This window comes from Serratia sp. CY43202 (genome assembly GCF_052168755.1).
GTDB classification, from domain to species: Bacteria; Pseudomonadota; Gammaproteobacteria; order Enterobacterales; family Enterobacteriaceae; genus Serratia; species Serratia bockelmannii.
Genome location: NZ_JBJNMB010000011.1, coordinates 113,230 through 168,210, shown reverse-complemented (window position 1 = coordinate 168,210; position 54,981 = coordinate 113,230). Strand labels below are relative to the sequence as shown.

The window sequence follows — 54,981 nt, the reverse complement described above, 5'->3', positions numbered from 1 at the left end:
TGCATAAGCTGGAAAAATGAAAAAAACGTTGATGCTTTCCCTGTTGGCAGGGATGACGATGTTGCAGGGGTGTTCCGTGAAATCCAACGATGCGCCGCCACCGCCGCAGGTGAAACCGATCGGCATGGCGAACCCGGCCGACGTGTATTGCACCCAAATCGGCGGCAAGCTGAATGCCAAAGAGAACGCGGCAGGCCAGTATTCCACCTGTACCTTGCCGAGTGGGCAGGAAATTGAAAGTTGGGAACTGTTCCGCCGCGATCACCCGGTGAAAAAGTAACCCTCGCGGCGCCGGCGCTTCCACCCGGCGCCCGATCAGAATTGGCGATCCCCTATCGACTGCAGCTGCAGGCTGCCGTCTTTTTGTAGCGTCAGCGGCATGCGCCAATCGCTCTGTTTATCCAGGTTGAACGGCCGGGAGCGGAATATGCAGCCGGTCTTGATGTTCTTGATTTTCATGACGTGTTCCGCGTCCGCATTGATTTTCACCTCGAAGCTGCCGGCGGGCGGAATAAAGACTTCCGCCAGCTGCTGCGGCGCCGTCGGCGTTTCCAGCTTGACCAGCACCGCGAAATCGTTGCCCTGATTATCCAGCGTCAGCCGATGCAGACCGGTTGCGGGCAGCCGCGTCGGCTGATGCAGATAACCGGCTGAGGCGGGCCATGGCTGCCCGGCATTGTCGTGCAGCGGCCCCCCGCACTGTTCACGCGCCTCGCGCAGCGGCATTTCGCGCTTTATCGCGCGGTTGTAATCGGTGGGGGCGGCGAGGCTGAATTCATCGTCATACTGGTGGGCGCGCAGATAGCGCTTGGCACCGAGCACCGCGATGGCGACCAGCATAAAGAACAAAAATATCCTCAGGCGATTTTTAAAAATCAGCCCGAACAGCTTCCCGGGGAGTTGAAACAGCCACCTTGCGATCGTCAATAACATCGTTTTCCCTTTACGCCCAAGCCGTTACGTCTGCGGTAACTTCGCTTGCCACAGTATAGCCAAAGCGTTGCCATCGGGCGGCATACGCCATGAAATTCCCGTTTTTTTACCCCAAACCTTCCTCTAGCAACAACAGCAGCAGGAAGCCGGCAAAGAACATCGCGGTGGCGAACGGTGTCTCTTTCCCGCCCTCATGCGCTTCGACCAGCAACTCCTCGGTCACCAGGTAGAGCAGGGCGATCAGGCCAAAGGCCAAAAAGGCGGTCAGCCAAAATGTGCCCAGCATGGCCACCGGCGCCCCCAGCAGGCCACCGATGGGCAGCAGCAGCGCCAGGCCGACTATCGCCGCCATGGCACGCAGCCGCCTGCCGAGAAAGTCTTTCAAATCGCCGACGATCGATAATCCGAGGAACAGCACTTCCAGCGTTAACGCCAGCGTCAACAGCAGGCCGGCTTTGGCGCCGGCCGCGAAGGCAATGCCCAGCACCAGCCCATCGATAAAGATATCGACGCCGACCGCGGCGATAAAACCGACCGGCCCCTGCGCTTTTTCACCCAGCCGCCGAACCAGCAGCATTAACAGCACCCCCGCAGCGCCGCCCAGCAACACCGCCACAGGCGACTGCTGCTTGAGATCGGGCAGGATTTCGGTGGCGGTGGCGGCGAAAACGATGCCGGCGGTAAAGTGATGGATGACGCGCATTGCGGCGTCACCGGGGCGGCGATAGAGCGCCACCGCTGCGCCGACGACGGTGGCTGCGGCGGGAAACAGCGTATAAAGCACGGCGGAGGTCATCGCGTCATAATCCCTTATTGGTGATGTCGCTTTGAGTCTAGACGAGCGCCGCCGCTTAGGCGTGGCGAAAAAAGTGATTGTTCGATTGTGTACGTTTATGTACATTTGTGATCACTTTAGCGCCGCCGGATCCATGCGATGTCCAAACTGTTACCGAATGAACGCCACCAGGCCATTCTCGACACGCTTCGCCAACAGGGGCGGGTACTTGCCCTGGAGATGGCGCAGCGGCTGAATACTACCGAAGCCACCATCCGCCGCGATCTGCGCCAGCTGGCGGCGCAGAACCTGTGCAAACGTATCTATGGCGGTGCGCTGGCGCCGACGCCGGCCGAAGGCCCCGTTGCGGCGCGCATGGCGCTCAGCGGCGATGAGAAACTGGCGCTGGCGCAGACCGCGCTGAGGGTGATCGGCGAAGAACAGCTGATTTTCCTCGATGCCGGCAGCACCCACCTGCATTTGGCGGAGCTGTTGCCGCGCGATCGGCGTTTGACGGTGGTGACCAATGCGTTGAGTATCGCCGGTAAAATGCTGGAGCGGCCGGGGATCCGCACCATCCTGATCGGCGGCGAGCTGGATGCGCAGGTCGGTGGCTGCGTGGACGCCAAGGCGGCGGAAGAGATCGACGGTTTCCATTTCGATCTGGTGTTCACCGGCATCTGCGCCTACGACCCGGCCGGCGGTTTTTCGGCGCTGAACTATCAGGACGCCACGTTCAAAAAGCGGTTGCTGACGCGCGCCGGCAGCGTGGCGGTGCTGTGTACCCGCGACAAACTCAATACCTATGCCCCTTACCCCTTCCTGCCCGCCGGGCGGGTGGATCATCTGGTGACGGCGCGCGGCGCGCACCCGCAGCTCGAGCTGCAGGTGGCGCAGGGCGGCGGCCAGGTCTGGCACAGCGATTTATCGACCGGAGAATGATGATGAAAATTGCCCATGTTGCCCTGTGGAGCCAGGACATCGACGCGCAGCTGGCGTTCTGGCAGCGCTATTTCAACGGTGAAGCGGGGGAGGAGTATGTCAGCCGCAACCGGCCGGGGTTCGTTTCACGTTTCGTCAGCCTGGCGGCCGGGCCGTCGCTGGAGATCATGCGCGTGCCGACGCTGTTGCCGGCGCAGGCGCAGGAGCAGGAGGAGCGGGTCGGTTGGGCGCACATCGCGCTGTCGCTGGGGGATGAGCGGCAGGTCGATAGGTTGGCGCAGCGCGCACAGCAGGAGGGCATTTTGCTGTCCGCGCCGCGCTGGACCGGCGACGGCTTCTATGAGGCCGTCATTCGCGATCCGGACGGCAATGCGATCGAAATTACCGCCTGATCACTCTTCTTCGATGCTGGCGAACTGCTCACCCAGATAGTCGAGCAGCAGCCGCACCGCCGGCAGCAGGCCGCGGCGCGACGGGTAGACTGCGTGCACCACGCCGCCCTGCGGCTGCCAGCCCGGCAACAGTTGCACCAGCTCGCCGCGCAGCATGTCGTCGCGCATCATCATCGCCGGTAGCTGAACGATGCCGGCGCCGGCGATGGCGGCGGTGCGCAGCATCAGCATGTCGTCGGTGACCAGCCGCGGCGTGTGTTCCCACTCTACCCGTTCACCCTGTGGGCCGGTCAACCGCCATTGGTGCTGACCGCGCGCCGGGCCGAGATCGAGCGTCGGGTATTTACGCAGGTCTTCCGGCGTGTGCGCCGGCCCGAGGGTGCGCACCAGCGCCGGGCTGGCGGCGACGCACCAGGTGCGCTGCGCCAGGATCTTCAGCACCAGATCGCTGTCTTCCAGCGGCGGCGGCCGCACGCGGATCGCCAGATCCAGCCCTTCCCCCACCACGTCCACCCGGCGGTTGGTGGCTTCCAGATGTACCGTCACCTTGGGGTAATCGGCCATAAAAGCCGCCACCATGCTGCCGACGCGGGTGTGCAAGATCGCCACCGGGCAGGACATGCGCACCGTGCCGCAGGGCTCGGCGCGGGTCTGCTCGATCGCTTGCTGCGCCGCTTCCGCTTCCACCAACATCGCCTTGCAGTGTGCGTAATAGGTTTGGCCGACCTCGGTCACCGAGAAACGCCGCGTCGAGCGCTGGATCAGGCGCACGCCCAACCGCTCCTCTAGCAGCGCCACGCGGCGGCTGAGCTTGGATTTGGGAATGCCCAGCGCCCGGCCGGCGGGGGCGAATCCCTGGTGATCGACCACGCTGGCGAAGAAAAACAGATCGTTCAGGTCGGTCAGCATCGTATCCCTTATCGTTCTATCAGTAGAACGCTGAGTGTACATCTTGCCTACTACTGCAGCAAACCCCGACGGATTAAACTTCTGACATCAACTTAAGGCCGTGAGGCCTGAAACGGGAGTTCAAGATGAAAAAAATCCTCGGTATTCACAACAGCCCGGAAGCACATTGGGTCGGTAACGGTTTCCTGGTGAATTCGCTGTTCTCTTATAACGATTTGGGGGCGGAAATGAGCCCGTTCCTGCTGCTGGATCACGCGGCGCCAACCAAATTCCGTTCCGCCTCCGGCACTCGCGGCGTGGGTCAGCACCCGCATCGCGGGTTTGAAACGGTGACCATCGTCTATCAGGGCGAAGTGGAACACCGCGACTCGACCGGCAGCGGCGGGGTGATTGGCCCCGGCGACGTCCAGTGGATGACCGCCGCCTCCGGCATTCTGCACGAAGAGTTCCATTCACGGGATTTCTCGCGCAAGGGCGGCACCATGGAAATGGTGCAGCTGTGGGTCAACCTGCCGGCCAAAGACAAAATGGCCGAGCCGGGTTACCAGACGCTGTTGAACGCCGATATTCCGGTGGTTCCGCTGGCGGACGGCGCAGGGCAGGTGCGGGTGATCGCCGGTGACTTTGGCGGCCACGCCGGCCCGGCACGCACTTTCAGCCCGCTCAACGTGTGGGACATGAAGCTGAATGCCGGCCACACCACCACGCTGACGGTGAAAGAAGGCCATACGCTGGCGCTGGTGATGCTGCACGGTGCGATCCTGGTCAACGGCGAAGACGTGGTGCGCGAAACCCAAATGGTGCGTTTCGACCGGGCGGGGGATTCGATCACCATCGAAGCCAACAACGACGTCGCACTGCTGGTGCTGAGCGGCGAACCGATCGATGAGCCTATCGTCGGCTACGGCCCGTTCGTCATGAACAGCGACGCGGAAATCCAGCAGGCGTTCCGCGATTTCAACAGCGGTAAGTTCGGCAGCATGAACGCCGAAGCGAGCGCCGGTTGAACTTTGGCGCCTGGGGCGGGCCGTGTTCCCCGGCTCAGGCGCTACACTTAAACCTCAACGCCCCGCCGCCAGGCGGGGCGTTTCATCCGCAACATCAACCCCACAGGAGTAAAACCATGACTGCAAACTACAAGCGCCTCGACAAAGACCAGGCCGCCGTATTGCTGGTGGATCATCAGGCAGGGCTGCTTTCGCTGGTGCGTGATATCGATCCCGATCGGTTTAAAAACAACGTGCTGGCGCTGGGTGATTTAGCGAAATACTTCAACCTGCCGACCATCCTTACCACCAGTTTCGAAAACGGCCCCAACGGCCCGCTGGTGCCGGAACTGAAAGCCCAATTCCCCGATGCTCCCTTCATTCCTCGCCCTGGCCAGATCAACGCCTGGGACAACGACGACTTCGTCAAGGCGGTAAAAGCCACCGGCCGCAAGCAACTGATCATCGCCGGCGTAGTAACCGAAGTGTGCGTGGCATTCCCGGCGCTGTCGGCGCTCAATGAAGGTTTCGAGGTCTTTGTGGTGACCGACGCCTCCGGCACCTTCAATGAGTTGACGCGTCAGTCGGCCTGGAGCCGCATGGAGGCCGCCGGCGCGCAGTTGATGACCTGGTTCGGCGTCGCCTGCGAGCTGCACCGCGACTGGCGCAATGACATCGAAGGGCTGGGCGCGCTGTTCTCCAACCATATCCCGGACTACCGCAATCTGATGACCAGCTACAACACGCTGACGAACGGCAAGTAACGCGACGGCCCTTTACCCAACCTTTCGCCTTTCATCACGTTAGACGCGGGATGTAAGCAAAACGTAGCGGGGCGAAAAGGTAGCGAAAAGCGGCTTTCTCATGGGCCGGGGGCGGGGTAGCGTAATCCCGAACCCGGCAAATGAGGCTAATTCAATGAAACAAGCAATCAAGATCCTGGCGCTGCCCTGCATGGGCATGGCGCTGTTGTTCAGCGCGAGCGCGATGTCGGCCCCCGAGGCGCCTGCGGCCAAAGCGTTGCCGCCTGTGGCGGATGAACCGATGCGCATGCCGCCTTTCCCGGGGGGGCACCCGCCCAAACCGGGGTTCTGCCACGGCGGCGAACTGTTCTGCGCCACCTCGGCCAGCGACAATCCGGTGGAAACCATCAACAAACTGACGGCGGTGATCCCGGCGGGTAGCGCCAAGCATTACGAGGTGCGCGTCGCGGTGGTAGCCGTGCCTGACGCCCCGCCTGCGCGTTAACGGGCCACATCATCCCGCTCTGGTTCGCATGCCCAAGGCGCGTTAGGCTAAGGCGAGCGTTTTTCGGGAGGCGGGATGACCCCTTTATCACATCTGCCTTATCTCCAGCCCGGCGATCGCGCGCTGTTGTTCGACGGCGAATGTAATCTGTGTCACGGGCTGGTGAGGTATCTTATTCGCGCCGATCGGCAGCGGCGCATTCTGTTGGCGACGGTGCAATCCGCCGAAGGGCAGGCGATCCTGCAGGCGCTGGGATTGCCTACCGATCGTTTCGATTCCGTGGTCTATGTTGAGCAGGGGCGCTGTTGGCTACGTTCGGCGGCGTTGTTTCAGGCGCTGCGTCAAGTGGGATGGCCGTACCGCGTACTGGCGCTGGCGCGTTACCTGCCGCCGCGACTGGCGGACAAGGTCTATGATGCGGTCGCCGGCAATCGCTACCGGCTGTTTGGCCGCAACGACGGCACCGGCCTGCCGGGCACCGATCAGCCCGGGCGTTATCTGCCCCGGCGGCAGGAACCGCCGGCCTGAGCTTTACGCTTCTTTACCATCCAACCGCTTGAAATATCAACACTCCAGCTCCATATAATGGAACGTTCAGCCAACAAGGAGCGCGTATGGGAATCAGTGAAGAAGAGCACATCCGCCGTTTGACCCAGGAGAAGAACGACATGGGCAATACGGCGAAATGGGTGGCGATCGTTTCCGCCGTGTACTTTGCCTTGATGGTGTTTTACGGCCACCCGACCGGCGTGTTGGCGATGTCGGGCGCGGTGTTCATCGTGTCTACCACCACCTGGTTGAAAAAGCGTCAGAAGGTCAAATCTTACCGCATGGCGTTGGCCAAAATCAGCGACGATCAACCCTGATAGTCGCCGCGCTTTAGCGTATACACCAGGCTCGGCGCTGCGCCGGGCACGTCATCCAGCGTATCCACCCGCCGTAAACCGACCTTTTCCAATACTCGCCACGAGGCCTGATTCTCCGCACGTACAATGGCGGAAATCTCCTCCAGCGCCAATCCGACAAAACCGTATTGCAGCGAAGCCCGCGCCATCTCGGTGGCCAATCCCATGCCCCAGACGCGAGTATCGAAGCGATAGCCGAGGTTCACGGTGCGGTGCGCCCCGAGCGCTTTCCGGGACAATCCGCCAAAGCCGATAATCCAATCCGGCCGTTCGCGCAGAGCGATCGCCCAGGAACCGTAACCGTGTTGTTGCCACCCGGCAATCCTCTCGTGCAGCACCGATGCGGCCTGCGCTTCGCTGGTGAGTGGGCCGGCGGGATTGAAACGCTGCGTTTGCGGATCGCCAAAGATGGCGTAGAAACGTGCGAGGTCCGCCATTACCGGTGGGCGCATCTGCAGGCGTTCGCTGAAGAAAGGGGTGGCAGGATTAAAGCTTGTCATCGTTTCTCTCCGCTGGATAAATGAACAGTGTTCACTGTAGACCAGATTGGCGAAACGGGAAATCCCCCTCTGCGGGTGAGAGGGGGAGAGGGCATTACAGGAAGGAGTCGTCGTCGTCGCTGTAATCGTCGTCGGCGTAGTCCGTGTCGTCCTGATAGTTGGCGTTCTGGAAGCCGTTGTCCTGGTTCAGGAAGCTGCCACCGTCGCCGTTGTTGAAGGTATCAAGGTTGTTGGAGGCGTCGAAATTGCGCATCGTGCTGTCGTCCAGCGGCGCCGGGGTTTCTTCGATAATATTCACGATTTCCTGCGGCTGCGAATGGCGGAACATGCCGGTCAGCATATCGGCCAATACCACGCCGCCGGCGACGCCCGCTGCCGTTTGCAAGGCGCCGCCCAGGAAGCCGCCGGCACGTGAAGGCGCCGCCTGCTGCGGTTGGGCATAGGCCGGTTGCTGAGGCTGTTGCTGCGCGTTGTTCCAGGCCGCCGTATTTTGCTGCTGCGCCTGATACTGTTCGCGCGGGCTTGGCGTGCGGCTGCCGCCGCCAAACAGACCGGCCAGGAAACCGCCGCTGCTTTGCTGGCCGTGGGCGGTTTGCTGCAGCTGCGCGACCTGGGCTTCCAGATCTTTGACCCGCTGGTCCATCTGCTTGAGCGCTGCTTCCTGAATGATCATCGCCTGCGCCATGTAATAAGGGGCGGAAGGCTGCTCGCGAATATGCTGGTTGATTTGCTGCTCTGCCTGGAGATCCCGTGGGCCCGTCTTGGTCTCGGCTTCTTTCAGGCGGCCAAACAGACCATCGATAAGGCGTTGTTCTTCGGATTGCATAGGCGTACCTCGGGAGATAAATAACGTTGCTGGATGATGACTATCATCGGTAACAATCACCCTAGCGCGTTTACATGAACCAATAAATAAATGGCGGGTAAACCTGCCTATGAATTTGTTACCAATTGCGGCAGCGGGATCAGCATCACCAGCTTCAGACCGGCGTGCTCCGCCGGATGGAAGGTGAGTTGGCGATAGCGCAGTGCGCCTTGCTGAGGATGTTCGAACGCTCTTTCGCCGCCTTCGCGCGCCATCACGTCATGTTGCTTCCACCAGTGATTAAAGTCCGCGCTGTTGTGCGTCATGTTGCGCACGAGGGCGCGCATCTCTTCGGTATTTTGATGATGGCTGGTCTCGGCGCGAAACTCGGCCACCACGCGGCGAGCGCGTTCCTCCCAATCGCTGACCAGCGTTTTCGCCAACGGGTGGAAGAACATGAAGTGCAGCAGGTTGGGGCTGTTGGCCACATCCAGCCAGCCGCGGAACAGCGCCGCCGCCTGCGGGTTCCAGGCGACGACGTTCCAGGTCACGTCCAGCAGATAGCAGGGCACCGTCATCTGATGCACGCTCTGCAGCACCGCGTCGTTGGCGGTTTCGCGGTGCGCTTCCTGCTCGGGATCGGCGATGCGCGCCAGGGTAAACAGGTAGTGGCGTTCGGCCGGGCCGAGCCGCAGCGCTTTGGCGATGCGTGCCAGCGTATAGGGGGAAATAGACACCTCGCGGCCCTGTTCGATCCAGGTATACCAGGTGGCGCTGATGCCGCTGATTTGCGCCAGTTCTTCGCGGCGCAGGCCGCTGGTGCGGCGGCGCGAAGAGCTAGGCAGGCCGATCATTTCCGGCGTGATGCGTTCGCGGTGCGCGCGCAGAAATGCGCCGAGGGCTTTTGGCCCGGATAAGGCTTCTGATGACATAGCGTGGTACCTATTTATACCAGGATAACTGCTCATATTGTACCCGTATAGTAGCCTGATTATAGTAGCCGAAAAGCCTTCAGGCACAGGCGCAAGCCGGATAATAACAGGAGCAAACATGAGCAACAGCAACAGCCACAAAAACGCGGTAGACCGGCAGTTCGGCGAGCAGGCCAACGCCTACTTAACCAGCGCGGTACATGCGCAGGGCAAGGATTTGCAACGCCTCGCGCAGTTACTGGCGCCGCATGCCGACGCGCGTCTGCTCGATTTGGGCTGCGGCGCCGGGCACGCCAGCTTCACCGCGGCGGCCAGGGTGGCGCAGGTGGTGGCCTACGATCTGTCGGCGCAAATGCTGGCGGTGGTGAAGCTGGCGGCGGCGGAAAAAGGCCTGGGTAACATTCAGCTGCAGCAAGGCGTGGCGGAGTCTTTGCCGTTTGAGGACGCCAGCTTCGATCTGGTCATCAGCCGCTATTCGGCGCACCACTGGCACGATGTCGGCCAGGCGCTGCGTGAGGTCAGGCGGGTGCTCAAACCGGGCGGCAGAGCGATCTTTATGGACGTGGTCTCGCCGGGGCATCCGCTGCTGGATATCTACCTGCAAACCGTGGAAGTGCTGCGTGATACCTCGCATGTGCGCAACTATGCGCCAGGCGAGTGGCTGGCGTTATTGACCGAAGCCGGGCTGGTGGTGCGTGAGGTGACGTCGGATCGATTGATGCTGGAGTTCGACAGCTGGGTGGCGCGCATGCGCACCCCGGCGCATTTCGTCACCGCGATCCGCGCGCTGCAGCAAAGCGTGTCGCAAGAGGTGGCGGAGCATTTCGCGATTCAGCTGGATGGCTCCTTTACCAGCGATATCATGATGTTTGAAGTGACGAAGGGCTGAAAGCAACGGGGCAGCCGATGAAGGCTGCCCCGTGAAACGCGATCGACTGCGATACGCTTATTTTTTGTCTTCCAGCAGGCAGCGGTAGATCAGGCCGCCGATAATGCCGCCGACCAGCGGCACCAGCCAGAACACCCACAGCTGCTGCAGCGCCCAGGTGCCCTGGAAGATCGCTACGCCGGTGCTGCGCGCCGGGTTAACGGAGGTGTTGGTCACCGGGATGCTGATCAGGTGGATCAGCGTCAGCGTCAGGCCGATCGCCAGCGGGGCAAAGCCTGCCGGCGCGCGCTTGTCGGTTACGCCATGAATAACGATCAGGAAGAAGGCCGTCAGCACCAGCTCAATCACGATGGCTGATTGCAGAGAATAACCGCCCGGTGAGTGTTCGCCGTAACCGTTGGAGGCGAAACCGCCCGCGGTGGCGTCGAAACCGGCTTTGCCGCTGGCGATCAGATACAGCACCGCCGCTGCGGCGATACCGCCGATCACCTGTGCGATCACGTAAGGGATCACGTCTTTCGCCGCGAAACGGCCGCCGGCGAATAAGCCGACGGTGATCGCCGGGTTAAAGTGCCCGCCGGAAATATGGCCGACGGCATAGGCCATCGTCACCACGGTCAGACCGAAAGCGAGCGCGACGCCGAGGAAACCAATACCCAGTTGTGGGAATGCCGCTGCTAATACTGCGCTACCACAACCACCAAACACCAACCAAAATGTGCCAAAAAATTCAGCAAAAAGTCGCTTTGACATAGATTCCATCCTGCGGAATTGACTAACGGGCGTTAGCACTAAAAACTATAGAACAGCTTTTTCAGTTCATGCAGATATTCTATAGAATTTTCTTAATGCACCTTGAATAACGGCGGTATTAAATCCCTGGTATTTTATTTTGTCTATGAGAAAAACACCGTTTTTCGCCGTGTTGACGCGCGTTTGCCGATTTTTTTATCTTTGTTATCAGAATTTACCCTAAGCAAAATGACGGGTTATTTCCGGGCGGTTTTTTCCAGCGGTTTTCTCCATTCAATACGCTCAGGTTAATTGCTAATTTCTATTTGCCAGCCAGCCTTATTGCCTGATGTGCATTTGACGAATTGCCTATTGTCATCTAAGTGTCATGCTAAATTAATATCGTCTTCTGCCTGACAACGCTTCATTTAACCTCGGGTAACAAATATGAAAATAAAATCGCTCTCCCTGCTGTTGGCTTCACTGTTTCCTGTATTGGCCCACGCTGCCGACATTGAGGTGGCGCGTTATGTGGTCGGCTTCCCCGGTGGGGAACGCGTCGCCTATCAGGGGGCGTTCGCCAAGCATTTCCCACAGGGGTTGCCGGTGGGGATCGGCTCCGGGTTGATGTTCAACAAGAAGCAGGGCGACGATTTGGTGCTGACGACGCTGACCGATCGCGGCCCGAATGCCGATGCCCCGGCGGTAGGCAAGCAAGAGGCCAAGATTTTCGCCAATCCGCAATTCACGCCTCTGTTGATGGACATTCGTATCGGCGGCGGCAAGGCCGTGGCCGAGAATGCGCGGCCCTTGCATGACGAAAAAGGGCCGATTAGCGGGCTGCCGCTGCCGAGTGAGCTGATTGGTTCCACGAACGAAGTGGCGTTGAACGACGCGCTGCAACCGCTGTCCGGCGATCGCCGCGGGTTGGATACCGAAGGCATCATCGGTGACGGTAACGGCGGTTATTGGCTGTGCGATGAGTACGGCCCGTTTCTGATCCATGTCGACGGCAAAGGTAAAATCCTCGCCAAATATGGCCCAACGCCGCAGGCCGGCGAGCAGGCGGTGGCGAGCGGGTTACCGAACATCCTGAAGTGGCGCCAGCCTAACCGCGGTTTTGAGGGGCTGACCCGGATGCCGGATGGGCGCATTCTGGCGGCGGTGCAGAGCACGCTGGATGTCGACGGCAAAAGCAAAAACAAGGCGCAGTTTACCCGGCTGGTGAGCTTCGATCCGCGCAGTGGCAAAACCGCGATGTACGGCTATCCCATCGATATCGACAGCTATAAAAAAGCCAAAGACGCCAAAATTGGCGATGTCGTGGCATTGGACAACCAGCGCATCCTGTTGATTGAACAGGGAACCGGTAAAGAAAAGACGATGATCAACAAGATCTATCTGGTGGATCTCGCGCAGGCCAGCGATCTGAGCGCGTTTGACGGCCAGGGTAAAGCGCTGGAGTTCGATGATGCGAAAGATCTGGCTAAACGCGGCGTGAAGCTGGCGCAGAAACGGGAAGTGGCGGATCTGCGTCAGTTGGGTTGGCGCCAGGAGAAAGCGGAAGGGTTGGCGCTGATCGACGATCGCACGCTGGCGGTGATCAATGACAACGATTTCGGCTTGCAGGCCAAGCTGGTGGATGCGTCGCCAAAGAGCAAGAAAATCGGTGACTATCAGCTGGAGAAAGGAGGGCGGTTGAGCCTCGACGGCGACAAAACCGACGCCCGCATCGAATTGCGCCCTCTGGAGCAGCCGGAATCGCTGAGTGAGCTTTGGGTGCTCACCTTGCCGCAACCCTTGAAGTGACCGAGATAGGGGGGGCGATAGCGCCCCCGTCAGACCGTTGACAAAGGAGGAAAAAACGTGGTTTTTCCTCCTTTGTGGCCATCAGCCGAAAATCAATAAATTGATTTTCCTTGTTTTTTATCCGCTGCTCTTTGCAAACCCGGCAATGGCATGAGGTTTGTCATCAATCTCACAGCGGGGGCGATAGCGCCCCCGTTTGTGTCAGGCTTCCGCATGCTGCTGCGGCGCTCTGCCGCGCGAGATGCTCTCCCACACCGCCACCATCACCATGATCAGCGTCGTCAGGCCATTGACCATCAGCAGATCGGTTAAATAGGCGATAGGGGCCAATACCGCCAGCGCCAGCAGCCCAACCAGGTGCGACAGCGGAAAACGGTGATACACCAGCCGTTTGTACAGCGCGTTGGCGAACAGGTAAATCGCCGGGCCGAGCAGCAGCACCGCCGCCGTGGCGTGTTGGATGCGGCCGTCGGGATGGGCGATCACCAGCTCGTTGGCCACGGCGCAGACGATGATCGCCCCCACCAGCGCGACGTGCACATAATGGAAATAAGCGCCCAGTTGGCCGGGGTTTTCCGCCTGGCTGATGGCGTGGCTGCCGGCTTTGCTGCTGGTGTCGAAGTAAACCCACCACATCGCCAGGCTGCCGAGAAAGGCCACCAGCGAGGCGATGAGCACCGGCAGACTCCAGCTTTCCATCTCGCTCAGGGTGGCGCCGGTGATCAGAATGGTTTCTCCCAGCGCTACGATCACGAACAGCTGGCAACGTTCTGCCAGATGGTGGCCTTCGATGGTCCATTCGCTGCTGCTGTCCGAGCGCCCCAGGACCGGTAAACGGAAGCCGAACATCGGCGAGACGTATTCGCACAAGACGGCGATCGCCCACAGCGCCAGGCGGGCATTGCCTTCTGCCAGCCCACCGACGATCCAGAAGACGGCGGAGATGCACAGCCAACCGAGAATGCGGCGAAAGTTTTGTTTTAACGGATGATCGGGCGCCAGCAGGCGTAGCACCGTGACGGAGCGGCCAACCTGAATGGCGACGTAGAACAGCGCGAAGATCAGACCGCGTTCGCCAAACGCCTGTGGCAGCGCGGCGGCGGCGAACAGCCCTAGCAGCATGATCGCGAACAGCAGCAGGCGGATCTGACGGGTATCGGGATTGAACCAGTTGGTGACCCAGGCGGTGTATTGCCAGGCCAGCCAGACGGCGAACCACAGCAGCAGGGTTTCCAGCGCGCCGGTCAGCGTCAGGTGATGCAACAGATAGTGGGAAAGTTGGGTCACGGCGAAAACGTAGATCAGATCGAACAGCAGTTCGGAGAATGAGACCGACGCGCCCTGACCGTCACGCACGCGCAGCAGGTTTTGCGACATAAGCGTTCTTCCTTAAAAGGGTAAGCCACAAAATCAGCGTAGCTCAGCGCGCCTCGGCGGGTAAAAAATCTTAAATAGCGGCGGCGTGCGTTCTTTCTTTCGCCCTGTCTTTAATTGTTCATCAAATAGGGGTAAGGTGAACTCAATAAAGTCATTCCTGCCTGAAAATACACACTCGCACTCATATCCTCCTTATTCTCCTCACAATGATTGATGTTCTTTACGTTGCATGACGTCCGTTTTCATTGGCTAGCGGATAATTAACATCACTGACAACGAGCTAATAAACAAGAACACCTGGAGTCAATCATGAAACTTATCCCAAGCATCGCAGCCGTATTGATCGCCGCCGCTTCCTTCTCCACTTTCGCCGCGCCGCTGTCGTCGGTGAAACAGGTCAACAGCGAGCAGGCCGCCAATCTGCAAAGCATCGGCGTCGTGTCGGTTTCCGGCATTAGCGGCTCACCGCATGACGCCATCACCGCCCTGAAAGAAAAAGCCGCGGCGGACGGCGCCAGCCATTACCGCATTATCGGCCTGGACACCCCCGGGGACTCCAGTAACTGGCGCGGCAATGCGGAAATTTATCGCTAAGCGTTGATTGTTACTCTCTGGCCACGGAAACGTGGCCAATAAAATAAACGGTCGTAATAATTATCTGAACAGTCGGCGCATAAACGGCTTATTTTCAGGTCATTATTACGACCGTTTTTCTTTGTGCCGTCGTGGCTGAGGTCGCATTTTATTACAACTGTGTCTGCCGCTTTCGGAATCATGTTAATGATTACTTAAGAAATTCGGCTCACATTGGGGGCTTAACCCAAGGAGGCCTCAATGTTAAATGCGACCCGGCTGCAACTGATGAATCACTTCGCTTACTTGCAGCAATTTATGGCTTCACCGCGCACCGTCGGTACGCTGGCGCCTTCTTCCCCGTGGCTGTGCCAGGCGATGCTGAACCAGATTGAATGGACCCGTGCGCTGTCGATCGCGGAGCTGGGCGCGGCGGACGGCGTACTGACCAAACGCATCCTGGGGCGGATGCGCGCCGATGCGGCGCTGGAGGCTTTCGAAATTCAACCGCATTTCGTGCATCGGCTGCGGGGAATAGACGATCGGCGGCTGCAGGTGATGCCCCATTCGGCGACCCAAATGGCCACGGATTACGACGTGGTGTTTTCCTGCCTGCCGCTGCTGTCGATCCCGGTCAGGATCAGCGTGCGCATTCTTCAGCAGGCCCGGCAGCGGCTGCTGGCGCGCAACGGCACGCTGGTGTTGTTTCAATACAGCCACCTGTCGGAAAAATTGCTGTCCCGCTATTTTCACTGGAAGCGCCTGCGGGTGGTGCGCAACTTCCCGCCGGCGCTGGTGTATGTTTGTACGCCGCGTTAGCTACAGCGTTTTCGCCATTACTACCACTTCTTCGTCATGCTGCCGCCGGCGTTCCACGGGATGCCAACCCCAGCCGGCGTACAGCGCTTCCGATTTGTCGGTGATGAGATGCAAAACCGAGTGATGGCGTTGCCGCGCCGCCTCGACGATGGCCATCTCAAGACGGTGGGCGATGCCCTTGCGGCGGTGATCGGGATGCACGAAGACGCCGGCCAGCCATGGGGTGAGATCCTGGCGCTGATGATCGTCGCTGGGCCACAGGCTGGCCATGCCCACCGGACGATCGCCGTCGATCATCATCAGCGTCAGGTGATCGTCGCTTGGCCGGCTGCAGTGGGCGAAGCGCAACTGGGTGCGCTCCAGCGAACCGCCGCGCTGTGAGCCCCATTGGCCGAAGGCCCAGGCGGCGCACACATCGGCAAACTGCGGGCACTCCGACAGCGGAATGATGCGTTGAGTCATGGAGGTCTCCCGGTTTTTAGCTGTTTCCCCGTTCTATTTAACCGATTTCCCCGCCATTTTTTTAACTTTTTAAAGCCGTTATTTTAGCGGTTTCGCCGTGTTTGCCGCGCGCCCGGCGCCGTTTCCCGGATTTCTTTTGGCAATCGCGGCGTGGGATTGCAAGTGTTAATGAGAGTGATTATCATGCGCACATTATTTCCCCCGTTTCGGCTCAATCATGCGCAATTCCCTCATTTTACTGCTGCTTTCTCTGTGGTTCGGCGTGTTCTCCGCCCAGGCGAAGACGGTGACCGATATCACCGGCCGTCAGGTTGTGGTGCCGGACAATCCGCAGCGCATCGTGGTGGGGGAGAGCCGCATGTTGTATACGCTGGCGCTGCTGGAGCCGGGCAACCCGGCGCAGCGCATCGTCGGCTGGCCGGCGGATCTGGCGCGTTTCGATGCGCAAAGCTGGCAACGCTATACGCAGAAGTTCCCGCAGATCGCCGCGATCCCCATTATCAGCGGCAATAATTTCCGCCAGGTCAACATCGAAAGCCTGCTGCAGCTGAAGCCGGATCTGGTGATCCTGGCGCGCTACGCGCGTGAAGACGGTGACAACGATCTGCTGGTTTCCGCGCTGAACAAGGCCGGTGTGGCGGTGATCTACGTCGATCTGCGTATCGATCTGCTGAACAACACCGTGCCGAGCGTGCGGCTGCTGGGCGAAGTGCTCAATCGCCAGCAGCGCGCCGAGCAGTTCATCGCGTTTTATCAGCAGCATATGGCGGTGATTCAGCAACGCCTGGCGAGCTATCAGGGGGCGAAGCCCAAAGTGATGCTGCACCTGCATCTGGGGCGGCGCGATACCTGTTGCACCACCGCCGCACACGGCAACCTTGGCGATCTGCTGACCTTCGCCGGCGGCGACAACATCGCCAACGCCAGCGTCAAAGGGGTGTATGGCGAACTGAACCCGGAAACCATTCTGAGCGCCAATCCCGACGTATACCTCGCCACCGGCATGGCCGGCCCGCAAGGCAAACGGCTGTCCGATCTGAGCCTCGGGCCGCAGGTCAGCCCACAGGAGGCCGCCGACAGCTTCCGCCGGCTGATCGCCAAACAGCCGATGCTGGCCAGCCTGCAGGCGGTGAAAAACCACCGCGCCTGGAGCGTCTGGCACAACTTTTACCTCAGCCCGTACCACGTGGTGCTGGTCGAGGTATTCGCCAAAGCGTTTTACCCGGATCTGTTCGCCGACATCAACCCGCAGCAGACCTTCCAACAGCTGTATCAGCAGTTTTTACCGTTACCTTTTTCAGGGACCTATTGGAGTCAGTTAGATAATGAATAACAACAAGCGCGGCTGGTGGTGCGCATTGCCTTTGGCGGCCTGCGCAACATTGCCGACGTGGGCGGCGGAAAAAGTCGCGTCGAAAGAAGAAAGCCTGACGGTGATTGGCCGCAAAGACGCCGACGGTGTGCAGAGCTATCAGCCGTTGACCAGCGTCACCGGCACCCGCAGCGAAACCAACCTGCTGAATGTGCCGCAGGCGATCGACGTGGTGCCGCAGCAGGTGATTACCGATCAGGCGGTCAGCAGCCTGGACGAAGCGCTGTACAACGTCAGCGGCATTACCCAGGCCAACACGCTGGGCGGCACTCAGGACGCGGTCATGAAACGCGGCTTTGGCGACAACCGCGACGGCTCTATTCTGCGCGATGGCGTGCGCTCGGTGCAGGCTCGCAACTTTACGCCAACCACCGAGCGGGTGGAGGTGCTCAAGGGGCCGGCCTCGATGCTGTATGGCATGGGCGAGCCGGGCGGGATGATCAATATGATCACCAAAAAGCCCCAGCTGCAGCAACATACCCACGTGGAAGGCTGGGGCAGCAGCTTCAACGGCGGCGGCGGCCAGCTCGACGTTACCGGGCCGCTCGGCACGTCGGGATTCGCCTATCGCATGATCGTCGATCACGATGAAACCGACTACTGGCGCAACTTCGGCCGCAACCGCCAGACGGTGATCGCGCCCTCGCTGATGTGGTACGGCGAGAACACCACCGTGCGCTTGGCCTACGAGCATATGGAATATCTGGTGCCGTTCGATCGCGGCACCATTATCGATTCACGCACCGGCAAACCGGTGAATACGCCGCGCGATCGCCGTTTCGACGAAGCTTATAATGCTACCCGCGGCGATCAGGACAGCATTACCCTGCAGATCGATCAAACGCTCAACGAGCGCTGGAAAAGCTCGCTGACCTACGCCTACAGCCGCAACAGCTACAGCGACAACCAGGCGCGCGCCACGGCGCTGAACCCGGTGACCGGCGCATTGAGCCGCCAGGCCGACTCGACAGCCCATGCCGTCAGCCACGCCAACGCGGTGCAGCTGACGCTCAATGGCGATGTGGACTGGGGTAGCATCAACCACCAGATGCTGTTCGGCTTTGATTTTGAAGATAACCGTACCTACCGCGGCGACATGATCCGCGGTAAAAAGAACAGCGATTTCAATATCTATCATCCGGTATACGGCCTGATGCCGCCGTCGACCGCGGTCAGCGCCAAAGACAGCGACCAGCGGGAAAACCTCACCAGCTACGGTTGGTTTATGCAGGATTCTATCCAATTGACCGATAAATGGCTGGTGATGGGTGGGCTGCGTTACGATGCTTTCGACGTCTATGCCGGCAAGGGGCGGCCGTTCCAGACCAACACCGACAGCTCGGACGGCAAGCTGGTGCCGCGCGCCGGGGTGGTCTACAAGCTGACGCCTTACGTGTCGCTGTACAGCAGCTATACCGAGTCGTTCAAGCCGAACTCTTCCATCGCCACCCAAATTGATTCGCTGCCGCCGGAGCAGGGCAAGTCGTGGGAAGTCGGCGGCAAGCTGGCGTTGCCGAACGGCGTTACCGGCACACTGGCGCTGTTCGACATTACCAAGCGTAACGTCATGGTCAATGAGCTGGTGGAGGGCGAAACCGTGACGCGCACCGCCGGGCGCGTGCGTTCGCAGGGCGTGGAGCTGGACGTGGCCGGCAATCTCACCGACTCGCTGAGCCTGATCGGTTCCTATGCGTATACCGACGCCCGCGTGGTGGACGATCCGGACAACAAGGGGAAAGAGATGACCAACGTGGCGCGCCATACCGCCTCGCTGTTCCTGACCCAGAACCTCGGCAGCCTGGGCCTGTACAGCGGAGATGAGGTGCGTATCGGCGCCGGCGCGCGCTACGTGGGCCGGCGCCCGGGCGACGCCGCCAACAGCTTCTACCTGGATAACTACACCGTTGCCGATGCGTTCGCCGCTTACACCATGCCGATCAACGGCTATCGGGTTAAATGGCAGCTGAACGTGAAGAACCTGTTCGATAAAACCTACTATCCGTCCAGCGGTGGCAATCTGCGCGTGGCGGTGGGAGAGCCGCGTGAGGTGGTGCTGCGCGGCAGTATCGATTTCTGAGCCACGGGCGGTGGAATTTGTTTAAATAACCGCCCCAACGTTAAGGAGAACTCATGAGCCTGCAGATCCGTTTGGCGCAGCAGCGAGATATCGCGCATCTGATGGCGGTTGAACGTTCGGCGGCGCAGCTGTTTCGCCAGCAGCCGGAATGGCGCTTTATCGCCGAAGGCGAGGTGATGGCCCCGAAACAGCACGCCGCGTTTATCGCCGAGCGCCGTGAATGGCTGGCGGAAAGCGACAACGGTGAGTGCGCCGGTTTTATCGCCGTGTTGGCTCAGGGGGAAGACTGGCATGTCGCCGAATTATCGGTCGCCGCTGCCTGGCAACGGCAGGGCGTCGGCCGCCGCCTGATCGGCGCGGTGGTGGAAGAAGCCAAACGGCAGGGCGCCACTCGCCTGACGCTCACCACCTTCATTGATGTGCCGTGGAATGCGCCCTACTACCGGCGGCTGGGATTCCGGCCGCTCGACGACGCGCGGCTCACGGTCGCCCTGCGGCGGCACCTGGATGAGGATCTGGCGCACGGCTTTGCCGTCGGCAGTCGCTGTGCCATGGAATTTACACTATCGTAAATATTGAAATACAGAGCGGGCAGGGTATGATGCAGCCACCACGCCATCGCACCCGCTCGGTATTTTGGTATGCAATGCACTCAAGTCACCGCATAAGGGACAACCCGTAATGACACAAACCCTGTTCATGATAGGCGCTCGCGGAGCCGGCAAGACCACGGTAGGCAGCGCATTGGCGCTGGCGTTGGGCTATCAGTTTGTCGATACCGATCTGTTTATGCAGCAAGCGGTACAGATGAGCGTGGCGGAAATGGTCGAGCGCGAGGGCTGGCTGGGGTTCCGTCGCCGCGAAACCATCGCGTTGCAAACCGTGACCAAACCGTCAACTGTAGTTGCCACCGGTGGCGGCGCGATCCTGGCGGAAGAGAACCGTCAGTTTATGCGCCAGCATGGCACCGTTATCTATCTGCGCGCGCCGGCCAGCGTGTTGGCGCAGCGGTTGGAAGAGTACCCGGAAGATGCGCAGCGCCCGACGCTCACCGGCAGGCCGATCGCCGAAGAGATGCTCGAGGTGCTGGCGGCGCGTGAAGCGCTGTATCAGGACGCCGCGCATTACGTGATGGACGGCGCCGCCGATCCGCAGCGGGTGGTGGAGCAAATCCTCGCGGTGCTGCCGCGTGAGACGGTGAAATAACCCTTTCTTCTCTTCGGGCGCTGGGCGCCCGTTTTCCTATTCCGTTTGCCGAGCGGCCGCAAAGTACGCGCCGGGCGTGACGCCGAAGCGGCGGCGAAAGGCGGCGATATAGGCGCTGACGTTGTCATAGCCACAGGCGTCGGCCACCTCGCCGACCGCTGCGCCGCGTGATAATCCCTCCAGTGAACGCAATACCCGCGCCTGCTGGCGCCACAGCGCAAAGCTGATGCCGGTTTCCTGCTGAAAGCGGCGGCTCAGGGTGCGCGGGCTGAGCCCGGCCCAGGCTGCCCAGTCGCGCTGGCTGCGCAGGCTGGCGGGATCGTTCAGCAGCGCCCGGGCGATGTTCAGCAACCGGGCGTCCTGCGGCAGCGGCAATTGCAACGGCGCGCGGCTTGCCGCATGCATTTCGTCCAGCAGCACCTGCAGCAGCCGCCGTTGCGGCGCACTCAGCGGGCCGGCGGGGAACTGCGCGATGCGCTCCACCAGGGCCTGCAACAGCGCAGAGGCCGTGAACAGCTGCGGCTGCGGCGGCATCTCCGGCACGCTTTCCAGCGGCAGATACAAACTCCAGCCCGCCACGTCGCCGCAGGCCAGCGCCTGATGGGCGCATCCCGGCGGCAGCCAGCCCAGCGTACCGCCGGTGATCGCCCATTGCCGGCCCGGGAGTTCCATTGCCAGCATGCCGCGCGTCAAGAGATAGATCTGGCCGCCTTCGTGCCGGTGCCAGGGCGTCAGGTGCTTTTTTTCATGCTGAAGGCGTTGGCTGCGGATCTGCGTCATGTTGGCCGTTTAACGTTATTGAAAGTCTTGATGTGGTTATTATGCCATCGCCTGGCCGGGATAGGATCGCCGTTCACCCTATTTCGGAGAAACGTGATGACTCAAGTTACCCCACTGAACCTGGTGCTCGATACGCTGCAGCAGGTCGTCGCCAGCCCGGAGCATCGGCCGACGCAGCTCGCTGCCCGTTTCAGCGCAGACTACCGCCAGCAGGTGGATGGCAAGGTGCTGAACTTCGAGCAGTTTGAGCAACATATGGCGCTGCTGAAACGGCAAACCCGCCGCATGACGCTGAGCGTGATCGCGGCGGCGGAGCAGGGCGAGGCAGTGCTGACCCACCATCTGGTCGAGGTGGAAAAGCGCGACGGTACCCGCAGCCGCGTGCGGGTGCTGGCGCACTTCACCGTGCGTGAAGGCCGCATTTGCGCCTGCGACGAACTGACCGAGCTGTTGGCGGGCGCCCCCGGCGATCGCGATCTTGGCTCGCGCGTGCCGGAATGAGGGCGGCTGCTATACTTGCTACTGTGTGAAACACACGGGAGAACGGCATGCGCGAAAATGATCAACCTGCTTATCCACGGAGCGCCCGCGTCGTTGAGGTGTTTCGGGGCGACCCGAACCTGCATCTGCGCCGTTTTGAAGTGCGCACCGACGACATTGAGCCGAATACGCTGCTCAGTGAACATGAAACCGAGCAGGAAGCGCTCGACGCCAAGCACCGCTATGAAGACGAGGCGCTAGAGCTCTGACCTGCTGCACAGCGGAAACCGGCGCCAGGCCGGTTTCCTGTTTATCCCCCCGCGTTAGCATATATTTCCCAGAACAATATTGATAATGATAATCATTTATGTGATTTTTATCGCCCCTATTGGGTGTTTCACTTCTGGGAAAAGAGATGTCCAATTCCGAGTTGCAGGCGCTGTTTCTGCGCCATATGCGGCCGCTGCAAGCCTATTTGAACGCCAAACTGCGCGACCCTCAGCTGGCCGCGGATTTGGCGCAGGAAAGTTTTACCCGCCTTACCGAGCAATATCCGCAGGGTAACATTCTCGATATCGAAGCCTACCTGTACAAAACCGCCAAAAACCTGATGCTCGACCATGTGCGCCAGCAGCAGCGGCGGCAGACCGAAGCGGTCGAAGACGACATTCTGGCGCAGTATCCCTCCAGTGAACCGGCGCTTGAACAACGGGCGATCGATAGCCAATTGCTGCAGCTGTTGCAGCAGGCGCTAGCGGACATGCCGCCGCGCACGCAGCAAATTTTCCGCCTTAACCGGCTCGATGGCCTGACCCAGGCGCAGGTGGCGGCGCAGCTGGGCGTGTCGCTCAGTACGGTGGAAAAACACCTGGCCAGCGCGCTCGAGCGGCTGATGGCGCGGATGGAAGAACAATAATGGCAATTTTTTTACGGGTTTATCCGCGCTCAGACGTCTTAACCTATAACCAGAAAAAACAGAGGTCTATGCCATTATGAAACCGCTAACCGCACAGGCGCGACAGCAGGCGGCCGCCTGGGCCGTGAGTCTGGCCGAAGGGGCGCTGCCGGCCGATCGGCGGCGAGCGTTGGACGCCTGGCTGGCCGCCGATCCGCAGCATCCGGCGGCGCTGCGTCAGGCTCGCCTGCTGTGGACGACGCTTGGGCAACTGCCGCCTGAGCAGCGGCAGGCGTTACAACCGCAGGTGGCGGCGCTGAAAACGCCCTCTCGCCATCGATGGCCCCGCTGGGCGGTGGCAGCGGCGGTGGCGCTCGCCGTTTCGTTCGGCGTTTATCGCGGGCCGGATCTGTGGATCGGCCTGCAGGCCGATTATCAAACCGTTCGCGGTGAGGTGCGCGAAGTTGCTTTGCCGGACGGCAGCCGGGTGGCGCTGGACAGCGGCAGCGCGATCGCGCTGGCGTATTCCGCAGATGAGCGCAAGGTGCGGCTGCTGAGCGGCGCCGCCTATTTTATCGTCGCGCCGTTGGGCGGGGCGGAAAGCCGTCCGTTCAGGGTGGAAGCGAAAAACGGCGTCACCCAGGCGCTGGGCACCGAGTTCAGCGTGGCGCGCACTGAACAGGGCGTCGACGTCAGCGTGCATCAGCACAGCGTGCGGGTGACGCTTGAGCGCGGCGAGCGCTCGCTGGTGGTCGCGCAACGCCAGGCGGCGCATTACCGCAACGGGCAGCTGCAGCTGACGCGGCAAACGGCCGGCGATGACGCTTGGCGACGCGGCTGGCTGGTGATCGACCGCCAACCGCTGACGCAGGCGCTCGCGCAGCTCAACCGCTATCGCGGGACCCGCATCGTGGCGGTCAATCCCGCGCTAAGAACGCGCACCGTGAGCGGTGTGTTCGCGCTCAATAAACTCGACGACGGTGTCGGCGCCATTCGTCAGGAACTCTCCGCCCGCCAGCTGAATCTCCCCGGCATCACGCTGCTTTACTGAGCGGCCAAGGCGGGCCGGGATGCCCGCTTCGCCGTTATTTTCACTTTCTGTAAAAAATCTTTACGGGTTTTTGCCTCCCGGAACGTCCTTATGTTTAAACGAGATTGATTTCCATTATCACTTAGTTTGGCATTCTTTCGGGTGGAACACACACGCATGCTTATTCACAAGGGAACCACGCCGGCCGGCCGATTGGCCACGGCGGTACGCGCCGCGCTGGCGGCGATGATGTTGACTCAGCCGGCTGTGGCGCTCGCCGTCCAGGCTGAGGCGAACGGCGCGCAGGCCGCACAGCAAAAGAATTTCAACATTGCGGCGCAGCCGCTGCAGAGCGCCATGTTGCGCTTCGCCGAGCAGGCCGGCATGCAGGTGTTTTTTGACGAGGTGAAACTCGACGGCATGCAGGCGGCGGCGCTGAACGGCAGCATGAGCGTTGAACAGGGCCTGCGGCGCTTGATCGGCGGCAATCCGGTGGCTTTCCGCCTGCAGCCGCAGGGGCAAATCGTATTGAGCCGGCTGCCGACGGCGAACGGCGACGGTGGCGCGCTGGCGTTGGACAGCCTGACGGTGCTGGGTGCCAGCGGCATCAACGCCAACGATTGGGTTTACGACGAACCGCGCTCGGTCAGCGTCATCAGCCGCGAACAGATGGACAACCGCCCGGCGCGACACGCGGCCGATATTCTGGAGCAGACTACGGGAGCCTATTCCAGCGTCAGCCAGCAAGATCCTGCGCTGTCGGTCAACATCCGCGGCATACAAGACTATGGCCGGGTGAACATGAATATCGACGGCATGCGGCAGAATTTTCAAAAGAGCGGCCATGGCCAGCGTAATGGCACCATGTACATCGATTCCGAACTGCTGTCCGGCGTGACTATCGACAAGGGCACCACCGGCGGCATGGGCAGCGCCGGCACGCTCGGCGGCATTGCCACCTTCAATACCGTCAGCGCGAGCGATTTCCTGGCGCCGGGCAAAGAGCTGGGCGGCAAGCTGCACGCCAGCACCGGCGATAACGGCACCCACTTCATCGGCAGCGGCGTACTGGCATTGGGCAACGAAACCGGCGATATCCTGCTGGCCGCCAGCGAACGCCACCTCGGCGACTATTGGCCCGGCAACAAGGGCGATATCGGTAACATTCGCATCAATAACGACACCGGCAATTACGATCGCTACGCCGAGAGCATCAAGAACAACAAAATCCCCGACACAAATTACCGTATGCACTCGCGGCTGGCCAAGGTGGGCTGGAATCTGCCCGCCAACCAACGCCTGCAGCTGAGCTATCTGCAGACCCAGACCGCGTCGCCGATCGCCGGCACGTTGACCAACCTGGGCACCCGCCCGCCCTATGAACTGGGCTGGAAGCGCACCGGTTACAGCGACGTGATGGCGCGCAACGCGGCGTTTGATTACAGCCTGGCGCCGGAAGACGTCGACTGGCTCGATTTTCAGGCCAAGCTGTATTACGTCGATACTCAGGATGACAGCGATACTTACAGCACCAGCTCGCTGCTGGACAACGGCTACGCGACGCGTACCCGCCTGCGTACCTACGGCGCGCAGGCGCAAAATACCTCGCGCTTCAGCCTGGCGCCGGGGCATGACTTCCGCGCCAACTACGGGCTGGAGTTTTATTACGACAAGGCAACCAGCGACTCTTCCCGCCAAGGCATGGAAGGGGTGACGCCGGCCGGCAACCGTTCGGTCGCCAGCCTGTTCGCCAACCTGACCTACGACTACGACGGCTGGCTGACGTTGGAGGGAGGGCTGCGTTACGACCGCTATCGCCTGCGCGGCCAGACCGGCCTGAGCTATCCGGATTTGGCCAAGGATGGGCAACGCTACACGATTGACAATCCTTGCAAAGCGTTGCGTCTGACCGGCTGTTCAACCACGACCCGCGAAGATTGGGACGTGGATCGCGATCAGGGCAAGCTGTCGCCAACGCTGGCGGTGGCGGTGCGTCCCGGCGTGGAGTGGCTGGAGCTGTATTCCACCTACGGCAAATCCTGGCGGCCGCCGGCGATCACCGAAACGCTGACCAACGGCAGCGCGCACAGTTCATCCACGCAATACCCCAACCCGTTCCTGCAGCCCGAGCGCTCGCGCGCCTGGGAAGTCGGGTTCAATGTGCAGCAGCCGGATCTGTGGTTTGAGGGCGATCGGTTGGTGGCGAAGGTGGCCTACTTCGATACCAAAGTGGATAACTACATCAACCTGGCGATAGACCGCAATAAACCGGGGCTGGTGCAGCCGAGCATCGGCAATGCTGCTTACGTCAACAACCTGTCGAAAACCCGCTTCCGCGGGCTGGAGTACCAGCTCAACTATGACGCCGGGGTGTTCTACGCCGACCTGACCTATACCCACATGATCGGCAAAAACGAGTTCTGCTCGAACAAGGCCTGGTTGGGAGGGCGTCTGCGCTACGGCGATGGATCGCGCCGCGGCAACTTCTATGTTGAGCCGGATGCCGCTTCCAATGACTTCGTCACGTGTGACGGGGGGACGCAGTTCGGCTCCGCCGCCTACCTGCCAGGCGATCGCGGTTCGGTGACGCTGGGCGGCCGCGCCTTCGATCGCAAGCTGGACGCCGGGGTGACCGTGCGCTTTGCGCCGGGCTATCAGGACAGTTCGGTGCCGTCCAATTACCCGTACCTGGCCGACTGGCCGAAGTACACCCTGTTCGATCTGTACGCCAGCTACAAGCTGACCGACAGCCTGACGCTGCGCGGCTCGGTGGAGAACCTGACTAACCGCGCCTATGTCGTTAGCTACGGCGAGACGCTGGCCAATACCCTCGGGCGCGGCCGCACCGTGCAGGGCGGGGTGGAATACCGTTTTTAAGCAGTAAAAGGGCGTTGCTCATCCTTGAGCACAAGGGCCGCCTCGCAAGGGGCGCCGTTCATCAATGGAGATAGAGAAATGGCATTTTCAGTCAATTATGACAGCAGCTTCGGCGGTTACAGCATTCATGACTATCTGGGCCAGTGGGCTTCGACATTCGGTGATGTCAATCACACCAACGGCAATGTCACCGACGCCAACAGCGGCGGCTTCTATGGCGGCAGCCTGTCCGGCAGTCAGTATGCCATCAGCAGCACGGCAAACCAGGTGACCGCCTTCGTGGCGGGCGGCAATCTGACCTACACGCTGTTCGAAGAACCAGCACACACCCTGTACGGTCAGTTGGATTCGCTGTCGTTCGGCGACGGTTTGAGCGGCGGCGATACATCGCCGTACAGCATTCAGGTGCCTGACGTCAGCTTCGGCGGCCTGGATCTCAGCAGCCTGCGCGGCGAAGGCCACGATGGCGTGGTGCACCAGGTGGTGTACGGCCTGATGTCCGGCGATACCGGCGCGCTGGAGACCGCGCTGAACGGCATCCTCGACGACTACGGCCTGAGCGTCAATTCCACCTTCGATCAGGTGGCGGCGGCGACGGCGGTGGGCGTGCAGCACGCCGACAGCCCGGAACTGCTGGCGGCCTGATTGCGGCTGTTTGCCCGCCGGCGCCGTGCGCCCCGGCGGGCATTTTCTCGTTTTTAGCCGATGGAAAACGCCATGAAAAACGCCGTCAGGCGCGGAGAAGTGATGAGCGTGCTGGCCGCATACCGGCGCGGATTTTGGGGCATCGCGCTGTTTACCGCGGTGATCAACCTGTTGATGCTGGCCCCGGCGCTGTACATGCTGCAGGTCTACGATCGCGTGTTGCCGTCGGGCAACCGCATGACGCTGGCGATGCTGACCCTGATGGTGGTCGGCCTTTACCTGTTTATGGGGCTGCTGGAGTGGGTGCGCAGCCAGGTGGTGATCCGCCTCGGCGCCCAGATGGATATGCGCCTGAATCAGCGGGTCTACGACGCCGCCTTCGAAACCAATCTGAAAACCGGCAACCCGCTGGCGGGGCAGGCGCTGAACGATCTGACCAACCTGCGCCAATTTGCCACCGGCAATGCGCTGTTCGCCTTTTTCGATGCCCCCTGGTTCCCGGTTTATCTGCTGGTGGTGTTTCTGCTCCACCCCTGGCTTGGCGCGTTGGCCAGCGCCGGGGTAATCGTGCTGGTGCTGCTGGCCTGGCTCAACCAGCGAGTGTCGCAAGCGCCGCTCGCGGAGGCTGGCCGGGTCGCGCTGAGCGCCACGCAGCAGGCCAACGGCAACCTGCGCAACGCCGAAGCCATTGCCGCCATGGGGATGCTGACCGACTTGCGCCTGCGTTGGTTGCGGCAGCATCAGCAGTTCCTGCTGTTGCAGAACCGCGCCAGCGAGAAAATCGCCGCCGTCACCGCCTGGTCGAAAACCGTGCGGCTGGCGCTGCAGTCGCTGATGTTGGGCTGCGGCGCGCTGCTGGCGGTCAACGGCGACATTACGCCGGGCATGATGATCGCCGGATCGATCCTGATCGGCAGGGTGCTGGGGCCGATCGATCAGCTGATCGGCGCCTGGAAGCAGTGGTCGTCGGCGCGCCAGTCTCTGCAGCGGCTGGAGGTGATGCTGGCCGCCAACCCGCCGCAGGCGGCGAGCCTGCCGCTGCCGGCCCCCAATGGCACCTTGACCGTGAATCAGCTGGCCGCCAGCGCGCCCGGCGGGAGCGCACCGGTATTGCACGGCGTCAGTTTTCGTCTGGAGGCCGGTGAGGTGCTGGGCGTCATTGGCGCATCCGGCTCGGGCAAAACGCTGCTGATGCGCCAACTGGTCGGCGCGCTGACGCCGCTCAGCGGCGACGTGCGGCTGGACGGCGCGGATATCCGGCAGTGGGATAAACAGCAGCTGGGGCCGCATATCGGCTACTTGCCACAGGATATCCAGCTGTTCGCCGGTACCCTAACGGAAAACATCGCCCGCTTTGGCCAGGTTGACGCCGAGAAGGTGGTGGCCGCGGCCGCGCTGGCCGGCGTGCACCAATTGATACTGCATTTGCCCAAAGGGTATGAAACTGAGCTGGGTGAGGGCGGCAGCGGCCTGTCCGGCGGCCAGCGTCAGCGGGTGGCGCTGGCGCGCGCGCTGTACGGTTCTCCGGCGTTGGTAGTGCTGGATGAACCGAATGCCAACCTCGATCGTGAAGGGGAAGAGGCGCTGCAGCGGGCGATCGAAGCGTTGAAGGCGCGCGGTACCACCATCGTGTTGGTGACCCACAAACCGGCGATCCTGGCGACCACCGACAAATTGCTGGTGCTGGCCGCCGGCCAGGTGCAGCACTTCGGCCCCAGCGACGCCATCCTGAAGAAACTGCCTGGTTTTGCGCCTGCAGCCGTACCGGCCAACGTCGGCCGCAGCAGCGGCGGCTTCAACGTCAACTACGCCAACTTTGCCAAAACGGCCAGCGGTGAACGAAAAGTATGAGCAATCAGAGTGTGATCCCCGGCGATATCGACGCCCTTTCCCGACAGTTCGACGAAGGGCGCCATCTGCGGCTCGGCGGCTGGCTGGTGCTGTTGGGGTTTGGCGGCTTCCTGCTGTGGGGGCTGTTGGCGCCGCTGGACAAAGGCGTGCCGGTTTCCGGCAGCGTGGTGGTGGCCGGCAACCGTAAGGCGGTGCAGCACCCGAGCGGCGGCGTAGTGTCGCAAATTCAAGTGCATGAAGGCGACCGGGTTCGCGCCGGGCAGGTGCTGTTGCTGATGGATACCGTCGACAGCCGCACCCAGCGCGATGCGCTGCGCAGCCAGCAGTTGAGCAACGCCGCGCAGCGGGCGCGGCTGCAGGCCGAACGCGACGGCCTGCAGGCGATCGCTTTCCCGGCATTGCTGCAGGCGCGGCGGGAGGAGCCAGAGGTGATGTCGTTGATGCTGCTGCAGCAGCAGCTGTTCACCAGCCGCCGAGCGGCGCTGCAGAGTGAGCTGGCGGCGATCGCGGAGAGCATTGCCGGATCGCAGGCGATGCTGGAAGGGATCCGTCAGTCTTACGCCAGCAAGCAACGGCAAAAGGCCATGTTGCAGGAGCAGCTGAGCGGTATGCGCAAACTGGCTGCGCAGGGGTATGTGGCGCGCAATCGGCTGCTGGATCTGGAAGGGCAGCATGCGCAGATCGACGGCCAGGCGTCCGAGGACACCGGGAATATCGGCCGCCTGGGCCGCCAAATACTGGAGCTGAAGCTGCGGGCGATCCAGCGGCGGGAAGAGTATCAGAAAGAGGTCAGTAGCCAGCTGGCCGAGGTGCGGATGAAGCTGGACGAACTGGATAACCGCCTGGCCAAGGCGGAGGCCGATCTGGGTCATACGCAGGTGAAAGCGCCGGTGGCGGGCACCGTGGTGGGGCTGAGCGTGTTCACCGAAGGTGGCGTGATCGGCGCCGGTCAGCAACTGATGGAGATCGTGCCCAGCGATCGGGGGCTGCAGGTGGAGGCGCGTATCCCGGTCGAGCTGATCGACAAGGTGCAGGTGGGATTGCCGGTCGAGCTGTTGTTCTCGGCGTTTAACCAAAGCACCACGCCGCGCGTCGAGGGCGAGGTGACGCTGGTCGGGGCCGATCGCCTGACCGACGAGAAAAGCGGCGCGCCCTATTACAGCGTGCGCGCCAAGGTCAGCGAAGCGGGGCTGCAACGCCTGAACGGGTTGGAGATCCGCCCGGGGATGCCGGTCGAAGGCTTCATCCGCACCGGCGAGCGTTCGATGATGAACTACCTGTTCAAACCGCTGACCGATCGCCTTCATCTGGCGCTGACGGAAGAGTGAGCATGTCGGTTTCGTCGCTGCCTTTCGCCGCACCCGGTGCCGCCATGCCCTGGCGCCGCTGCCTGGTGCTGGTGCTGACGCTGCATCTGCTGGCCGCGGCGCTGCTCTGGCCCTGGCGAGACAAGGCCGCGCCGCCGTGGGTGCCACCGCCGGCGGTCATGGTGCTGATGGCCGCCGCACCGCAGGCCCCTGCCGAGGTAAAACAACCGCCGGGACAAAGGACGCCGCCGCCTCAGGTTGAACCGCCGGCACCGCCGGAACCCTTGCCGACGGTGAAGGTGCCTGAAGCCGTACGGCCGAACATCGCCGTACCGCCGAAGCAGAAAAAACCGCCCAAGCCGGTGAAGAAAAACCCCCTGCCGCGCACGCCGCCGCAGGAGAAAACGATCGCGCCGCCGAAGGTTCAGGAGCAAAGCGCCGGCGCGCCGCCGCCGGGCCGGGCGGATAAAACGGCCGCGCCGCAAACCCGCCTGATGCCCTATGCGCAAACAGGAGAGGATAGCTGGCGCAGCCGCATCAACAGCCGCCTTAATCGCTTTAAGCGTTACCCCAAAGACGCATTGCGGCTGAAGCGCCAGGGCGTCGGGCAGGTGCGTTTTACGTTGGACAGGCAGGGCCATGTGCTGGCGGTAACGCTGGTCAGCAGCGCCGGGCTGCCGTCGCTGGATCGTGAAATCCAGGCGCTGGTCAAACGCGCTTCGCCGCTGCCGACGCCGCCGGCGGACGCTTACGTCAACGGCACGGTGGAATTGACGTTGCCGATCGATTTCAGTTTACGCGGCGCGGGTTTCTGAGCCGCGGCAATATCTCCTCCTGAGAAAATCATTTTTCAGCAGCTTGTCCTGCTGTTCATTATTTTCAGAGCGTATCGTTATTTTATTCGGCGCGGATAAGTCGGCGTTCTACGCAATATTTTCATTTGAAAAGCACGAATGCCTTTTATTTTGCGGCTGACAAAAAATAAACAGCTTGACGCTGCGGAGTTCGGGTTTTAGTTTTTAATTATAAAACAGGAACTGAGTTCCATATAGTGGAACAAGGCGGATCATGACAACGCTGGAAAATGCCGCTGCGGTATTAAAACTCTTTTCTCAACAACGTGTGATGCATGGCCAACCGGGTATTGCATTCAGCGACGTGGTTGAGCAATTGGCGCTGCCGAAAAGCACGGTATCGCGCCTGCTGCAGACCATGGAAAATCAGGGCATGCTGGAGCGCGATCCCGATAGCCGGCGTTATCACATCGGCGCGCTGTTGCTGGCGGCATCCAGCCACTATCTGTCGATGCCGCTGGTGGACAACCTGGCGGCCAGTATGGCGCAGCTATGCCGCCAGACGGCCTGTACCGGCTACCTTTCGATATTGGAAGGGCAGGAGATCATGGTGATGCGCATGTTTCCCGGCCGCCACTTTTTGCAGGTGGTCACCCCGGCGGGTTACCGTTCGCCAGCGGCGGAAACCTCGGTCGGCCGGGCGATACTGGCGCGTGAAAGCGACGAGCAGGTTCGGGCGCGTTACGCCGGCGGTTACCGGGCGACTTCGCCCAATGCGCCGCAAACGTTGGATGCGCTGTTGCAGACGTTGCAGCAGGTGAGGCGTCAAGGATGGTCGCTGGCGCGCAATGAAACCTTGAACAGCATCAGTTCGCTGGCGACCGCGCTGGTGAACAAGCACGGCAGCGAGACGGTGGGGTTGTGCCTGTCCTTCCCCTCGCAGGGCGAGGAGCAGCCGTTTGTACCGGAAGTCTTGGCCGAATTAACCGCAGTCAGCCGCCAACTGGCGGAAAAATATGGCGATGATTATTGGCAGCAGATCAAATAACGCGCCTGAGCTATTGTGTTGCATCATAATTAACGAGCGCCGACACCAGGGAACTCATTAATTATATTTCACCGTATTTTATTGGTAAGAAATAGACAGGCTGAATAAGAAAATAATCACGTCGTGACACCGGTAGTTCCAAATAATGGAACTGCCGCGGCGAGCTATCGTTTGGCGTTATTTCCGCCACGCAGCAGGAAATATTCAGGGAAACCAAGCATGAAATCAAATAATCCGCTAAAAGAGGCCGGCACGCTGTTGGTCATGGCGCTACTTTCGGTGGTGGGGGCGATCATCGGCGTTCAGCTGATCACCACGCTGGGCGTGACGCCCAACACCTCGATCATCGGTGCGCTGATTGCCATGCTGTTGGCACGCATTCCGCTGAAAATGTTCCAACGCTACCGCTCGGTGCACACTCAGAACCTGGCGCAGACGGTGATCTCCTCTGCCACCTTCGGCGCGGCCAATTGTCTGCTGATGCCGATTGCGGTGCCTTACGTGATGGGGCAACCGCAGCTTATTTTACCGATGTTCTGCGGCGTGGCGGCGGCGATGTTGCTTGACGCCTATCTGCTTTATCGCCTGTTCGATACCAAAGTGTTCCCCGCCGCCAATGCCTGGCCGCCCGGCGTCGCCGCCGCGGAAGCGATTAAAGCCGGCGATCGCGGCGGCAAGCAGGCCTGGCTTTTGGTGGTGGGCGTAGGGGTAGGTATCGCCGGATCAATGCTCAAGATCCCCATGGCGGCCTTCGGCACCGCCTTTATCGGCAATATCTGGGCGCTGAGCATGTTTGGCGTCGGGTTATTGTTGCGGGCTTACGCCGATCCGGTGGCCGGTTTCGATATCAATGCCCATTTTATTCCGCACGGCGTGATGGTCGGCGCCGGCCTGGTGGCGCTGATCCAGGTTGCGCAGGTGATCCGCAGCCGCCGCGCCGATAGCGCCGGTTATACCCAACCGGACAGTGCGGTAAGCAAAGCGCTCGGCCTGGGCGCGGTCGGCTACATCGCCATCGCCGCGTTTTTGGCTCTGATCGGCGGGCTGTTCAGCGAGATGTCGCTGCCGATGTTGGCGCTGTTCGTGATATACGCGGCGTTCGCCGCTTTCGTTCATGAGCTGATCGTCGGTATCGCCGCCATGCACTCCGGCTGGTTTCCTGCGTTCGCGGTGGCGTTGATCACCCTGATCGTCGGTATCCTGATCGGTTTCCCACCGCTGGCGCTGTGCATCCTGACCGGTTTTACCGCCGCCACCGGGCCGGCCTTCGCCGACATGGGCTTTGATTTGAAAGCCGGCTTCATCCTGCGTGGCTACGGCGAGGATCTGCGACAGGAGCTGCTGGGGCGCCGCATTCAGCTGTTTGCGGCGCTGATTGCCTTCCTCATCGCCATTCCGGTGGTTTACCTCTCTTATCACAGCTATTTCCTGCAGGACCTGATCCCGCCGGTCGCGCGCGTTTACGCGAAGACCATCGAGGCCGGTGCGCAGCCGGGTATCGCCTGGAGCCTTTTGATCTGGGCGATCCCCGGTGCCGTGGTACAGCTGATCGGCGGCCCTAAGCGCCAGCTCGGCGTGTTGCTGGCAACCGGTCTGCTGATCAATAACGCCTTGGCCGGGTGGGCGGTGCTGGTGGGTATCGCGCTGCGCGTGGCGATCCTGCGCCGTTGGGGCGATCGTGGCCGCACACCGATGGAGATCATGGCGGCCGGGTTTATCGCCGGCGACGCGCTCTACAACTTCTTCAGCTCGATTTTTTCCAGCAAGGGCAAATAGCCCCTGCCGATGACATTGGTGAGGTAAAACGACCATGAGTTTGCAACAAACGCTGCAGGTTTTTGAATTGATTGATAGCGCATTCGTCAGCGGCCAGGACGTCGTCGATCTGTTTGCGCCTTACCCGGCGATCCGGGCCAGCACCTTGCGCGCCGACGGGCCGAAGGGCGGTACCGATTTCGTGCGCATCGAGATCCCCGGTAGCGCAGGCCAATTCGCTGGCGGTGCGGCGCCGACGCTGGGCATTATCGGCCGCCTGGGCGGCATCGGCGCGCGGCCGACGCGTATCGGGCTGGTATCTGACGGCGACGGCGCGATCGCCGCCATTGCCGCCGCGCTGAAGCTGGCAGAGATGCAGCGTAAGGGCGACACGCTGCCGGGCGATGTGATCGTCACCACTCATATTTGCCCGAACGCGCCGACCCGGCCGCACGATCCGGTCGATTTTATGGATTCGCCGATCGATGACGTGACGATGAACGATAATGAAGTGGTGCCGGAGGCTGACGCCATCCTGTCGATCGATACCACCAAGGGCAATCGCATCATCAACCACAAAGGCTATGCGCTGTCGCCGACGGTGAAAGAGGGCTACATCCTGCGGGTGGCGGAAGATCTGCTGCGCATCATGGAGATGACCAGCGGCCGCCCGGCGGTGACCTTCCCGATCACCACGCAGGATATCACCCCTTATGGCAACGGCGTGCATCACCTCAACAGCATCCTGCAGCCCTCGACCGCTACTGCGGCGCCGGTGGTCGGCGTGGCGATTTGCAGCGAATCGGTGGTGCCGGGCTGCGGCACCGGCGCCAGCCACGAAACGGACATCGCGCTGGTGGTCAAATTCGCGGTGGAGGTCGCCAAAGAATTTGGCCGCGGCACTTGCCGGTTCTACGATGCTGCCGAATTCGGCCAGCTGCTGGCGCTGTACGGCAGTCTGAGCCACCTGCAAAAAAGGAGATAGACCCATGACGGCTTCATTCGCCACGCTGACCCTCGGTCAGGCGCCGCGCAGCGATATCATGCCGCTGCTGTCTGCTTATCTGCCGGCGGAGCGGGTGAGGCACGTCGGTTTGCTGGACGGCCTGGATGCCGGGCAGATCGCCGAGCGTTATGCGCCGCAACAGGGCGATAAGCTGCTGGTGTCGCGCCTGTTGGACGGCACGCAGGTGACGCTCGGTGCCGCTCGCGTCGAAAGCGGGTTGCAGCAGAAGATCCGCGAGTTGGAAGCGGCGGGGTGCCAGGTGATCCTGCTGCTGTGCACCGGCGAATTCGGCCAATTGCAGGCGGAACAGGCGCTGTTGCTGGAGCCGGATCGCATTATTCCGCCGTTGATCTCCGCGATCGTCGGCGCACACCGCGTCGGCATCGTGGTGCCAATGGCGGAACAGGTTGAGCAGCAGGCGCGTAAATGGCGGCAGCTGGCGACGCCGCCGAGCTATGCCGTCGCCAGCCCCTATCTGGCAGATGATGCCGCGCTGGAGCAGGCGGCTTGCGCACTGCTGCGGCAGGGGGCGGAGGTGGTGGTGCTAGACTGCATCGGTTATCACCAGCGTCACCGCGCCTTTTTGCAGGCGCGTCTGTCGGTGCCAGTGTTGTTGTCGAACGTACTGGTCGCCAAGCTGGCTGCAGAGTTAGTCGACTGATTCAAATAGCGAAAAGTTACCGCTCGACGCGGTCTCAGGCGCTTTGCGCCCCTGGATCTCCCTGGGCTTCAGCAGCCCTGACTGCCGGTGAGAAGCCCGGCAGCGTTTTACTCTGCGCCGCGATCGCATTTCGCGCGAAAAACCAGTGACAGATCAACCGCAATCCCCCAATATGGATTTTCCATCAAGATGATTACGCGGGTGCCAGTCTATGCTGAAAGTGAATGAGTATTTTGCCGGAAAAGTGAAGTCTATCGGTTTTGACAGTAGCAGCATCGGTCTTACCAGCGTGGGCGTGATGGAAGAGGGCGAATACACCTTCTCCACCGCGCAACCGGAAGAAATGACGGTGATCACCGGGGCGCTGAAAGTGCTGCTGCCAGGGGCGCCGGACTGGCAGGTGTTTACGCCGGGTGAGAAGTTCTTCGTGCCGGGGCACAGCGAGTTCAACCTGCAGGTGGCCGACGCGACCGCCTATCTGTGCCGCTATCTGAGCAAATAAACGTTGCTCGTTAGGGGAACGCAGGGCTCAGCGGATGCTGGGCCCTGGTCGTTTCTGCGGCGGGATTAACGCTGGGCTTCGCCGCCGAGCGCTTCGATGGTGTTTTTGATCAACGCCGCCAGCTCGCTGGTCATCAGGATAAAGTCGGCGTCAAAGCGCTGGGCGAAGTCGTCGCGATCGATGTCGTCGTTCTGCTCGCGCAGCGTGTCGGCGAACTTCAGGCGCTTGAGCGAGCCGTCGTCCGACAGCATCAGCTGAATGCGCTCCTGCCAATCCACCGCCAGCTTGGTCACCAGCTTGCCGGCTTCGATATGCACCGCGATTTCGTCACTGATCAGATTCTGTTTCTTGCAGCGGATCACGCCGCCTTCTTCCAGAATCGCTTTCAATTCCGCTTCATCCTGAATGGCGAAGCCGGCCGGCATCTCGCCGGAACGCACCCATTCGGTCAGCGTCAGTTCGATCGGGCTTTCCATCGTCAGCGGCACCACCGGCAGCGAGCCGAGGCTCTTGCGCAGCAGCGCCAGCGTATCTTCGGCGCGTTTGGCACTGGCTGCATCGACCATGATCAGATCGTTGACGGTGTCGATCCACATGAAGGTCTGGTTGAAGCGGCTGAACGCGCGCGGCAGCAGGCTGTGCAGCACTTCGTCCTTCAGCGCGTCTTTCTCGGTTTTCTTCAGTTTGCGGTGTTGTTCCGCCTCCAGGCGCTCAATCTTGGCCTGCAGCTCTTGCTTGATGACCGGCGACGGCAGGATTTTCTCTTCCTTGCGCGCGCAGATGACGATCTGGCCGTTGACCGCGTGCGTCAGCGCATCGCTGTGCGAGCCCATCGGGGAGACCCAGCCAGTCTTCGCCATGTCCTGGCTGCCGCACGGCGTGAAGGCGAACGCGCTGAGTTGTTTTTCCATTTCATCCGCGTTTAACGCCACTTCGCGGCTCAAACGGTAAACCATCAAATTCTTAAACCACAGCATAATGTTATCCCTGGCTGGGCGTGCGCTCGGCACGCTGATTCGTCAAAAGCAGGGCGGCATGATAACGAATTGACGCTGAAAAATCGCCCCATTCTCTCCGAATTGCGTTGCTTTACGCACCGAGAAAGGGCGGGGTGGAGGGTGGGAAACAGGTGATTCATCTGCGCGCTTACATTAGGCTGTGGCAACGCTACGTGGCATCGAGGAGAAAAATACGTGCGCATTGGCATCGACTTGGGTGGGACGAAAATTGAAGTGATTGCGTTGGCGGACGACGGGCGGGAGCTGTTTCGCCATCGCATCGCCACGCCGCGCCATGACTATGGGCAAACCCTGGCGGCGATCGCCGGGCTGGTGAAGCTGGCGGAAGATCATACCGGCGAATTGGGATCGGTCGGGATCGGCATTCCCGGCACGCTGTCGCCGTTTACCGGGCGGGTGAAGAACGCCAACTCGGTATGGCTCAACGGCCAACCGCTGGACAAGGATCTGTCGGCGCTGCTGGCGCGCGAGGTGCGTATTGCCAACGACGCCAACTGCCTGGCGGTGTCGGAAGCTACCGACGGCGCAGGCGCTGGCGCGAAAACGGTGTTCGCGGTCATTATCGGCACCGGCTGCGGCGCCGGCGTGGCGCTGAGCGGCCAGGCGCATTCTGGCGGCAATGGCATCGCCGGCGAGTGGGGCCACAACCCGCTGCCGTGGCAGGATGACGATGAGCTGCGTTACGCTCGCGACGTGCCGTGTTACTGCGGCAAGCCGGGCTGCATCGAAACCTTTATTTCCGGCACCGGTTTCGCTACCGACTATGCGCGCCTGAGCGGCAACGCGCTGCAAGGGCATGAGATCATGGCGCTGAGCGAGCGGGGCGATGCGCTGGCGGAGCAGGCGATCGTTCGCTACGAAATGCGGTTGGCGAAATCGCTGGCGCACGTGATCAACATGCTGGATCCGGACGTGGTGGTGCTCGGCGGCGGCATGAGCAACGTGGATCGCCTGTACCGCACGGTGCCGCAGCGGGTGAAAAGTTGGGTATTTGGCGGCGAGTGTGAAACGCCGATCCGCAAGGCGGTTCACGGCGACTCCAGCGGCGTACGCGGTGCGGCCTGGCTGTGGCCGCAACAGCAGCGCTAAACGTTGCAGCAAAGCGCCAGGCTGCTCGCGCTTTAAACCCTTCCCTGTACAAAAACTGGACGGCGTTTTATGATTTAGCTAACTTAGCTAAGGAGGACGCGTATGTCGATTCAGGCCAATATGCACGAAGCCAAATCCAATCTGAGCCAGTTGGCGGACAGAGCCGCGGAGGGAGAAACCGTGATTATTGCAAAAGCAGGGAAGCCGTACGTACAGCTGGTCGCCATCAAGGGGGAAGCGCGCCGCCCTGGCGCCGCCAAGGGCAAGTTCACCGTGCCGGCGGATTTCAACGCCGAGGATGCGGCCATTGCGGCGTTGTTTGAGGGCGATGCATGAAGCGCCTGTTGCTGGATACCCACGCGTTGCTGTGGTGGCTGATCGATGACGCCTGCCTGGGCGCGAACGCCAAAAGGCAGATCGCCGATCCGGGCAATGCGGTGTACGTCAGCGCGGCCAGCATTTGGGAGATCTCGATCAAGCAGGCGCTGGGCAAACTGGCGCTGCCGGAAGATATCTTTGCGATCATCGAGGCCGAAGATTTTCTGTCGCTGCCGATGGACGCCTTTCACTGCCAACAGGCCGGGCAGTTGCCGCCCTATCATCAGGATCCTTTCGATCGCATGCTGATCGCACAGGCGCAGGCCGAAGGGCTGACGCTGGTCTCCGCCGACGCGGTGTTTCCGCAGTACGGCGTGCGGGTAGCCGACGCTCGCCGTTAAGCCGGCTTTTCCTCGCTTTCGCTGCGCACCCGTTCGATATGAATGGTCAGAAACATCATCTCTTCCGTGGTGAGCTGATGCTGATAGTGCTTTTCGATGTGGCGGTTGATCTTACCGGCGCAGGCGAATGACTCGCGGTACTTCTCTTTCACCACCTGATAGAGCGAGTCGTCGTCGCTGTCGACGTAGTTTTTCCCCAGCAGGCGCTGGGCGAAGAATTTCAAATGGGTGACGAAACGGTGGTAGCTCAGGGATTCCTCGTTGTAATCAAAGCGGAAATGGTATTTGACCAGGTTGAGGATCTCTTGCATCACGCGGGTAATATGCAGCGTGTTGTGCATCTCGTCGTTAAGCTGGGCGTTGACCAGGTGTAGGGCGATAAATCCGGCTTCGTCCTCCGGCAACGCGGTGTCCAGCCGTTGGGCGATCAGGGCCAGCGCCTCCAGCCCGACGGCGAACTCGGCCGGATAGAGCTTTTTAATCTCCCACAGCAACGCATTTTTGATATCCAGCCCTTGCGCATGGCGCTGCAGGGCGAAGTGGATGTGATCGGTCAGCGTGATGTAGACGATGTTATGCAACTTGCCCGGCAGGCGTTCGCGGGCGAGAGTAATGATCTTGTCGGCGGTGGTGACGCAGGCTAATGGGATCTCGGCGAGCAGCTCTTTATAGCGCTCGGCGGTTTCTCCGCCGTTATGGGTGAATACCTTTTCGATCAGGCTTTCGTCCAGCGTATCGCCGGGCTTCTTTTTAAAGCCGATTCCTTTTCCCATCACCACCGTCTCTTCCTGACGGTCGTCCAGCGTAATCACCACGTTATTATTGAGTATTTTAGCGATTTTCATGGTTTTTCCCGGTGTTTCAGCATCCTGAAAACGAAAAAACCTGACGCCCGGAAGCGATCCCGGGTGTCAGGTTTTGCCTGTATTTTATGTTTCTTCCCTGCGGCCCTGAGCGGCGGAGGGGATACAGTAACAATCCTATTATGTTGGCATAATAACCCGTGCCCGCCGCGGCTCAACGCTTTTCACTGCGGAGTGCCGCCGCGGTCACACTTCTGCGCCGCGCGCCGCGGGATCATTCCAGCCTGAAATGCGCCTCCAGCCGGCTGACGCCGAGCCCGTTGACCTTTTTCACCTTGATCTGCACCGGAATACGTTCTTTCATCGCCTCGACGTGGCTGATCACGCCGATGGTTTTGCCGGAGGCATTCAGGCTGTCCAGCGCATCCAGCGCGGTATCGAGGGTTTCGGCGTCTAGCGTGCCGAAGCCTTCGTCGAGGAACAGCGAGTCGATGCTGGTTTTGTGGCTGACCAGATCGGACAACGCCAGCGCCAGCGCCAGGCTGACCAGGAAGCTCTCACCGCCGGACAGGGTGCGGGTATCGCGCAGCGCGTCCGCCTGCCAGGTGTCCACCACCTGCAGCTCCAGCGCATCGCTGGTTTTGCGCTGAAGCAGGTAGCGCCCATGCAGCCGGCCGAGTTGCTGGTTAGCCAGATAGACCAGATGATCGAGCGTTAACCCCTGAGCGAAGCGGCGGAACTTGTCGCCTTCTTTCGAGCCGATCAGCTGGTTGAGGTAGCTCCAGTCGTCGTAGTCTTGCTGACTGCGGGCGATCTGCTCGAACAGCGCCTGCTGATTAAGGCGACGGGCGGCGTCGCTTTCCAACTGGTTGCGCAGTTCACCCTGGCGCAGCTGCAACGTTTTCAACTGCTGTGCCAACTCGGCCAGCGATTGGGTGAGCGCGTCGAGATCCGTGTTGGCTTCATCCACCCCCTCAGGGCGGTTCAGCCGATGCTGCTCCAGCGTTTGCGTCGCCTGCGTCAGCAGGGCCGCGGCCTCTACCTGCCGCTGTTGCAGTTGCTCTCTACGCTGCTGCAATTCGCGGCGCAGTGTGTCGTCCAGCAGCGCGGCGGTGAAGGCGGTTTCATCAGCGAATTCGCTGTCGGCCAGCGCCTGCTGCCACTGCTGCTGCGCCTGCTGCAGCCGCTCCTGCATCTGGGTGTGCTGTTGTTGTAACCCGGCCTGCTGGCCGGTCAGGCGCTCGCGCAGTTCCTGCGCCTTTTGCCACTGTTCGGCGGCCTGTAAGCTGGCCTGTTCACAGGCGGTTTGTTTGGCGCGCAGCTGTTCCCGCACCTCGGCGACCCGCTGTTCGCCGAACAGCGCCAGCCGCTGCGCGCGCCGCTCTGCGAGAGTTTTCTCGCCTTCCTGCCAGCGTTGTTGCAGGTCTTGCTGCTGTTGCAGGCTGTCGGCATAGGTTTTCTGCAGCAGCGTAAAGCGCTCTTCGAGCAGCGCCAGCTGTTGCTGCGCCTGCTGCTGCTGCGTTTGCAGAGCGGCGAGCGCGTCTTTTGCCTGTTGTACTGCCTGCGCCGCCTGTTCATGCTGCTGCAGCGCGTGCTGCCCGCGCCGCTCTTCATCGTCGCAACCGCTCAGCCAGGCGCTGAGTCGCTCGCTCTCCGCCAGCGTAAAGTCGAACGCCAGCGGTGCGCTGAGCTGCTGCCACTGCTGCTGTTGGGCAGCCAACTGCTGTTCATCCTGCGCGATGGTTTGCTGCTGGCGTTGTTGCTGTTCCTGCAGGCCTTCGCAGCGGGTACGCAACTCGGTGCCCTGGGTTTGCAGTTTCTCGGCGAGAGTACGCATCTCAACCAAACGCTGTTCCGTGGCCGAAGGCTGTACAGCCTGATACTGCTCTACTGCTGGATGGCTGGTGGAACCGCACAGTGGGCAGGGGGCACCGCTTTGCAGCAGGGCGCGCTCCGCTTCCAGACTGACGATGCGTTTTTCCAGTTCGTGGATCTGCTCCACTTCCTGCAGCTGCGCCTTGTGCTGTTTGAATTGCTGACGCGCGCTCTCCAACTGCTGTTGCAGCCCGGCGAGCTGCGTTTGCCGCTCGGCGTGCTCCGCCTGTTGCCTAGCCAGACGCTCGCGGGTCTGACGGTTAAGGGACGCCAGAGTAAACAGCTGCTGGCGTGTTGGGCGCAGATCCGCCAGGGCGCTCAGGCGTTGGCGCAGCGGGGCCAACGGCGTTTGCGCCTCCAGCGCCTGTTGCTGCTGTTGTTGAACGGCCAGCGCTTCGTTCAGCGCGTTCAACTGCTGCTGATGTAGTGCGCCCTGTGCCGTCAGCTGGCTGCGCTGAGCGGTGAGCTTCTCCAGCGTAGTTTGCTGCTGGGCGCACTGCTGCGTGGTGGCATCGGCGGCCTGTCGTCGCTCGGCCTGTGTCGACTGCAGTTGGGCTATTTGGTGGTCGAGCGGAGCGACTTGCTCATCGATCAGCTGTTGCTGCTGCTGCATATACTCGGCATGGGTTTGCTGCGCCAGGCGGGCTTTTTCCACCGCCTGCTGCAGCGGCGCCAGCTGCGCCGAGTGCTGTTCCTGTTGCTGCGTCAGCTGGGCTGCCTGCTGTTGTATCGTCTGCAGTTCGGCGCGGCAGCGATCGCGTTCGCCGCGCAGCGGCCGCAATTTCTCGGCCGGTTCGCTGAGCGCCAGCTGCTGCAGCTGCGGGGCGGCCTCCGCCTGCTCGCGCTGGGCGGTTTCCAGCCGCCGTTGACCCTCGCCTTGCTGTTGCCGGAGGCGTTGCCATTGCTGCAGCCAGCTCAGCGCCTGTTGCTGTCGCTGGGTTTGCTCGCCGAGGGCGATTTCCTGCGCGCTCAGCGCCGTCAGCTGTTCGGTCAGAGACTGGCGCTGCTCGTCGTTCAGCAGTTCGATGCCGCTGGCGCGTTGGTGTAACCCATCCAGGTCGGTTTTGGCCTGCTTGTGCGACTCGAACACCTGTTCGGACAGTCGCCCATAGATTTCGGTGCCGGTCAGCTCTTCCAGCAGTTCGGCGCGATCGTTGGCCTCGGCATTGAGGAAGGCGGCGAACTGCCCCTGAGACAGCATCATCGATTTGGTGAAGCGGCCAAAGTCCAGCCCGGTGATGGTTGCGGTAAGCTCCAGCTTGTCGCGCACCTTGTCCGCCAGGATCTTGCCGTCCTCGCGGCGCGCCAATTCGACCTTCGGCGCCTGCAGATTGCCGTCCGGCGCATTCTTGGCGCGGCGCTGGCTCCAGAAGGCGCGATAGCCGACGCCCTTGACCTCGAATTCGACCTCCGCCAGCGATTCGGCGGTGTGGCGGGTCATCAGTTCATTCTGGCTCGGCGTGACGTTGAGGCGCGGCGTCTGGTGGTACAGCGCCAGGCAAATGGCGTCCAGCAGGGTGGTTTTGCCCGCGCCGGTCGGGCCGGTAATGGCGAACAGGCCGTTGCTGGCGAACGGCTCGGCGGTGAAGTCAATTTTCCATTCGCCCTGCAGCGAGTTGAGGTTTTTTAACCGCAGGCTGAGGATCTTCATGGGTTGGTCTCCTCAGGATTGTGCTGCACCGCATCGACCACCTGGCGGAACAGTTGGTGCATCCGCCGTTGGCGTGCTTCGGGCATGTCGGCCTCCTGCGCCAGGCGCCGTTCGAACACCTCGTTGACGCTCAGTTCGTTCAGCGTTTCCTTATCCTGCTGCGCGATTGCCTGGCGGCGCTGCTCTTTGCTGCGCCGCAACAGCACCACTTCCACCGGCAGCTCATCCGCCATCAGTTGGATGCGGCGCTGAATATCGCTGAGGTAGTCCTGCGTCGCCACTTCGATATCCAGCCACACCGGCAGCTCGCCGGCATAGTCGGCAAATTGCTGCAGTTGCCGTTCGATCTCGGCCAGATCCCCTTTGATCAGCTGCATGGGCTGGAACTGCGGGATCGTTAACGCATCTACCTGCTGGAGGGCTCCGTCGGCGAAATCGACCAGGAAGACGCTTTTGGCTTTGCCCAGCTCATCGAAGCTGAGCGGGATCGGTGAGCCGCTATAGCGAATATGCTCTGACTTGGCGACGTTCTGCGCGCGGTGAATGTGGCCGAGCGCGATGTAATCGGCGGGCGGGAAGGCCTGCGCCGGGAAGGCGTCCAGAGTGCCGATATAGATGTCGCGCACCGAGTCGGAGGTGGTGACGCCGACGGTGGTCAGGTGGCCGGTGGCGACGATCGGCAGCGGCAAGCCCAGCTGGTCGCGGCGCTCGCAGGCCGCCTGATACAGCGTCTGATAATGTTCGGCGATGGCTTCCTGCAGCGCCTGCTGTTTCTGCGCGCCGGATTCGCCGGCGCGGCTGGTAAGCAGATCGCGCGGCCGTAGGAACGGGATGGCGCACAGCACCGCGCCCGGCTGGCCGTCGCGCTGGTTAAGCACCACGATCTGCTGTTCGGCCGCGCCTTGCGCGCTCGCGATCACCGTGGTGTTCAGGCAGGAGAGCAGTTCCCGCGATTCGTTCAGCGTCGCCACCGAATCGTGGTTGCCGCCCAACACGACCAACTGGCAGCCGGTGCGCTGTAGTTCCACCACGAAGCGGTTGTACAGCTCGCGGGCATAGCTGGGCGGTGAGCCGGTATCGAACAGATCCCCGGCGACGATCAGCGCATCCACCTGTTGCTGTTCGATCTGTTCGATCAGCCAGTTCAGAAAAGCCTGGTGCTCGGCGGCGCGGCTTTTGGTGAAAAAGTACTGGCCAAGGTGCCAGTCAGAGGTGTGGATCAGGCGCATGACACTCCCGGATGCAAAGATAATGGCGATGATTATAAAGGCCGCGGCGGCGGCTGTCCCGGCGCAATGATGATGACAACCGGATGATTTTTCTTTACTGCGGGAAATAATCGCTATGCTTACTGCCTATAACAGCCGGTTTTTTTCATAAAAGTGTCACAAAACTGACGCATAATGGCGCCCGAAAAGTCGCTAACACATTGGCAGGATTGACGATGGCAAGACGCATACTGGTGGTGGAAGACGAAGCGCCGATCCGTGAGATGGTGTGCTTTGTGTTGGAACAAAATGGTTACCAACCGTTGGAAGCCGAGGATTATGACAGCGCCGTGACGCGTCTGTCTGAGCCGTTCCCTGATTTGGTGTTGCTTGACTGGATGTTGCCCGGCGGTTCCGGCATTCAGTTTATCAAACATATGAAGCGCGAAGCGCTGACCCGCGATATTCCGGTCATGATGCTGACCGCGCGCGGGGAAGAGGAAGACCGCGTGCGCGGCCTGGAAGTGGGGGCGGATGATTACATTACCAAGCCGTTCTCGCCCAAGGAGCTGGTGGCGCGCATCAAGGCGGTCATGCGCCGCATTTCACCGATGGCGGTGGAAGAAGTGATTGAAATGCAAGGCCTGAGCCTGGACCCGTCCTCCCACCGCGTGATGGCGAACGATCAGGCGTTGGACATGGGGCCGACCGAGTTCAAGCTGCTGCACTTCTTTATGACCCACCCGGAGCGGGTTTATAGCCGTGAGCAGTTGCTTAATCACGTCTGGGGCACTAACGTTTATGTGGAAGACCGTACCGTTGACGTGCATATCCGTCGGCTCCGCAAAGCGTTAGAAACCAGTGGGCATGATAAAATGGTTCAAACCGTTCGGGGCACCGGCTACCGGTTCTCAACGCGCTACTGATCGCGCTGCGCTGGAGAATATGCCGTGTTAGAACGTCTGTCGTGGAAGAGGCTGGCTCTGGAGCTGGCTCTTTTTTGTTTGCCCGCCTTGCTGCTGGGGCTGATTTTCGGTTATCTGCCCTGGTTTCTGCTGGCCTCCGCGCTGGCTGCGCTGGTGTGGAATTTCTACAACCAGCTCAAACTCTCCCATTGGCTGTGGATTGACCGCAGCATGACGCCGCCGCCCGGCCGCTGGAGCTGGGAGCCGCTGTTCTATGGCCTGTATCAGATGCAGCAGCGCAATCGCCGCCGCCGGCGCGAGCTGGCGCTGCTGATCAAGCGCTTTCGCAGCGGGGCCGAATCGTTGCCTGACGCGGTGGTGATGACCACCGTCGAGGGCAATATCTTCTGGTGCAACGGGCTGGCGCAGCATCTGCTTGGCTTCCGCTGGCCGGAAGACAACGGCCAGCACATCCTCAACCTGCTGCGCTATCCGGAATTCAGCCACTATCTGCAACAGCAGGAGTTTTCACGCCCGCTGACGCTGCAGCTGAACAACGAACACTACGTCGAATTCCGCGTGATGCCGTATTCCGAAGGGCAACTGCTGATGGTGGCGCGCGACGTCACCCAGATGCGCCAGCTGGAGGGCGCGCGGCGCAACTTCTTCGCCAACGTCAGCCATGAGCTGCGCACGCCGCTGACGGTGCTGCAGGGCTACCTGGAGATGATGGGTGACGAAGAGCAGGATGGTTCGCTGCGCAGCAAGGCGCTCGGCACCATGCAAGAGCAGACCCGCCGGATGGACGGGCTGGTCAAGCAGTTGCTGACACTGTCGCGCATCGAGGCGGCACCCAATGTTGACATGAACGAGCGCGTGGATATCCCGCTGATGCTGCGGGTGTTACAGCGCGAGGCGCAGTCGCTGAGCGGCGGCAATCACGAGATCACCTTCCGGGTTAACGAGCAGCTCAACGTGTTCGGTAATGAAGATCAGTTGCGCAGCGCGGTGTCTAACCTGGTGTACAACGCGGTCAACCACACGCCGAAGGGTACCCACATCGAAGTGAGCTGGCAGCAGACGGCGCACGGCGCGCAGTTCCAGGTCAGCGACAACGGGCCGGGCATCGCCGCCGAGCACCTGCCGCGCCTGACCGAGCGTTTTTACCGCGTCGACAAGGCCCGTTCGCGCCAGACCGGCGGCAGCGGGCTGGGGCTGGCGATTGTCAAACACGCGCTCAGCCATCACGATGCGCGGCTGGAGATCCTCAGCGAACCGGGGATCGGCACCCGCTTTATCTTTACCTTACCCAATCGGTTGATTGTTCCCGCCGCTTTATCAGAGAATGCGGTGAAAAATTAACGCGAGACACCGGTATGACCCGAATAACCCGAGGGCTGTTGCTTTGCCTGGCGCTGCTGGCCGGGCGCGGCGCGCTGGCGCAGCCCGACGGCATGCTGGCGGGCAACCTGTCCAGCGTCGGTTCCGACACCCTGGCGAATCTGATGGCGCTATGGGCGCAGGATTTCAGCCAGCATTATCCCAACGTTAACCTGCAGATCCAGGCCGCCGGATCGTCGACCGCGCCGACCGCGTTGGCGGCGGGCGCCGCGCAGCTGGGCCCGATGAGCCGGCCGATGAAGGCCGCCGAGGTTTCGGCGTTCGAACACCGTTACGGCTATGCGCCGCTGGCGGTGCCGGTAGCGGTGGATGCGCTGGTGGTGTTGGTGCATCAGGACAACCCGCTGCGCGGCCTCAATCTGCAGCAGCTCGATCGCATTTTCTCCGCCACCCGGCGCTGCGGCGAAAGCAAACCGCTGACGCGCTGGGGCGAGCTGGGGCTGAGTGGCGACTGGGCGACGCGTTCGCTGCAGCGTTTCGGCCGCAACTCGGCGTCCGGCACCTACGGCTATTTCAAACTGCGTGCGCTGTGCGGCGGCGATTTTATGCCGCGCGTCAATGAGCTGCCCGGTTCAGCCTCGGTGGTGCAGGCGGTGGCCGGTTCGCTCAACGGCATCGGCTACGCCAGCATCGGTTTTCGCGCCAGCGGCGTGCGGCTGCTGCCGTTGGCGGAGTCGGGAGAGGACTATGTTGCCCCTACCGCCGCCAACGTGCGCAACGATCGCTACCCGCTGTCGCGCTATCTGTATATCTACATCAACAAAGCCCCTAATCAACCGCTGGAGCCGCTGACCGCCGCGTTCCTCGACCGCGTGCTGTCGACTGCCGGGCAGAGCCTGGTCAATCACGACGGCTATCTGCCGCTGCCGCCGGGCGCCCTGCAGAAGACCCGTCAGGCGCTTGGGTTGCCACCGCTCGCGCCGGCCATGATGAAATAACCGACAAAATGCGACGTAATTTTCGCCTTTTTTCACGGCCAAACGAAGCTCGTGCCACGCGAAAATCGGGCTTATATTGGCGTTTTCGCGCGGTAAAGTGATATATGCTTCACGTTTCGTGAATCTGCTGTTCAAAAATGATACAAATCATGTAGTGTATATTTATTGATAGCCAATATGATCGACTGGTGGCTAAAGTTTATATGGTCGATAGCTCTGCTTTTCGCCATGCGTCTTGCCTTGAAGCGCTATAAACGTTTACCTTAGCCCTCGTTGTCGGATTAAACCTCCATTTTTATAACTCCTAAAATTTTGCCCATCTTCATGAGCGGCCACTTTCGAATAGGGACATAAACGCCGGATCGACTGCGTTTAGGGTGCTTATTTGGCGCTGCAACGTTAGGGCATGCCGGCAACCGGGTGGGGCGTTACGCCACCACGCTATCGGACCATTTTTTTCATTTGAACAGGCAACACGACATCGTATGAGTCATCGTTTAACGTCAAAAGATATCCTGGCACTGGGTTTCATGACCTTTGCCTTATTCGTTGGGGCCGGGAACATCATCTTCCCGCCGATGGTCGGCTTGCAGTCCGGTGAACACGTCTGGACCGCAGCGCTGGGCTTCCTGATCACCGCCGTGGGTCTGCCGGTCATCACCGTCATCGCGTTGGCGCGCGTCGGCGGCGGCATCGACGCCCTCAGTTCGCCGATCGGCCGCGGCGCCGGCCTGCTGCTGGCGACCGTCTGCTACCTGGCCGTCGGCCCGCTGTTCGCCACGCCGCGCACCGCCACCGTATCCTTCGAAGTGGGCATTGCCCCGCTGACCGGTGACGGCACCATGCCGCTGTTTATCTATAGCCTGGTGTACTTCGCGCTAGTGATCGGCATCTCCCTGTATCCGGGCCGTCTGCTCGATACCGTCGGCCACGTGCTGGCGCCGCTGAAGATCGTGGCGCTGGCCGTACTGGGCATCGCCGCACTGCTGTGGCCTGCCGGCGCGCCGATCCCGGCGACGGCGGCTTACCAGAGCGTGCCTTTCTCCTCCGGCTTCGTTAACGGCTATCTGACCATGGATACGCTGGGGGCGCTGGTATTCGGCATCGTTATCGTCAACGCGGCGCGTTCACGCGGCGTGAAAGACGCCGGTCTGTTGACTCGTTACACCATTCTGGCCGGTTTGATCGCCGGCGTGGGCCTGACGCTGGTTTACCTGAGCCTGTTCAAGCTGGGCTCCGGCAGCGGCGCGCTGGTGCCTGACGCCACCAACGGCGCGGTGATCCTGCACGCTTACGTTCAGAACACCTTCGGCGGTTTGGGCAGCTTCTTCCTGGCGGCGCTGATCTTCATCGCCTGCATGGTGACCGCGGTAGGCCTGACCTGCGCCTGCGCCGAGTTCTTCGCGCAATATCTGCCGTTCTCGTACAAGACGCTGGTGTTTATCCTGGGCCTGTTCTCGATGGTGGTGTCCAACCTCGGCCTGAGCCACCTGATCCAGATCTCCATTCCGGTGCTGACCGCGATTTACCCGCCGTGCATCGTGCTGGTGGTGCTGAGCTTCACCCTGCGTTGGTGGCACAGCGCGCCGCGCATCATCGCGCCGGTGATGCTTGTCAGCCTGTTGTTTGGTATCCTTGACGCGGTGAAAGCGTCCAGCTTCCAGCAGCTGCTGCCGGCCTGGACCACTCACCTGCCGCTGGCGGAGCAGGGGTTGGCATGGTTGCCGCCTTCGCTGCTGATGCTGGCGCTGGTCGCGATTTATGATCGGGTGTGCACGCGTTCCCAAGTGACCGCGCACTGATAATCCCCCGGCTTAATCTAGGGCCACGGACATGTCCGTGGCTTTTTTACGTTTAAAACTATGGGTCATTTTCATGCAACAACAGTCACCCACCACTGTCCCCGACAATAAGCTGAAACGCGGCCTCAGCACGCGTCATATCCGCTTTATGGCGTTGGGGTCAGCCATCGGCACCGGGTTGTTCTACGGCTCGGCGGACGCCATCAAAATGGCCGGCCCGAGCGTGCTGCTGGCTTACCTGATCGGCGGCATCGTGGCCTTCATCATCATGCGCGCATTGGGGGAGATGTCGGTCAACAACCCGCAGGCCAGCTCATTTTCCCGCTACGCGCAGGACTACCTCGGCCCGATGGCGGGTTACATCACCGGCTGGACTTACTGCTTTGAAATCCTGATTGTCGCCATCGCCGACGTGACCGCCTTCGGCATCTATATGGGGGTCTGGTTCCCGGAAGTGCCGCACTGGATCTGGGTGCTGAGCGTGGTGCTGATCATTGGCGCCATCAACCTGATGAGCGTCAAGGTATTCGGCGAACTGGAATTCTGGTTCTCGTTCTTCAAGGTCGCCACCATCATCATCATGATCGCGGCCGGTATCGGCATCATCATCTGGGGTATCGGCAACGGCGGGCAACCGACCGGTATTCATAACCTGTGGTCGAACGGCGGCTTCTTCAGCAACGGCTTTATCGGCATGATCCTGTCGCTGCAGCTGGTGATGTTCGCTTACGGCGGCATTGAAATCATCGGTATTACCGCCGGCGAAGCCAAAGATCCGAAAAAATCGATTCCGAAGGCCATCAACTCGGTGCCGTGGCGCATTCTGGTGTTCTACGTCGGTACGCTGTTCGTCATCATGTCTATCTACCCGTGGAACCAGGTGGGTACCAACGGCAGCCCGTTCGTGCTGACTTTCCAGCATATGGGCATCACCGTGGCGGCAGGCATCCTCAACTTCGTGGTGATTACCGCGTCGCTGTCGGCGATCAACAGCGACGTGTTCGGCGTCGGCCGCATGCTGCACGGCATGGCCGAGCAGGGCCATGCGCCGAAGATGTTCAGCAAGGTGTCGAAACGCGGCATTCCCTGGGTGACGGTGGTGGTAATGATGCTGGCGCTGCTGCTGGCGGTATACCTCAACTACATCATGCCGGAGAGCGTGTTCCTGGTGATCGCCTCCCTGGCGACCTTCGCCACCGTGTGGGTGTGGATCATGATCCTGTTCTCGCAAATTGCCTTCCGCCGCAGCCTGAGCAAAGAGCAGGTGAAACAGCTGGCGTTCCCACTGCGCGGTGGGGTGTTTACCTCGGTGGTGGCGATCGTGTTCCTGGTGTTCATCATCGGTTTGATCGGCTACTTCCCAACCACGCGCGTCTCGCTGTACGCCGGCCTGGTCTGGGTGGTATTGCTGCTGGCGGGATACTGGTTCAAGGTCAACCATCAGAAAAAACGCGCGCCGTTGGCGACGCAGCAAGACTAAATGGAAAAACACCGGCTAAGGCCGGTGTTTTTTTAGCGTTGGTCTTCCACTTCATCCTCTCCGGCGGCGCGCGCTTCGATGCGTACGCCGCCGTCGTTCAGCCGTTCCTCTTCTTCCTCGCCGGCGCAGCGCGCCAGCACTTCGCGAATGTCCTGCAGGTTGCTGCTGAGCGCACTTAGCGAAGGTTGCAGATTGCGGGGCATGCGGCTTTCATCCAGCGACGCGCTGTGCAGGCAGCCGATAAACAGCAGGGTGGCCAGCAGGGTAAACAGCCGGTGACGTAACCGTTTCAGCAAGGGCTTTCCCTCTCGGTAGTGAAGGTGATGGCGCATTAACGCCGTTTTCGCCGGGGAAAAGAAGGGGATGGAGATATCTGCTGGCAATTGAAAGAGAATAATTACCAGCAGACACAGTTACGTCAGCCGACGTCAGGAAGCGTTCGCGTTTTGTAGCAGCATGCCGCGCAGGTCATTACCGGTTGGCGTTTGATGTACGCGCAGGCCGAACTCGTCGATCACCGCCAGAATATGGTCGAAAATATCCGCCTGAATGCTTTCATACTCCGCCCAGACCGTGGTGTTGGTGAAGGCGTAGATTTCCAGCGGCAGGCCTTCCGGCGTCGGCGCCAGCTGGCGCACCATCAGCGTCATGTTCTGGTGAATGCGCGGGTGAGCGCGCAGATAGGCTTCCAGATAGGCGCGCAGCGTGCCGAGGTTGGTCAGGCGGCGGCCGTTGAGCGGCGAGGCCAGATCGACGGCGATCTCCTGGTTATGCTGGCTCAGCTCCTGAGTCTTGACGTTCAGGTAGCTGTGCAGCAGCGGGTTGCGCTGCAGGCGGCGCTGTTCCTCTTGCGACAGGAAGTGCACGCTGCCGGTGTCGATATTCAGGCTGCGCTTGATGCGACGCCCGCCGGATTCCGACATCGACCGCCAGTTTTTGAACGAGTCGGAGATCAGCGCGTAGGTGGGAATGGTGGTGACGGTGTTGTCCCAGTTACGCACTTTGACCGTGGTCAGGCCGATGTCGGTGACCGCGCCGTCGGCGCCATATTTCGGCATTTCCAGCCAGTCGCCGATCTTCAGCATATCGTTGGCGGAGAGCTGAATGCCGGCCACCAGCCCGAGGATCGGATCCTTGAACACCAACATCAAGACCGCGGTCATGGCGCCCAGGCCGCTGAGCAGCAGCAGCGGCGATTTGCCCATCAGCAGCGAGACGATCATGATGCCGATCAGGATCGCCGCCACCAGTTTCAGGCCCTGGAAAATGCCGCGCAGCGGCAGCTGATTGGAGATCGGGCTTTGGCGCAGCAGCGCCAGCAGCGTATCCAGCAGCGAGAACAGCGACAGCAGGGTGAAGGCGAGTATCCACACCTGCGCGGCGGTGACGATCACCGCCTGGGTCTGGCTGCCGCTCTGCAGCCACAGCGTCGCCTGGATGCTGATGATCACCCCTTGCAGCAGCAGCGCCACGCGCTGGAACAGTTTGTATTGGGTGATGGCCTGTTGCCAGACGCGCTGCGATTGCTGGCCACGGCGCTGAAGGGCGGCCAGCACCACCCGGTGCAGCACCAGGTGGATCGCGACCGAGATCAGGACAATCAACCCCAATACCATCAACAGCGACATCACTCCGCCGAATTCCAAACCAAATTGTTCCAGCCAGCGCGTTATCTGTTGTTGCATTACCGCTCCTTAAAAAATGCGCAAAAAATATCCTGTAAACTTAAAACGCGTTAGCCTAAGGGGTAACGTGCAGGATTTGTGCCTGTTTACCTTTTTTTACATCGGGTTAGCGTTATTTTTCGGTCTCCGCCCCCCGGCTCATCCCCGGGTTTTGCGGCCAGAGAGGAGGGGGAGTTGCACTTAACGTGGCATTGTTCGCTTCTTGAAGAACGCCGTCGATTTCGTTTGGTACAGCAGGAGAAACAGTATGCTTAACGCCTGGCATCAACCGGTCCCGCCTTTTGTGGTGAAGCAAGGGCAACGTTTGGATATCACGCTGTGGTTACAGGGGGATGAACTGCCGGAACGGGTGTTTTTGCGCGCCGAACCGGACAACGAAGAGTGGCTGCTGGTGATGAAAGCGCAGCGCCACGAGGGAATGCGGCGCTACCAGGCCAGCCTGACGCTGAATGAGGGCGAGCCGACGCGGCGTTACTGCTTCAAGCTGTTGTGGGCCGATCGCCAGCAGTGGTTCGGCCCGCAGGGCTGGTCGCCAACGCCGCCGGGCCAGCTGGCGCAGTTCGCCGTCGACGAGCCCGACCATGGCCCCGAGTGGGTGGCGGATCAGCTGTTCTACCAGATTTTCCCCGATCGCTTCGCCAGCAGCGGCGGCGAACACGGCATCCAAAGCGGCAGCTACCGCCATCACGCGGCCGGTGCCGAGGTGATTCGGCGCGACTGGCAGCATCCGCTGGAGGATCGTCACGCCGCCTCGACCTTTTACGGCGGCGATCTGGACGGCATCTGCGCCAAACTGCCGTATTTGCAGCAGCTGGGCGTGACGGCGCTGTATCTGAACCCGATTTTTACCGCGCCGAGCGTACATAAGTACGATACCGAGGACTATTACCAGGTCGATCCGCACTTCGGCGGCAACGCGGCGCTGCAGCGTTTGCGAGTGAGCACTCACAAGGTGGGCATGAAACTGGTGCTGGACGGGGTCTTCAACCACACCGGTGACTCGCATCCGTGGTTCGACCGCCATCGTCAGGGCGAAAACGGCGCCTGTCACCATCCCGATTCGCCGTATCGCGGCTGGTTCAACTTTTACCCGGACGGCCGCGCGCTCGACTGGAAGGGCAACGCCAGCCTGCCGAAGCTCAACTACGCCGAGCCGCAGGTGGCGGAAGCGATCTATCGCGGGGAAGGCAGCGTGGTGCGCCACTGGCTGCGCCCGCCGTACAGCATCGATGGTTGGCGGCTGGACGTGGTGCACATGCTAGGGGAGAACGGCGGTGCCACCGGCAACCTGCACCACCTGGCTGGCATCTATCAGGCGGTGAAGCAGGAGAATCCGCAGGCCTACGTCTTGGGCGAGCACTTCGGCGACGCGCGCCGCTGGCTGCACGCCGGCGTGGAGGATGCGGCGATGAACTACATGGGCTTTGCGCTGCCAGTGCGGGCGTTCTTGGCGGGGCTGGACGTGGCCTATCACCCGGTGCGGCTGGACGCCGCCGGGTGCGCGCAGTGGATGGACGGCTACCGCGCGGGGCTGCCGCACGGCCGCCAGCTGATCCAGTTCAATCAGCTGGACAGCCACGATACCGCGCGTTTCCTCACGCTGTTGCAGGGGAACGCGGCGCGCATGCAGATGGCGGCGGTGTGGTTGCTGAGCTGGATCGGCGTGCCTTGTCTCTATTACGGCGATGAGATTGGCCTGGACGGCGGCAACGATCCGTTCTGCCGCAAGCCGTTCCCGTGGGACGTCGGTGACTGGGAGCGGCCGCTGCTGGCGCTGTTCCAGCGTATGGCGGCGCTGCGTAAACAGAGCGTGGCATTGCGCCGCGGCGGCTGTCAGGTGCTGTATGCCAGCGGAGAAACGCTGGTGTTCGTGCGTCTGTATCAGCAGGAGCAGGTGTTGGTGGCGCTGCAGCGCGACGGCAGCGGCCAGGCGCAGCTGCCGCACAACCCGCTGTTGGCCCGCGGCCCGTGGCGGCGTGTGGAAGGGCGGGGAGAGTTGAGCGAAAAGGCCGGCGGGCTGCGCCTGCAGCTGGCGGAAGAGTCGGCCACCGTGTGGCGGTATGAAGGCTAAGGGAACTGGGGGGGCCGTAAGGCCCCCGCGATCAAGGTGAGTAGGCGTTTACATCAGTAAC

At 61.2% G+C, this 54,981-nt stretch carries 56 protein-coding genes (1 of these 56 only partly in view); 39 read left to right on the top strand and 17 right to left on the bottom strand.

Translation table 11 applies throughout. The annotated features are described in order from the left end of the window. Nucleotides 1-16 precede the first annotated feature (16 nt). Nucleotides 17-280, top strand: coding sequence for a putative hemolysin (locus tag ACJ8J5_RS21880; RefSeq protein ID WP_004940597.1), 264 nt, complete (start codon nt 17-19; stop codon nt 278-280). A gap of 35 nt (nt 281-315) precedes the next feature. Here ACJ8J5_RS21880 and ACJ8J5_RS21875 read toward each other — a convergent pair whose 3' ends face one another. Both ACJ8J5_RS21875 and ACJ8J5_RS21870 read right to left on the bottom strand, forming a co-directional pair. Continuing rightward, nucleotides 316-933, bottom strand: coding sequence for a hypothetical protein (locus ACJ8J5_RS21875; RefSeq protein ID WP_414104805.1), 618 nt, complete (start codon nt 931-933; stop codon nt 316-318). 106 nt (nt 934-1,039) lie between these two features. Further along, nucleotides 1,040-1,729 (bottom strand): transporter, encoded by a 690-nt coding sequence (locus ACJ8J5_RS21870; protein WP_060432530.1) that lies wholly within the window; start codon nt 1,727-1,729, stop codon nt 1,040-1,042. Nucleotides 1,730-1,867: 138 nt separating this feature from the next. Here ACJ8J5_RS21870 and ACJ8J5_RS21865 point away from each other — a divergent pair, with 138 nt between their 5' ends. Then, complete coding sequence (locus tag ACJ8J5_RS21865) at nt 1,868-2,650, top strand: DeoR/GlpR family DNA-binding transcription regulator (protein WP_060432531.1); 783 nt, start codon at nt 1,868-1,870, stop codon at nt 2,648-2,650. Nucleotides 2,651-2,652: 2 nt separating this feature from the next. Continuing rightward, nucleotides 2,653-3,042, top strand: coding sequence for a VOC family protein (locus ACJ8J5_RS21860; protein WP_060432532.1), 390 nt, complete (start codon nt 2,653-2,655; stop codon nt 3,040-3,042). On the opposite strand, the gene ACJ8J5_RS21855 is transcribed toward ACJ8J5_RS21860, so the two are convergent. Beyond that, nucleotides 3,043-3,951, bottom strand: a complete 909-nt coding sequence (locus ACJ8J5_RS21855) for a LysR family transcriptional regulator (RefSeq protein WP_033634044.1) — start codon at nt 3,949-3,951, stop codon at nt 3,043-3,045. A 125-nt stretch (nt 3,952-4,076) separates the two neighbouring features. Here ACJ8J5_RS21855 and ACJ8J5_RS21850 point away from each other — a divergent pair, with 125 nt between their 5' ends. The 5 genes from ACJ8J5_RS21850 (at nt 4,077) to ACJ8J5_RS21830 (ending at nt 7,051) form a co-directional block, all read left to right on the top strand. After that, nucleotides 4,077-4,958 (top strand): pirin family protein, encoded by an 882-nt coding sequence (locus ACJ8J5_RS21850; protein ID WP_016928920.1) that lies wholly within the window; start codon nt 4,077-4,079, stop codon nt 4,956-4,958. A gap of 116 nt (nt 4,959-5,074) precedes the next feature. Further along, nucleotides 5,075-5,701 carry an isochorismate family cysteine hydrolase YcaC gene (ycaC, locus tag ACJ8J5_RS21845; protein WP_025301704.1) on the top strand — a complete coding sequence of 209 codons (627 nt, stop codon included), beginning with the start codon at nt 5,075-5,077 and terminating at the stop codon, nt 5,699-5,701. Nucleotides 5,702-5,855: 154 nt separating this feature from the next. Continuing rightward, nucleotides 5,856-6,185 (top strand): hypothetical protein, encoded by a 330-nt coding sequence (locus tag ACJ8J5_RS21840; RefSeq protein ID WP_127146275.1) that lies wholly within the window; start codon nt 5,856-5,858, stop codon nt 6,183-6,185. Between the two features lie 75 nt (nt 6,186-6,260). Beyond that, nucleotides 6,261-6,713 carry a thiol-disulfide oxidoreductase DCC family protein gene (locus ACJ8J5_RS21835; RefSeq protein WP_025301706.1) on the top strand — a complete coding sequence of 151 codons (453 nt, stop codon included), beginning with the start codon at nt 6,261-6,263 and terminating at the stop codon, nt 6,711-6,713. A gap of 86 nt (nt 6,714-6,799) precedes the next feature. Next, the gene (locus ACJ8J5_RS21830) at nt 6,800-7,051 is read left to right on the top strand and encodes a hypothetical protein (RefSeq protein ID WP_025301707.1); all 252 of its coding nucleotides are present in this window, start codon (nt 6,800-6,802) and stop codon (nt 7,049-7,051) included. Here the strand turns inward: ACJ8J5_RS21830 and ACJ8J5_RS21825 are convergent. The 3 genes from ACJ8J5_RS21825 to ACJ8J5_RS21815 all read right to left on the bottom strand — a co-directional run bounded on the left by ACJ8J5_RS21825 (nt 7,042) and on the right by ACJ8J5_RS21815 (nt 9,327). Beyond that, nucleotides 7,042-7,590 carry a GNAT family N-acetyltransferase gene (locus ACJ8J5_RS21825; protein ID WP_127146274.1) on the bottom strand — a complete coding sequence of 183 codons (549 nt, stop codon included), beginning with the start codon at nt 7,588-7,590 and terminating at the stop codon, nt 7,042-7,044. The genes ACJ8J5_RS21830 and ACJ8J5_RS21825 overlap by 10 nt on opposite strands. Before the next feature lie 94 nt (nt 7,591-7,684). Next, nucleotides 7,685-8,416 carry a DUF2076 domain-containing protein gene (locus tag ACJ8J5_RS21820; RefSeq protein ID WP_127146273.1) on the bottom strand — a complete coding sequence of 244 codons (732 nt, stop codon included), beginning with the start codon at nt 8,414-8,416 and terminating at the stop codon, nt 7,685-7,687. Between the two features lie 107 nt (nt 8,417-8,523). After that, nucleotides 8,524-9,327 carry a helix-turn-helix transcriptional regulator gene (locus ACJ8J5_RS21815; protein ID WP_414104804.1) on the bottom strand — a complete coding sequence of 268 codons (804 nt, stop codon included), beginning with the start codon at nt 9,325-9,327 and terminating at the stop codon, nt 8,524-8,526. 118 nt (nt 9,328-9,445) lie between these two features. On the opposite strand from ACJ8J5_RS21815, the gene ACJ8J5_RS21810 reads away from it, so the two are divergent. Next, nucleotides 9,446-10,216 carry a class I SAM-dependent methyltransferase gene (locus ACJ8J5_RS21810; RefSeq protein WP_193402555.1) on the top strand — a complete coding sequence of 257 codons (771 nt, stop codon included), beginning with the start codon at nt 9,446-9,448 and terminating at the stop codon, nt 10,214-10,216. A gap of 57 nt (nt 10,217-10,273) precedes the next feature. On the opposite strand, the gene aqpZ is transcribed toward ACJ8J5_RS21810, so the two are convergent. Next, entirely contained in the window at nt 10,274-10,969 is a 696-nt protein-coding gene (aqpZ, locus tag ACJ8J5_RS21805; RefSeq protein ID WP_025301712.1) for an aquaporin Z, read from the bottom strand. A gap of 426 nt (nt 10,970-11,395) precedes the next feature. On the opposite strand from aqpZ, the gene ACJ8J5_RS21800 reads away from it, so the two are divergent. Next, nucleotides 11,396-12,757, top strand: coding sequence for an esterase-like activity of phytase family protein (locus tag ACJ8J5_RS21800; protein WP_089195575.1), 1,362 nt, complete (start codon nt 11,396-11,398; stop codon nt 12,755-12,757). Nucleotides 12,758-12,958: 201 nt separating this feature from the next. Here the strand turns inward: ACJ8J5_RS21800 and ACJ8J5_RS21795 are convergent, their stop codons facing one another. Then, nucleotides 12,959-14,134, bottom strand: coding sequence for a low temperature requirement protein A (locus ACJ8J5_RS21795; RefSeq protein WP_043135588.1), 1,176 nt, complete (start codon nt 14,132-14,134; stop codon nt 12,959-12,961). A gap of 309 nt (nt 14,135-14,443) precedes the next feature. On the opposite strand from ACJ8J5_RS21795, the gene ACJ8J5_RS21790 reads away from it, so the two are divergent. Beyond that, nucleotides 14,444-14,728 carry a YdgH/BhsA/McbA-like domain containing protein gene (locus ACJ8J5_RS21790; RefSeq protein ID WP_004940519.1) on the top strand — a complete coding sequence of 95 codons (285 nt, stop codon included), beginning with the start codon at nt 14,444-14,446 and terminating at the stop codon, nt 14,726-14,728. A gap of 240 nt (nt 14,729-14,968) precedes the next feature. Then, nucleotides 14,969-15,526 carry a class I SAM-dependent methyltransferase gene (locus tag ACJ8J5_RS21785; RefSeq protein WP_025301715.1) on the top strand — a complete coding sequence of 186 codons (558 nt, stop codon included), beginning with the start codon at nt 14,969-14,971 and terminating at the stop codon, nt 15,524-15,526. On the opposite strand, the gene ACJ8J5_RS21780 is transcribed toward ACJ8J5_RS21785, so the two are convergent. Further along, on the bottom strand, nt 15,527-15,988 hold the full coding sequence (locus ACJ8J5_RS21780) for a GNAT family N-acetyltransferase (protein ID WP_025301716.1): 462 nt from the start codon (nt 15,986-15,988) through the stop codon (nt 15,527-15,529). A 217-nt stretch (nt 15,989-16,205) separates the two neighbouring features. On the opposite strand from ACJ8J5_RS21780, the gene ACJ8J5_RS21775 reads away from it, so the two are divergent. The 4 genes from ACJ8J5_RS21775 (at nt 16,206) to aroL (ending at nt 20,643) form a co-directional block, all read left to right on the top strand. Continuing rightward, the gene (locus tag ACJ8J5_RS21775) at nt 16,206-17,321 is read left to right on the top strand and encodes an ABC transporter substrate-binding protein (protein ID WP_404758827.1); all 1,116 of its coding nucleotides are present in this window, start codon (nt 16,206-16,208) and stop codon (nt 17,319-17,321) included. After that, nucleotides 17,314-19,437, top strand: a complete 2,124-nt coding sequence (locus tag ACJ8J5_RS21770; protein WP_197770062.1) for a TonB-dependent siderophore receptor — start codon at nt 17,314-17,316, stop codon at nt 19,435-19,437. The genes ACJ8J5_RS21775 and ACJ8J5_RS21770 overlap by 8 nt, the downstream gene beginning before the upstream one ends. A 53-nt stretch (nt 19,438-19,490) precedes the next feature. Continuing rightward, nucleotides 19,491-20,009: a GNAT family N-acetyltransferase gene (locus ACJ8J5_RS21765; protein WP_049206222.1), complete on the top strand. Its 519-nt coding sequence runs from the start codon at nt 19,491-19,493 to the stop codon at nt 20,007-20,009. 109 nt (nt 20,010-20,118) lie between these two features. Next, on the top strand, nt 20,119-20,643 hold the full coding sequence (gene aroL, locus ACJ8J5_RS21760) for a shikimate kinase AroL (protein ID WP_025301720.1): 525 nt from the start codon (nt 20,119-20,121) through the stop codon (nt 20,641-20,643). A 36-nt stretch (nt 20,644-20,679) separates the two neighbouring features. Here the strand turns inward: aroL and ACJ8J5_RS21755 are convergent, their stop codons facing one another. Then, entirely contained in the window at nt 20,680-21,423 is a 744-nt protein-coding gene (locus ACJ8J5_RS21755) for a helix-turn-helix domain-containing protein (protein ID WP_414104803.1), read from the bottom strand. Between the two features lie 96 nt (nt 21,424-21,519). Here ACJ8J5_RS21755 and ACJ8J5_RS21750 point away from each other — a divergent pair, with 96 nt between their 5' ends. The 14 genes from ACJ8J5_RS21750 (at nt 21,520) to ppnP (ending at nt 36,274) form a co-directional block, all read left to right on the top strand. Then, a complete protein-coding gene (locus tag ACJ8J5_RS21750) occupies nt 21,520-21,924 on the top strand; it encodes a nuclear transport factor 2 family protein (protein WP_043135601.1) in 405 nt (134 codons plus the stop codon). 47 nt (nt 21,925-21,971) lie between these two features. Beyond that, on the top strand, nt 21,972-22,172 hold the full coding sequence (locus ACJ8J5_RS21745) for a YaiA family protein (protein WP_004940491.1): 201 nt from the start codon (nt 21,972-21,974) through the stop codon (nt 22,170-22,172). A gap of 146 nt (nt 22,173-22,318) precedes the next feature. Next, the gene (locus tag ACJ8J5_RS21740; RefSeq protein ID WP_197770066.1) at nt 22,319-22,819 is read left to right on the top strand and encodes an RNA polymerase sigma factor; all 501 of its coding nucleotides are present in this window, start codon (nt 22,319-22,321) and stop codon (nt 22,817-22,819) included. 76 nt (nt 22,820-22,895) lie between these two features. Continuing rightward, the gene (locus tag ACJ8J5_RS21735) at nt 22,896-23,849 is read left to right on the top strand and encodes a FecR family protein (protein WP_025301724.1); all 954 of its coding nucleotides are present in this window, start codon (nt 22,896-22,898) and stop codon (nt 23,847-23,849) included. Nucleotides 23,850-24,005: 156 nt separating this feature from the next. Next, on the top strand, nt 24,006-26,705 hold the full coding sequence (locus ACJ8J5_RS21730) for a TonB-dependent receptor (RefSeq protein ID WP_197811595.1): 2,700 nt from the start codon (nt 24,006-24,008) through the stop codon (nt 26,703-26,705). Nucleotides 26,706-26,783: 78 nt separating this feature from the next. Then, nucleotides 26,784-27,350: a heme acquisition protein HasA gene (locus ACJ8J5_RS21725; protein ID WP_197770070.1), complete on the top strand. Its 567-nt coding sequence runs from the start codon at nt 26,784-26,786 to the stop codon at nt 27,348-27,350. Nucleotides 27,351-27,422: 72 nt separating this feature from the next. Then, the gene (locus ACJ8J5_RS21720) at nt 27,423-29,201 is read left to right on the top strand and encodes a type I secretion system permease/ATPase (protein ID WP_047572472.1); all 1,779 of its coding nucleotides are present in this window, start codon (nt 27,423-27,425) and stop codon (nt 29,199-29,201) included. Then, complete coding sequence (locus ACJ8J5_RS21715) at nt 29,198-30,529, top strand: HlyD family type I secretion periplasmic adaptor subunit (protein WP_197765244.1); 1,332 nt, start codon at nt 29,198-29,200, stop codon at nt 30,527-30,529. The genes ACJ8J5_RS21720 and ACJ8J5_RS21715 overlap by 4 nt, the downstream gene beginning before the upstream one ends. Before the next feature lie 2 nt (nt 30,530-30,531). Next, nucleotides 30,532-31,323 (top strand): energy transducer TonB, encoded by a 792-nt coding sequence (locus ACJ8J5_RS21710; protein ID WP_197833102.1) that lies wholly within the window; start codon nt 30,532-30,534, stop codon nt 31,321-31,323. A 253-nt stretch (nt 31,324-31,576) separates the two neighbouring features. Continuing rightward, the gene (locus tag ACJ8J5_RS21705; protein WP_025301730.1) at nt 31,577-32,350 is read left to right on the top strand and encodes an IclR family transcriptional regulator; all 774 of its coding nucleotides are present in this window, start codon (nt 31,577-31,579) and stop codon (nt 32,348-32,350) included. Between the two features lie 219 nt (nt 32,351-32,569). Then, the gene (locus ACJ8J5_RS21700) at nt 32,570-34,126 is read left to right on the top strand and encodes an OPT/YSL family transporter (RefSeq protein WP_049209291.1); all 1,557 of its coding nucleotides are present in this window, start codon (nt 32,570-32,572) and stop codon (nt 34,124-34,126) included. Between the two features lie 34 nt (nt 34,127-34,160). After that, nucleotides 34,161-35,090 (top strand): DUF1177 domain-containing protein, encoded by a 930-nt coding sequence (locus tag ACJ8J5_RS21695; RefSeq protein WP_025301732.1) that lies wholly within the window; start codon nt 34,161-34,163, stop codon nt 35,088-35,090. Nucleotides 35,091-35,094: 4 nt separating this feature from the next. After that, on the top strand, nt 35,095-35,772 hold the full coding sequence (locus ACJ8J5_RS21690) for an AroM family protein (protein ID WP_089195581.1): 678 nt from the start codon (nt 35,095-35,097) through the stop codon (nt 35,770-35,772). A gap of 211 nt (nt 35,773-35,983) precedes the next feature. After that, nucleotides 35,984-36,274 carry a pyrimidine/purine nucleoside phosphorylase gene (gene ppnP / locus ACJ8J5_RS21685; protein ID WP_004940463.1) on the top strand — a complete coding sequence of 97 codons (291 nt, stop codon included), beginning with the start codon at nt 35,984-35,986 and terminating at the stop codon, nt 36,272-36,274. A gap of 65 nt (nt 36,275-36,339) precedes the next feature. Here ppnP and rdgC read toward each other — a convergent pair whose 3' ends face one another. Further along, nucleotides 36,340-37,251 (bottom strand): recombination-associated protein RdgC, encoded by a 912-nt coding sequence (gene rdgC, locus ACJ8J5_RS21680; protein WP_004940461.1) that lies wholly within the window; start codon nt 37,249-37,251, stop codon nt 36,340-36,342. A gap of 216 nt (nt 37,252-37,467) precedes the next feature. Here rdgC and mak point away from each other — a divergent pair, with 216 nt between their 5' ends. From mak to ACJ8J5_RS21665, 3 genes are all read left to right on the top strand, one after another. Then, entirely contained in the window at nt 37,468-38,382 is a 915-nt protein-coding gene (gene mak / locus ACJ8J5_RS21675; protein ID WP_025301734.1) for a fructokinase, read from the top strand. 102 nt (nt 38,383-38,484) lie between these two features. Next, the gene (locus tag ACJ8J5_RS21670; protein ID WP_089180592.1) at nt 38,485-38,718 is read left to right on the top strand and encodes a type II toxin-antitoxin system Phd/YefM family antitoxin; all 234 of its coding nucleotides are present in this window, start codon (nt 38,485-38,487) and stop codon (nt 38,716-38,718) included. Beyond that, a complete protein-coding gene (locus ACJ8J5_RS21665; protein ID WP_049206211.1) occupies nt 38,715-39,101 on the top strand; it encodes a type II toxin-antitoxin system VapC family toxin in 387 nt (128 codons plus the stop codon). Before ACJ8J5_RS21670 ends, ACJ8J5_RS21665 begins: the two co-directional genes overlap by 4 nt. Here the strand turns inward: ACJ8J5_RS21665 and licT are convergent. The 3 genes from licT to sbcD form a co-directional block, all read right to left on the bottom strand. Then, complete coding sequence (gene licT, locus ACJ8J5_RS21660) at nt 39,098-39,946, bottom strand: BglG family transcription antiterminator LicT (protein WP_043135622.1); 849 nt, start codon at nt 39,944-39,946, stop codon at nt 39,098-39,100. The genes ACJ8J5_RS21665 and licT overlap by 4 nt on opposite strands. 232 nt (nt 39,947-40,178) lie before the next feature. Further along, entirely contained in the window at nt 40,179-43,430 is a 3,252-nt protein-coding gene (gene sbcC, locus ACJ8J5_RS21655; RefSeq protein ID WP_414104802.1) for an exonuclease subunit SbcC, read from the bottom strand. Then, on the bottom strand, nt 43,427-44,659 hold the full coding sequence (gene sbcD / locus ACJ8J5_RS21650; protein ID WP_025301739.1) for an exonuclease subunit SbcD: 1,233 nt from the start codon (nt 44,657-44,659) through the stop codon (nt 43,427-43,429). The genes sbcC and sbcD overlap by 4 nt, the downstream gene beginning before the upstream one ends. A 215-nt stretch (nt 44,660-44,874) precedes the next feature. Between sbcD and phoB the strand changes: the two genes are divergently transcribed. From phoB to proY, 5 genes are all read left to right on the top strand, one after another. After that, the gene (gene phoB, locus ACJ8J5_RS21645; protein WP_004940438.1) at nt 44,875-45,564 is read left to right on the top strand and encodes a phosphate response regulator transcription factor PhoB; all 690 of its coding nucleotides are present in this window, start codon (nt 44,875-44,877) and stop codon (nt 45,562-45,564) included. Between the two features lie 24 nt (nt 45,565-45,588). Further along, nucleotides 45,589-46,905, top strand: coding sequence for a phosphate regulon sensor histidine kinase PhoR (gene phoR, locus ACJ8J5_RS21640; RefSeq protein WP_025301740.1), 1,317 nt, complete (start codon nt 45,589-45,591; stop codon nt 46,903-46,905). 14 nt (nt 46,906-46,919) lie between these two features. Continuing rightward, nucleotides 46,920-47,882 (top strand): PstS family phosphate ABC transporter substrate-binding protein, encoded by a 963-nt coding sequence (locus tag ACJ8J5_RS21635; RefSeq protein WP_025301741.1) that lies wholly within the window; start codon nt 46,920-46,922, stop codon nt 47,880-47,882. A 485-nt stretch (nt 47,883-48,367) separates the two neighbouring features. Then, nucleotides 48,368-49,684, top strand: coding sequence for a branched-chain amino acid transport system II carrier protein (brnQ, locus tag ACJ8J5_RS21630; RefSeq protein WP_025301742.1), 1,317 nt, complete (start codon nt 48,368-48,370; stop codon nt 49,682-49,684). Nucleotides 49,685-49,757: 73 nt separating this feature from the next. Then, nucleotides 49,758-51,164 carry a proline-specific permease ProY gene (gene proY, locus ACJ8J5_RS21625; RefSeq protein ID WP_025301743.1) on the top strand — a complete coding sequence of 469 codons (1,407 nt, stop codon included), beginning with the start codon at nt 49,758-49,760 and terminating at the stop codon, nt 51,162-51,164. A 32-nt stretch (nt 51,165-51,196) separates the two neighbouring features. Here proY and ACJ8J5_RS21620 read toward each other — a convergent pair whose 3' ends face one another. Together ACJ8J5_RS21620 and ACJ8J5_RS21615 are read right to left on the bottom strand one after the other, a co-directional pair. Next, complete coding sequence (locus tag ACJ8J5_RS21620; RefSeq protein ID WP_089180595.1) at nt 51,197-51,460, bottom strand: hypothetical protein; 264 nt, start codon at nt 51,458-51,460, stop codon at nt 51,197-51,199. Nucleotides 51,461-51,592: 132 nt separating this feature from the next. After that, the gene (locus ACJ8J5_RS21615; RefSeq protein ID WP_197812577.1) at nt 51,593-52,849 is read right to left on the bottom strand and encodes a mechanosensitive ion channel family protein; all 1,257 of its coding nucleotides are present in this window, start codon (nt 52,847-52,849) and stop codon (nt 51,593-51,595) included. Nucleotides 52,850-53,096: 247 nt separating this feature from the next. Here ACJ8J5_RS21615 and malZ point away from each other — a divergent pair, with 247 nt between their 5' ends. After that, nucleotides 53,097-54,920 carry a maltodextrin glucosidase gene (gene malZ / locus ACJ8J5_RS21610; RefSeq protein ID WP_414104800.1) on the top strand — a complete coding sequence of 608 codons (1,824 nt, stop codon included), beginning with the start codon at nt 53,097-53,099 and terminating at the stop codon, nt 54,918-54,920. 53 nt (nt 54,921-54,973) lie between these two features. Here malZ and ggt read toward each other — a convergent pair whose 3' ends face one another. Beyond that, nucleotides 54,974-54,981, bottom strand: the final stretch of a protein-coding gene (gene ggt / locus ACJ8J5_RS21605) for a gamma-glutamyltransferase (protein ID WP_060432547.1). It continues 1,756 nt past the right edge of the window; only the last 8 of its 1,764 coding nucleotides appear in the window; the start codon falls outside the window, past its right edge; its stop codon occupies nt 54,974-54,976.

Bases quoted from the DNA above. Each gene is read 5' to 3' on its own strand.
- ACJ8J5_RS21880 (WP_004940597.1), top strand. From the start codon at position 17: ATGAAAAAAACGTTGATGCTTTCCCTGTTGGCAGGGATGACGATGTTG.
- ACJ8J5_RS21875 (WP_414104805.1), bottom strand. From the start codon at position 933: ATGTTATTGACGATCGCAAGGTGGCTGTTTCAACTCCCCGGGAAGCTG.
- ACJ8J5_RS21870 (WP_060432530.1), bottom strand. From the start codon at position 1,729: ATGACCTCCGCCGTGCTTTATACGCTGTTTCCCGCCGCAGCCACCGTC.
- ACJ8J5_RS21865 (WP_060432531.1), top strand. From the start codon at position 1,868: ATGTCCAAACTGTTACCGAATGAACGCCACCAGGCCATTCTCGACACG.
- ACJ8J5_RS21860 (WP_060432532.1), top strand. From the start codon at position 2,653: ATGAAAATTGCCCATGTTGCCCTGTGGAGCCAGGACATCGACGCGCAG.
- ACJ8J5_RS21855 (WP_033634044.1), bottom strand. From the start codon at position 3,951: ATGCTGACCGACCTGAACGATCTGTTTTTCTTCGCCAGCGTGGTCGAT.
- ACJ8J5_RS21850 (WP_016928920.1), top strand. From the start codon at position 4,077: ATGAAAAAAATCCTCGGTATTCACAACAGCCCGGAAGCACATTGGGTC.
- ycaC (WP_025301704.1), top strand. From the start codon at position 5,075: ATGACTGCAAACTACAAGCGCCTCGACAAAGACCAGGCCGCCGTATTG.
- ACJ8J5_RS21840 (WP_127146275.1), top strand. From the start codon at position 5,856: ATGAAACAAGCAATCAAGATCCTGGCGCTGCCCTGCATGGGCATGGCG.
- ACJ8J5_RS21835 (WP_025301706.1), top strand. From the start codon at position 6,261: ATGACCCCTTTATCACATCTGCCTTATCTCCAGCCCGGCGATCGCGCG.
- ACJ8J5_RS21830 (WP_025301707.1), top strand. From the start codon at position 6,800: ATGGGAATCAGTGAAGAAGAGCACATCCGCCGTTTGACCCAGGAGAAG.
- ACJ8J5_RS21825 (WP_127146274.1), bottom strand. From the start codon at position 7,590: ATGACAAGCTTTAATCCTGCCACCCCTTTCTTCAGCGAACGCCTGCAG.
- ACJ8J5_RS21820 (WP_127146273.1), bottom strand. From the start codon at position 8,416: ATGCAATCCGAAGAACAACGCCTTATCGATGGTCTGTTTGGCCGCCTG.
- ACJ8J5_RS21815 (WP_414104804.1), bottom strand. From the start codon at position 9,327: ATGTCATCAGAAGCCTTATCCGGGCCAAAAGCCCTCGGCGCATTTCTG.
- ACJ8J5_RS21810 (WP_193402555.1), top strand. From the start codon at position 9,446: ATGAGCAACAGCAACAGCCACAAAAACGCGGTAGACCGGCAGTTCGGC.
- aqpZ (WP_025301712.1), bottom strand. From the start codon at position 10,969: ATGTCAAAGCGACTTTTTGCTGAATTTTTTGGCACATTTTGGTTGGTG.
- ACJ8J5_RS21800 (WP_089195575.1), top strand. From the start codon at position 11,396: ATGAAAATAAAATCGCTCTCCCTGCTGTTGGCTTCACTGTTTCCTGTA.
- ACJ8J5_RS21795 (WP_043135588.1), bottom strand. From the start codon at position 14,134: ATGTCGCAAAACCTGCTGCGCGTGCGTGACGGTCAGGGCGCGTCGGTC.
- ACJ8J5_RS21790 (WP_004940519.1), top strand. From the start codon at position 14,444: ATGAAACTTATCCCAAGCATCGCAGCCGTATTGATCGCCGCCGCTTCC.
- ACJ8J5_RS21785 (WP_025301715.1), top strand. From the start codon at position 14,969: ATGTTAAATGCGACCCGGCTGCAACTGATGAATCACTTCGCTTACTTG.
- ACJ8J5_RS21780 (WP_025301716.1), bottom strand. From the start codon at position 15,988: ATGACTCAACGCATCATTCCGCTGTCGGAGTGCCCGCAGTTTGCCGAT.
- ACJ8J5_RS21775 (WP_404758827.1), top strand. From the start codon at position 16,206: ATGCGCAATTCCCTCATTTTACTGCTGCTTTCTCTGTGGTTCGGCGTG.
- ACJ8J5_RS21770 (WP_197770062.1), top strand. From the start codon at position 17,314: ATGAATAACAACAAGCGCGGCTGGTGGTGCGCATTGCCTTTGGCGGCC.
- ACJ8J5_RS21765 (WP_049206222.1), top strand. From the start codon at position 19,491: ATGAGCCTGCAGATCCGTTTGGCGCAGCAGCGAGATATCGCGCATCTG.
- aroL (WP_025301720.1), top strand. From the start codon at position 20,119: ATGACACAAACCCTGTTCATGATAGGCGCTCGCGGAGCCGGCAAGACC.
- ACJ8J5_RS21755 (WP_414104803.1), bottom strand. From the start codon at position 21,423: ATGACGCAGATCCGCAGCCAACGCCTTCAGCATGAAAAAAAGCACCTG.
- ACJ8J5_RS21750 (WP_043135601.1), top strand. From the start codon at position 21,520: ATGACTCAAGTTACCCCACTGAACCTGGTGCTCGATACGCTGCAGCAG.
- ACJ8J5_RS21745 (WP_004940491.1), top strand. From the start codon at position 21,972: ATGCGCGAAAATGATCAACCTGCTTATCCACGGAGCGCCCGCGTCGTT.
- ACJ8J5_RS21740 (WP_197770066.1), top strand. From the start codon at position 22,319: ATGTCCAATTCCGAGTTGCAGGCGCTGTTTCTGCGCCATATGCGGCCG.
- ACJ8J5_RS21735 (WP_025301724.1), top strand. From the start codon at position 22,896: ATGAAACCGCTAACCGCACAGGCGCGACAGCAGGCGGCCGCCTGGGCC.
- ACJ8J5_RS21730 (WP_197811595.1), top strand. From the start codon at position 24,006: ATGCTTATTCACAAGGGAACCACGCCGGCCGGCCGATTGGCCACGGCG.
- ACJ8J5_RS21725 (WP_197770070.1), top strand. From the start codon at position 26,784: ATGGCATTTTCAGTCAATTATGACAGCAGCTTCGGCGGTTACAGCATT.
- ACJ8J5_RS21720 (WP_047572472.1), top strand. From the start codon at position 27,423: ATGAAAAACGCCGTCAGGCGCGGAGAAGTGATGAGCGTGCTGGCCGCA.
- ACJ8J5_RS21715 (WP_197765244.1), top strand. From the start codon at position 29,198: ATGAGCAATCAGAGTGTGATCCCCGGCGATATCGACGCCCTTTCCCGA.
- ACJ8J5_RS21710 (WP_197833102.1), top strand. From the start codon at position 30,532: ATGTCGGTTTCGTCGCTGCCTTTCGCCGCACCCGGTGCCGCCATGCCC.
- ACJ8J5_RS21705 (WP_025301730.1), top strand. From the start codon at position 31,577: ATGACAACGCTGGAAAATGCCGCTGCGGTATTAAAACTCTTTTCTCAA.
- ACJ8J5_RS21700 (WP_049209291.1), top strand. From the start codon at position 32,570: ATGAAATCAAATAATCCGCTAAAAGAGGCCGGCACGCTGTTGGTCATG.
- ACJ8J5_RS21695 (WP_025301732.1), top strand. From the start codon at position 34,161: ATGAGTTTGCAACAAACGCTGCAGGTTTTTGAATTGATTGATAGCGCA.
- ACJ8J5_RS21690 (WP_089195581.1), top strand. From the start codon at position 35,095: ATGACGGCTTCATTCGCCACGCTGACCCTCGGTCAGGCGCCGCGCAGC.
- ppnP (WP_004940463.1), top strand. From the start codon at position 35,984: ATGCTGAAAGTGAATGAGTATTTTGCCGGAAAAGTGAAGTCTATCGGT.
- rdgC (WP_004940461.1), bottom strand. From the start codon at position 37,251: ATGCTGTGGTTTAAGAATTTGATGGTTTACCGTTTGAGCCGCGAAGTG.
- ACJ8J5_RS21670 (WP_089180592.1), top strand. From the start codon at position 38,485: ATGTCGATTCAGGCCAATATGCACGAAGCCAAATCCAATCTGAGCCAG.
- ACJ8J5_RS21665 (WP_049206211.1), top strand. From the start codon at position 38,715: ATGAAGCGCCTGTTGCTGGATACCCACGCGTTGCTGTGGTGGCTGATC.
- licT (WP_043135622.1), bottom strand. From the start codon at position 39,946: ATGAAAATCGCTAAAATACTCAATAATAACGTGGTGATTACGCTGGAC.
- sbcC (WP_414104802.1), bottom strand. From the start codon at position 43,430: ATGAAGATCCTCAGCCTGCGGTTAAAAAACCTCAACTCGCTGCAGGGC.
- sbcD (WP_025301739.1), bottom strand. From the start codon at position 44,659: ATGCGCCTGATCCACACCTCTGACTGGCACCTTGGCCAGTACTTTTTC.
- phoB (WP_004940438.1), top strand. From the start codon at position 44,875: ATGGCAAGACGCATACTGGTGGTGGAAGACGAAGCGCCGATCCGTGAG.
- ACJ8J5_RS21635 (WP_025301741.1), top strand. From the start codon at position 46,920: ATGACCCGAATAACCCGAGGGCTGTTGCTTTGCCTGGCGCTGCTGGCC.
- brnQ (WP_025301742.1), top strand. From the start codon at position 48,368: ATGAGTCATCGTTTAACGTCAAAAGATATCCTGGCACTGGGTTTCATG.
- proY (WP_025301743.1), top strand. From the start codon at position 49,758: ATGCAACAACAGTCACCCACCACTGTCCCCGACAATAAGCTGAAACGC.
- ACJ8J5_RS21615 (WP_197812577.1), bottom strand. From the start codon at position 52,849: ATGCAACAACAGATAACGCGCTGGCTGGAACAATTTGGTTTGGAATTC.
- malZ (WP_414104800.1), top strand. From the start codon at position 53,097: ATGCTTAACGCCTGGCATCAACCGGTCCCGCCTTTTGTGGTGAAGCAA.